The organism is Provencibacterium massiliense (assembly GCF_900169495.1).
GTDB lineage: Bacteria > Bacillota > Clostridia > Oscillospirales > Ruminococcaceae > Harryflintia > Harryflintia acetispora.
In genome coordinates this window covers 738,267-795,937 of the sequence record NZ_FWCH01000012.1, presented here as the reverse complement: position 1 = coordinate 795,937, position 57,671 = coordinate 738,267, and the positions used below count along the sequence as shown (strand labels likewise).

Here is a 57,671-nt window from a genome sequence, read left to right as displayed (position 1 = left end):
TCGCGCTGGCGCTTTACGGCCACCCGCAGCAGGCGGGGGTCTTTAAGACCACCTTTTTGATCCCGATGGCGATCCCGGTCGCCTCGGTGGTGCTGCTCTGGAAGGTATTGTTCCATCAAAACGGCCTGCTCAGCGCCTTCCTCGACGGGCTGGGGCTGCAGGGGATGGACTGGATGAAGACCGGGTTTTCCTTCTGGGTGCTGGTGGTCAGCTATATCTGGAAAAACCTCGGCTACGACATGATCCTCTGGCTGGCCGGGCTGTCGGGGATTTCCCCCAGCCTTTATGAGGCTGCGGCGGTGGATGGGGCTGGAAAGCTAAAATGCTTTACAGCAATAACCTTGCCCAATCTGCTGCCGACCCTTTACACCATCACGGTGCTTTCCTTTCTCAATTCCTTTAAGGTATTCCGCGAGGCCTACCTGGTGGCGGGGGACTACCCGCACAGCAGCATGTATCTGCTGCAGCATCTCTTCAACAACTGGTTCGCCGACCTGGACATGGATAAGCTGTGTGCGGCGGCGGTGCTGGTGGGACTGATCATCTTTGGGCTGATCCTGCTGCTGCGCCGCGCCTGGGAGGGGGAAGGCGAGCTGTGAAAACGCTCAGAAAGGCGCTGGCGCTGCTTTTTCCCACCCTGCTTTCCCTCACGGTCTGGCTGCCGATCCTGCTGATCGTGGGCGGCTCCTTCATGGGGGTGGCCGAGCTGCTCGAGGATTTGGGGCCGGTGCTCGCCGGAGAAGAGGGGTTCGCCCGCTGGAGCCTGCTGCCCCAGTACCCGACCCTGCGGCCCTATGTCGAGCTGCTGCTCGATTCGCCCCAATTTTTCGTGATGTTCTGGAATTCGGTCAAGCTGGCGGGCGGCATCCTGCTCGGACAACTGCTGGTGGGCGCGCCCGCCGCCTGGGGCTTTGCGAGGTGGAAGGGGAAGCTGCAAAACCTGCTCTTCACCGTCTACATCGTGCTCATGCTCATGCCCTTCCAGGTGACGATGGTTTCAAATTACCTGGTACTGGACGGCCTGAGCCTCCTGGATACTCATCTGGGGATCATCCTGCCGGCGGCCTTTTCCACCTTTCCGGTTTTTATCATGTACCGCTTTTTCTGCGGGATACCGGGCGCGGTGCTCGAGTCGGCATCGCTCGACGGGGCCAACGAGCTGCAGGTATTCCTATACATCGGGGTCCCTTTGGGCGGGGCGGGGATCATGTCAGCGATGGTGCTCGGCTTTCTGGAGTACTGGAACATGATCGAGCAGCCGCTGACCTTCCTGCATGAGCGTACCCTCTGGCCGCTCTCCCTTTTCCTGCCCACCATCGTGGCGGACAAGGCGGGGCTGTCCCTGGCGGCCTCGGTGATCACCCTGCTGCCGGCCATCCTCATATTCATGCTCGGCCAGCGCTATCTGGAGGCCGGGATTAAGGCCGCGGGGCTAAAGGAGTAGGAGCAAGATGAAATTTCGGGAACTGATAAAGTATCAATTGGATACGGGGAAGCCGCTCTCCCGCCAGCAAAAACTGGTGCGGCTGCTGCTCGGCTTTCTCCTGCTTATGCTGCTGCTGACCCTCCTGTCCCGGGCGGCGGATTCCCTGACGGTGGCGCGGGTGACGACCGAGCGACCCAAAAACGCCGCCATTGAGCACCAGGTGCGCAAGGACGGAATCTTAGGCGCCAACCATGAGTCGGCCGCGGTGGCAGTGGGAGGAATCCTGGTACGAAGCGTGGAGGTACACCTTGGGAGCCTGGTCAAGGAAGGGGACCTGCTCTTTACCCTGGACACCGCCGACGTGCAGCGCCAGCTGGCCGAAAAACGGCTGGAGCGGCAGAAATACCAGCTTCAGCTGGCGGCGGCTCAGCGTGCGCAGCAGAAGGAGGAAACGGCCGCCGAGCGCGCGCAGGAGCGCGCCGAGGAGGACTATGAATACGCCCTGGAAAAGGCGCAGTCCGAGATGCGCCGAGCGAAAAGCGACTGGAAAGACGCTGAGGACCGGGTCGATGAATTCTGGGACGACCACGACAGGGACGATGACGACGACTGGTCCATCGGCTCCTCCCGCAGCGAGCTGGACACCCTCGAGGAGCGCGCCAAGGAAAAGAAGCGCGCTTATAACGACGCCCTGCGCGCGCGGGACGAGGCGGTCCTGGCGGCCAAGCGGGCCATCGAGGACGCCGCGCTCACCGACCCGGAGGGGGCTGAGGCGCAGGTGCTCGCGCTGGACATCCAGCTGCTGGATTTACAGATCGCCGATTTGCAGACCGTACTTGCCCAGGAAGGGCAGGTGCTCAGCGAGCTCGACGGGGTGGTGACCGAGCTCGGGATCAGCACCGGGAAAAAGACCACCGGGGAAGCGAGCGTCGTCATCGCCGAGAGTTCACAGGGCTGGCGACTGGGCGTGACGCTGGACAGCGACGAAGCCAAATACGCCGCGCGCGGGGACCGGGTGTCGGTTTTCCTGCCCGGCAAGCAAAAGGAGATACAGAGCGTCATCGAGACCATTGCCCCCTCCTCGCAGGAGCCGGGCGCGGTGGAGGTGGTCGCCCTGGTGCCCGAGGGGGAGCTTGGGCAGTCGGCAACCATGCAGATCAGCAAGAAGGGGGACAATTACCCGGTCTGCGTGCCCATCGGGGCGCTGCACGGCGCCGAGGGCGACCAATACGTGCTGCGCCTCACGGAAAGCGAAACCGTGCTTGGCCGGGTCAAGACGGCCGAACGGGTGAGCGTCACGCTGGAGGACAGCAATGATACCCGCGCAGCCGTCAGCGGCGCGCTGAGCGGCCAGGACGAGATCATCGTCTCCTCCAGCAAGAGCATCTATGACGGGGACCGTGTGCGCTTAGAGGAGCCGCAGCCATGAGCGGGCGGATAAAAGAGCTCTGCCTTGGCACGCTGCTGCTTCTATCCTTGGCGGCGGGCTGGCTCATCACCCTGCAAAGCGTCGGGCGGCTGGAACGCGTGCCCGCCACCGTACAGCTGCGTTATCGGGAGGAGGCCTTTTCTCCCCGGGAGCTTGACGAGATCGCCGGGAGCGAGGCGCAACAGGGGAGCGGTGCCCTGCCCCTGACGGCCTTTGGGCAGCAGGAGCAAAAGAAGGTGTCCACAGAGGCGCCCGCGCGGGAGGCGCAGCTGACATTGCTTTGGACCTGGGGCCGGATGGACCGGGCGATGTCCGCCCCCCTGCTGTCAGGGTATTACCCGGCCGCCGGGGGCGACGGGTGCGTGGTGGATGAGAGCGCGGCTTACCGACTTTGGGGCAGCCGCCAGGTGACGGGGGAAACCCTTCGCTACGATGGAAAGGACTATACCGTACGTGGGGTGAGCGAGGCGGCGGGCGGGGTGGTGCTCCTCCCGGCCGCGGCGGAGCAGCGGGTACTCTCCACCCTGGCGCTGGAGCCGCCGCCCGGGAAGGACCGGCGCGCGGCGGCCGAGGAATTTCGGGTGCGCCATGCCCTCGAAGAGGCGGACGCAATCCTGCTGCTGGGCGGTTTTAACTCCCTGGGCCGGCTTTTGCTCTTTCTGCCGTTTTTGATCCTGGCGTGCGTGCTGCTCTGGCTGCTGCTGCAAGCCCTCTGGCGGTTGCGCCACATGCCCTTCCTCTTTGCGCTCGATCTTGGCGCCCTGGTCCTGATCCTGGTTCTGGCCTTCTGGCTTTCCGGGGTGCGGATCAGCTTTCCCCAGAGCATGGTGCCCACCCGCTGGTCGGACTTCGAGTTTTGGCAGCGGCTCTTTTCCTCTTGGGGGGAGAGCCTTGTGGAGCTTTTGCGCAGTGAAAAGCTGATCCCCGACCTGCTCTACTGGAAGGAATGGGGGAAGGCGGCCGGTGGCGCACTGCTCTCCTCCCTTGCCATGGTCCTGCTCATTAAAAGAAGAGCGGCCGGATGATTGTAATCATCCGGCCGCTTTAATGCTAGGAGTCCTGCTCGGCGATCTGCTGCGCCAGGTCGTTTAGATAGACCCACCGCTCCATTTTTTCATCGAGCTGCGCTTGCAGACCCTCCTTTTCAGCGGTCAGCTCCTGCAGCGCGGCATAGTTGCTCGCCTGCTCGGCCAGCTGCCGTTCGTTTTCTTGCAGCGCCTCTTCGAGTGCCGCAATCTCTCCGTCGATCGTTTCCAGCTCCCGCTGCTCCTTAAAGCTCAGGCGCAGCTTCCTCTCGCGCTGGCGCCCGGCGGCGGGGACCTTTCTCGCAGGCGCGCCGCGCTCGGGTTCCTCTTCCTTGCGGCAGCTCAGGTAGTCGCTGTAACCGCCGACATAGCCGGTGAGGACGCCGCCGTCCTCGAAGACGAAGACCTGCCTCGCCACCCGGTCCAGGAAGTACCGGTCATGGGAGACGGCAATCACGGCGCCGGGGAAGGTGTCCAGATAGTCCTCCAGCACCGTCAGTGTTTCGATGTCCAGGTCGTTGGTGGGCTCGTCGAGCAGCAGCACGTTCGGCGCGTCCATCAGGATGCGCAGCAGATAGAGCCGCCGGCGCTCACCGCCCGACAGCTTGCCGACGGCGGTATACTGCATATCGGGGGTGAAGAGAAAGGTTTCGAGCATCTGCGAGGCGCTCAACACCCCGTCCGGGGTCTGGATGTTGAGCGCGGTGTCCTTGATGTAATCGATCACGCGCTGGGAGGGATCCATCTCCCCGCACTCCTGTGAGAAGTATCCGATCTTCACCGTGGCCCCTTTTTCCACCTGGCCGCTGTCGGGGGATACCAGCCCGAGGATGATTTTCAGCAGGGTGCTCTTCCCGCAGCCGTTCGGACCGATAAGGCCGAGCCGGTCGTCCCGCAGCAAGTTATAGGAAAAATCCTTGATCAGGGTTCGTTCCCCGTAGCTTTTAAAGATGCCTTCGATTTCAATGATCTTTTTCCCCAGTCTCGAGGAGAGGGAGCGAAGCTCCAACCCTTGTGCTTTCTTTTGGGCAGGCTGGGCGCTGAGCTCCTCGAAGCGCTCAACCCGAAAGCGCGCCTTGGTACCGCGGGCTTTTGCGCCCTGCTGGATCCAGGCGAGCTCCTTGCGCAGCAGGGCCTGGCGCTTGCGCGCGCTGGCGGCAAGGCTCTCCTCCCGCTGTGCCTTGAGCGAGAGAAAGCCGGAGTAATTGGCCTCGTAGGAGTAAAGGCTGCCGCCCGCGACCTCCACGATCCTGTTTGTCACCCGGTCCAGAAAGTACCGGTCATGGGTAATCATCAGCAGCGCTCCCTTGTAGCGCCGCAGGTAGTCCTCCAGCCACTCGATCATCTCGTTGTCGATATGGTTGGTCGGCTCGTCGAGGATCAGCAGGTCCACCTGCGTGACCAGCGCGGCGGCCAGCGCCACCCGCTTTTTCTGCCCGCCCGAAAGCTCGCCGACCTTTTGGTCGAGATCGTTTACCCCCAACCGGGTGAGGATGGCCTTGCATTCATATTCGGCGGCCTCCCGGTTTTGCTGTTCGATCCCGGCCATGGCCTGCAAAAGGACGCTTCGCTCCCCGCGAAAGTCAGGGTTTTGCGGCAGGTACCCTATATGCAGGCCGTTCATTTTGGTGATCTCGCCCGCGTCGGGCTCCTCCACCCCGGCAATGATTTTGAGCAGGGTGCTCTTGCCCGCGCCGTTTTGCCCGATCACTCCGATCTTTTCATTGTCGCCGATCCCCAGCGTAACCCCATCGAGCAGCGGGGTCACGCCGTAGCTTTTCGTAATCTGTTGTGCAGTCAGCAGGTTCAATTTATCTCACCAATTCCTTGAGGCAGTCGCAGGCTTCTCCGTCGGGCCGGTAGCCCTTGTCCTCGCATTTCTTGCAGCGATAGGGTATTTCCAGATAATCGGGCGCATAGCCGTTATGTACCAGCAGCGCTTCCTTTTCCTGCTGCAGTGTAAGATTCTCTTCCCGCAGGCGGGCGATCAGGTCGCCGGTGTTTCCGCCCAGCAGCACCGCCTTGGAGACCTCGAACCCGGTCTTGGCCAGCGCCGTGTCGATCTGTTTGAGGCGCGGCAGCTTCCCATAGACCTCCTCCTTACGCTTGGCCGCGATCTCCCGCGCGGCGTTGCGCCGCTGCTGAAGCTCGGCGTGGGCCTTGTCGTACCGCTCCTTTTGCGGGGAGGGCGGGGCGAGGGGGCCGCTCCCAAAGGTGCGCGCCTTTGGCTGGTGGGCGGGGCGAGGGGGCCGCTCCCAAAGGTGCGCGCCTTTGGCTGGTATTCGCTCTGCGCCGCCCTTTGGGGCGCGTTCATTTCGTCCACCGCCTGGCGGGGGGTCTTGATCCCCTTTTCGTGCCAGCGGGAGAGGATCGAGTCGCAGTAGGGGAAGGAGAGCTTGCCGGTGTTGTCCACCGTGCGCTCGTAGGCCAGCTGGATGAGCGGCAGCTCAAAGCCGTACTGGTCGAACCATTTGGTCACATAGTCCATTTCCTTGGCGGTCAGGTTGCGCGAAAAGATCCCAAAGGCCGATTTGATCTTGCCCTCATAGTCGTTTTTGCGGGTGAGGGAGAGGATGTGCTGTTCCGCCTTGTCGAAGGTGTCGATCCCCCGGTCGATCCAGTCGTAGGCGGTCTTTTCGATGTAGCGCAGGCTGCTTTTGCCGATCGAAACGCAGTACTGGATCACCATCAGGATCAGCTCGACCTCCATCCCGCCGTAGCTGTAGAGCGAAACGAGCGCTTCCATCCCAGAGGGGGAGATGGTCTTGCCCAGAATTTCCTGCGCCTCCTGCAGCAGGGTGGAGACCTGCTGGTCTTTGGCCGCCAACGAGGAAATTTCCTCGGGTGCCAGCCGTCCGCGGACTGGGGGTTTTACGATCTTCTGCTCCGGCGTTTGCGGCTCTCCGGTCTTGAGGGGGACGGTATCAGGCGCGGGAGCGGGCGTCTGCGGCTCCTGGCCCGCTCTCGCGGGCTGCAGCAGGCTGTCCCCTCCAAGCGTCTCCTCCATGAGAACGCCCGAAGCGATCCAGTAGTTGAGAGCGTCCTGTGCGTCCGCCGTGGAGAGGCCGACGAGGGCGGCGAGCTCTGCCAGGGACAGGGACTGTTCATTGTGGCGCAGCAGCACCAGCAGAACCTTGAGCGAGGCGGAGCCGCAGGTCTTGATATGCTTGTCCACGATCTGGGTGGGGACCGCGAAAATATTTCCCCAGATGCCGAAATCCAGCTTATAGGCCATGGAAGAACCTCCAAGATGATGTAAATAGTTGCTTTAAAAATATATTATATCATAAAAGGTCAAAAGGCGCATCGGGAAATTAACGGTTTACTTCCCAAAACGGATGGGCTATAATGAGAGAAATCAAAATGAAAAGGAGCTGTGCTCGATGAAGCTTTTACGTCTCTTGGAGGAGAATTCCAGACTCTCTCTCGAACAGCTGGCGACCATGACCGGGATGAAGGCCGAGGAAGTGGCGGCCGAGCTGGAGCGCTATGAGCGGGAGGGGATTATCCGCTCTTACGGGGCAATCATCGACTGGGACAAGACCGAGAGGCATTATGTCAGCGCGCTTATCGAGCTTCGGGTTTCCCCGAAAAGGGACTGCGGCTTTGAGGAGATTGCCAAGACCATCATGGAATTTCCCGAGGTGGAGTCGGTCTATTTGATGAGCGGGGGCTATGATCTGGCGGTGACCGTTTCGGGCGAATCCTTTAAGGACATCGCCATGTTTGTCGCCTACCGCCTCTCTCCTCTGGATTCGGTGCTCTCCACCGCGACACACTTCGTCCTGCGCCGCTATAAGGAACGGGGCGTGGTTCTCTGCGGGGAGGAAGGGGACGAGAGGGAGGTAACGGTGCTGTGATCGATTACTCGTCTGTCCTCTCCGAACGGGTTCAGGAGCTGAGCCCCTCGGGGATAAGAAAATTTTTTGACCTCGCCAGCGAGATGGAGGGTGTGATCTCCCTCGGGGTGGGGGAACCGGATTTCAAGACCCCTTATTCCATCCGGCGCGCGGGGATCGAATCCCTGGAAAAGGGCCGCACCTGGTACACCGCCAACGCCGGACTCAAAGAGCTCAAGGTGGAGATCACAAACTACCTGCGCCGCCGCTTCGAGCTCGATTATAACCCGGCCGATGAGGTCATCGTCACCGTCGGCGGGTCGGAAGCCATCGACCTTGCCATCCGTTCCCTGATCAATCCCGGCGACGAGGTGCTCGTACCCGAGCCCTGCTTCGTCGCCTATGCGCCGATCGCCGCGCTCACCGGCGCCAAGGTGGTCCCGATCCCAACCCGGGAGGAGGACGACTTCAAGCTGTGCGCCGCCGCGCTCAAGGAGCGGATCACCGATAAGAGCAAGCTGCTGATCTTCCCGTACCCCAACAACCCGACCGGCGCTGTCATGCGTCAAAAGGAGCTCGAGGAGATCGCCGGGGTACTGCGGGACACCAACATCATCGTGCTTTCGGACGAGATCTACGCCGAGCTGACCTATGGCGAGCGGCGGCATGTCTCGATCGCCTCGATCGAGGGGATGCGCGAGCGGACCATCCTGGTCAGCGGGTTTTCCAAGGCCTATGCCATGACCGGCTGGCGGATCGGCTATGTCTGTGCCCCCGCGCCGATCACCGCCCAGATGCTCAAGGTCCACCAGTACGCCATCATGTGCTCGCCCACCACCAGCCAATACGCCGCCGTCACGGCCATGCGCAGCTGCGACGACGAAATCCGCAAAATGGCGGACGAGTACGACGTGCGCCGCCGGCTCTGCGTGGGGGAGTTTAACCGGATCGGCCTGCACTGCTTCCCGGCCGAGGGGGCGTTTTACGTCTTCCCCTCGATCAAATCCACCGGGATGAGCAGCGACGAGTTCTGCCAGGAGCTGCTCTATTCCAAGCGGGTGGCAGTGGTGCCCGGTACCGCCTTCGGTGCGGCGGGCGAGGGATATGTGCGGGTATCCTATTCCTATTCGGTGAGCTATTTGGTCAACGCCATCAAGCGGATCGAAGAATTTTTGCAGGAGAGAAAAGGATAGCCCATGTCAGTGAAGAACCTGGTCGCCTTCACCCGGGTGGAGGATTATGAATACCAGGCGGTGCTCCACGCGGTGCGCCGCCAGTTCCGGCTGCTCGGCGCGGCCGAACTGGTGAAGCCCGGCATAAGGGTCACCGTCAAGCCGAATCTTTTGATGAAGCGGGAGCCGCAGCAGCACACCACCACCCACCCGATGGTGGTGCGCTGCGTGATAGAGGCGCTGCAGGAGCTGGGGGCCGGGGAGATCACCATTGCCGACAGCCCGGGCGGACCTTATACCAAGGGCGCGCTCGAGGGCATTTATTCGGCCAGCGGGATGAAAGAGGCGGCTTCCCTCACCGGGGCGAAGCTCAATTTCGACACCGGCTGGCGGGAGGTCAAATGCGAGGATTACCGGGTCTGCTCGGGTTTCAATATCATTGACCCCGTGGCAGGGGCCGATCTGGTGGTGAACCTGCCCAAGCTCAAAACGCACTGTATGACCACCCTTTCGGGCGGGATCAAGAACCTGTTTGGCTGCGTGCCGGGGCTGCAAAAGCCGGAGCTGCACTACCGCTTTGTGGAGGAGGAGCGCTTCTGCCAGATGCTCCTCGACCTTGCGCAGACCGTCAGTCCCGCCATCACCCTGGTGGACGGGATCGTCGCGATGGAGGGAGACGGCCCCTCGGGCGGCACGCCGCGAGGGACCGGCTTCCTCGCCGGGAGCAGGGACCTCTTCGCGCTGGATGTGGAGCTTGCACGGGTGCTGAATCTCGGGGAGGTCAAGATGCTCTCCCTGGCCGCCGTCCGCTCCCTTGCGCCGCCGGAGGATTTGATTGAAAGGGCGGGGGAGCCGCCCGCGGTGATCAAGGACTTTCGCCGCCCGCGCTCCAAGTCGCTGGACTTCCTCGGTTCGGTTCCGGCCCCGCTGCGCCCCGTGGTGCGCAGCCTCGCCGGGCGTTTTGCCAAGCCCAGCCCGAAGGTCGAAATGAAGCGGTGCATCGGCTGTGGGCGCTGTGCGCAGTCCTGTCCGGCGCACACGATAAAAATTGATCATGGCAAGGCGGTCATCGACTACAAAAACTGTATTCGCTGCTACTGCTGCCACGAGATGTGCCCGCCCAGGGCGATCGGGATCAAGAGGCTGAAACTGTTCGATATATAGACAGACAAAAGAGGTGGAGGGAACGAGAGCGGATGAAAAAGACAGTCATTGTGGGCGCGCCCTGCAAGGTCAACCTTTCGCTGGACATTACCGGGGTGCGGGAGGACGGCTATCACCTGCTGCGCTCGGTTATGCAGACGGTGGATCTGTTCGATTATCTGATTCTGGGCCCCGGCGAGTTTCCGGGAATTTTCATTGACTGCGACCGGGAGCAGCTGATCTGCGACACCACCAACACCGCCTACCGCGCGGCTCAGCTCTTTTTCGAGCACACGGGAATAAAGAACCCCGCGGTCCATATCGAGATCATCAAAAACATTCCCATGCAGGCGGGATTGGGCGGCGGCAGCTCGGACGCAGCTGCGGCGCTGGTGGGGCTCAACGACCTGTACCAGGCCGGTCTTTCGCAAAGCGAGCTTTGCGCGCTGGGGGTGCGCGTCGGGGCGGACGTGCCGTTTTGCCTGCGCGGGGGCACCATGCTCTGCGAGGGGGTGGGCGATATCTTCACCGACCTGCCGGCCCTGCCCGGGTGCTTTATCCTGATCGCCAAGCCGGATACCGGGATTTCCACGCCCGACAGCTTCAGGCGGTACGACCGGGCGGGGAAGAGGCTCCATCCGAACACCGAGCAGATGATGGCGACCATCCTCTCCGGGAACCTGCCCGATCTCGGGCATGAAATGTATAACGTCCTCGAGGAGGTCTGCGAGCTGCCCCAGGTCGGACTGTATAAGAGCATTATGCTCCAATGCGGCGCCCTGGGCGCTGTGATGACCGGCAGCGGCAGCGCGGTGATCGGGCTTTTTGACAACAAGCGCGCCGTGCGCCACGCCCACCGCAAGCTGTTGACCCATGCCGATGCGGTCTTTATCACCCGGCCGGTGCCTTACGGCGCGCGGGCCGTGGATGGAAAAAAATAGAATATTTCGTATAAGAGGCATAAAAACCGTCCAACCTTGTGGTATCAAGGAAAAAGGACGGTTTTTACATATGTTTGGGCTTAAAAAGATTGAGATTTCACTTCTGGGCGGACTGCTGCTGGCGCTTTTGCTGAGCTCCATCGCGGCCTTTGCCGCGCAGAGCGACAGGCTCCAAGGGCAGGTGCTGCGCCTGCACATCCTGGCCAATTCCGACGAAGCGTTCGACCAGCAGATCAAGCTCGAGGTGCGGGACGCGATCCTGCGCGAGCTCGGCGAAGAGCTTTCCCAGAGCGGGGATCGCGACGAGGCGGAGCATACGGCCCAGATGCTGCTGCCCAGGGCCGAGGAGATCGCGCGGCGGGTGATCCAGGGGAATGGCTACGACTATCCGGTGCAGGCGAAGCTGATCAACATGCATTTTGAAACGCGCAGCTACGGCACCATTACCATGCCCGCCGGGGACTACGACGCGGTGCGGATCACCATTGGGGAAGCGCAGGGGCACAACTGGTGGTGCGTGCTCTATCCGCCCATCTGTGTTCCCGCGGCGGCGGACATCGAGGACCTCGCGCAGCTGGAAAGCGATCCGGTGGCCTCGGGCAATCCGCAATATGAGCCCCGCTTCAAAATTCTCGAAATCCTGGAAGGGCTCAAAAAGAATCGGGAATTGTCGGCTTGACAGCGGCGCGTTTTGGGTCTATAATTCCTTAAGGTAAGTGATGATGCGCTTATCTGATAAGGAAAAGGCTGTGACGGGAAGAAGCAGGCCGCTTTGCCGCAAGAAAGAGAGGGCACCCTCGGCTGAAAGGTGTCTGTGCACAAAGCCTGCGGGCCATCTCCAGAGCCTCGCGGCGACGAGCCGTGGCGTGCGCTCCGCGTTAAGGAGCTTTTGAGCGGCGGCATGGGAGGCTGTGCCGCAATCCGGGTGGTACCACGGTAAGCTTGTCTAATCAGGCTATCGTCCCTGTTTTTGAGGGATGATAGCCTTTTATTCTGTCTTGAGAGCAATTTTGGGAGGAGCATAAAACATGGAATGGACAGGAGTCAACGACCTGAGAGAAAAGTTTCTCTCCTTTTTTGAGAGCAAGGGGCATACCCGCCTGCCGAGCTTCCCGCTCGTGCCGAAGGACGACGCCTCTCTGCTGCTCATCAATTCCGGCATGGCGCCGATGAAAAAGTTTTTCCTGGGGCTGGAGACCCCGCCCAACAAGCGGGTCACCACCTGCCAGAAGTGCATTCGCACCCCGGACATCGAGCGGGTCGGCAAGACCGCGCGCCACGGCACCTATTTTGAAATGCTGGGCAACTTTTCCTTCGGGGACTACTTCAAGCGCGAGGCGATCGCCTGGGCGTGGGAGTTCTTCACCGAGGTGCTGGGGATTCCCAAGGACAAGCTGCACGTTTCGGTCTATGAGGACGACGATGAGGCCTATAATATCTGGACCAAGGAGATCGGCGTCCCGGCTGACCACATGGTCCACCTGGGCAAGGAGGACAACTTCTGGGAGCACGGTACCGGTCCCTGCGGCCCCTGCTCCGAAATATATTTTGACCGCGGCCCCGGCAAGGGGTGCGGGCGCCCCGAGTGTGCGGTCGGCTGCGACTGCGACCGGTACGTGGAAATCTGGAACATCGTCTTCAGCCAGTTCGATTCGGATGGGCAGGGCAACTATACCCCGCTGGACCATCCGAACATCGACACCGGCATGGGACTCGAGCGCCTCGCCTGCGTCATGCAGGGGGTGGAAAACCTCTTTGAGGTGGACACCGTGCAGAATATCATGAAGCACATCTCCAAAATTGCCGGTGTCGAGTACGGCAGGGATCAAAAGACCGACGTGTCGCTGCGGGTCATCACCGACCACATCCGCAGCACCACCTTCATGGTGGGCGACGGAATCCTGCCCGAAAACGAGGGGCGCGGCTATGTGCTGCGCCGCCTGCTGCGCCGCGCCGCCCGCCACGGGAAGCTGCTGGGGATCGATCATCCCTTCCTGCACGAGGTGGCCCGCACGGTGATCAAAGAAAACGAGAACGCCTACCCCGAGCTGCGCGAGCACGCCGAGTACATCACCAAGGTAATCGCGGCGGAGGAGGAGCGCTTCATGAAGACGCTCGACCAGGGAATGGACCTGCTGTTCGAGATGATCGACAAAATTGACAGCGGCATGGAGGACCCCAAGGCGCGCATCCTTTCGGGCGAGGAGGCTTTCAAGCTCTATGACACCTTTGGTTTCCCGATCGATTTGACCCGTGAGATCATCCAGGAGAAGGGGATCGAGATCGACGAGGAGCAGTTCGAGCGCCTCATGCAGCAGCAGCGCGAGCGTGCCCGCCGGGCACGGGAGAGCATGGAGGGCTCGGCCTGGAGCGGGGACCTGCTGGCCGACCTGAGCTTCCCGCAGGAATTCACCGGCTATGAAGAAGAGACAACCGAGGCGAAGATCATGGCGATCGTCGCCGGGGACCAGAAGGCCGACAAGGTGCTCGAGGGCCAGGAGGCCGTGCTGGTGCTGGATCGTACTCCCTTCTATGCCGAGAGCGGCGGCCAGATCGGGGACACCGGGACCATCACGCTGGGGGACAGCGTGTTCGAGGTTTTTGACTGCAAAAAATCGGCTACCAAGTACTTTATGCACATCGGCAGGATGAAGTCCGGCTCCCTCTCGCTGGGCGACGCCGTCACGGCCCAAATCGACACCGCCCGCCGGGACGCCATCCGCAAGAACCATTCCGCCTGCCATCTGCTGCAGTTCGCCCTGCGCCGCGTGCTGGGCGATCACGTCCATCAGGCCGGCTCGATGGTCAGCGACACCCGCTGCCGGTTCGACTTCTCCCACTTCGAGGCGATGAGCCGCGAGCAGCTGGACGAGGTTGAGGAAATCGTCAATACCCTGATCCTCTCCTCGCTGCCGGTCGCAGTACGCGAGATGCCTATCGACGAGGCCAAAAAGTGTGGCGCGATGGCCCTCTTCGGCGAGAAATATGCCGACGTTGTGCGGGTGGTCAACATGGGCGACACCTCGATCGAGCTGTGCGGCGGCACCCATGTGGGCAATACGGCGATGATCGGGATGTTCAAGATCATCAGCGAATCCTCGGTCGCGGCCGGGGTGCGCCGGATCGAGGCGACAACCGGCTTCGGGGTGTTCGAGCTGCTGCGCGAGGCGCAGGCCGAGCTTTTGCAGTGCGCCGCGGCCCTCAAATTGGGGAATATCTCCGAGCTGCCGCAAAAGCTCCAGGCGCTTGTCAGCGAGGGCAAAGAAAAGGACCGGAAGATCGCCGAGCTGGAAGGTAAGCTCGCCTCAGGCAAGATCAAGGAGCTGCTTGAGGGAGCGGTCAAGGTCGAAGGGACCAGCCTGGTCGTCGCGGGGATGGTGGGCGTTGCGCCCGACATCCTGCGCAGCATGATCGACAAGGCCAAGGAGCAGGAGAGCGACCTGGTCGCGGTCCTCTATTCGGTCAACGACGACAAAAAGGCGAGCGTGGCCGTCGGCGTCTCCCAGGAGGCGATCAAGAAGGGCCTGCACGCCGGCAAGCTGGTCAAGGAGATCACCTCCCTGGTCGGCGGCTCGGGCGGCGGACGCCCCGATTGCGCGATGGGCGGCGCCACCAAGATATTCGAGATCGACGAGGCGGTAGCCAAGATTCCGGACATGATCCGCGGCATGATGAAAAAATAATTGGACGTATGCTCCAGTGACTAGGAGGACAATATGGACGACTGCATTTTCTGCAAGATAGCTGCGGGGGAGATCCCTTCCAACCGCATCTATGAGGATGAGCGGGTGCTCGCCTTCTACGACGCGGCCCCCCAGGCGCCGGTGCACTTTTTGGTGATCCCCAAGGAGCACATCGGCAGCACCAACGAGCTTGATAACTCGAACAGCTCGATCGTCTCCCACATCTTCGAGGTGATCGTCAAGATCGCCAAGCACCTCGACCTCGACAACGGCTATAGGATCGTCAACAACTGCGGGGACGACGGCGGGCAGACGGTGGGGCATCTGCACTTCCATGTGCTGGCCAAACGGCGCCTTGCCTGGCCGCCAGGCTGATTGCTGAGGGCTTCAAACTAACGTTAAAGGAGAATGGGCTATGCCAAAAACATATACTCTGCAAGTTGCGGGACTGACAAGGGAGCTTCCGATCTGCAAGGTGAACGACGGGCTCTATATCGCGGCGTTCATCATGTTTTCGGATGTGGAGATGACGGTGCGCTGCGCTGAGGAGCTCTTAAAGAAGGCTCCCGCGTTCGACGTGCTGCTCACCGCCGAAAGCAAGGGGATCCCGCTGGCCTATGAAATGTCCCGCCAGTCGGGGAAGCAATACATCCTCGCGCGCAAAAGCGTCAAGCTCTATATGCGCGACCCCATTGAAGTCAACGTCAAGTCCATCACCACCGCCGCTCCCCAGAAGATGTATCTGGACGCGGACGCGCTGGGCTACCTCAAGGGCAAACAGGTTCTGATCGTGGACGACGTGATCAGCACCGGCCGTTCGCTCGAATCGCTCGAGGGGCTGGTCGAGATCGCCGGAGGCACCGTGGCCGGCAAGGCCGCCGTCCTGGCCGAAGGGGAGGCCAGCGAGCGCGAGGATATCCTTTTCCTGGCTCCGCTCCCTCTGTTTACCGACGACAAATAGGAGTGACAACATATGAAGCGACCGCTGTTTGTAATTGGGCTATCCTTCTTTTTGTCCAGTGCGGCCGCCCTCGTCTTCGGAGATAACTTTGCCTTCTCGGTGGGGATCGTGCTGCTTCTCGCGGGCGGCCTCTCCCTGCTGGTGGTCAAAAAGCACAGAGCCGCCGTCGCTGCGGTCCTCTTTACGGGGGCCGTGGCGGCGGCTGTCGTTTTGTTGCAGAATAACATGTGGCTGCGTCCGGTTTCGGATTTGGCGGATAAGACCGTCTATCTCGAGGGCCGGGTGACCGAAATTGAGCATGGTTCGGGCAATTCGCGTTACCGCCTGGAAGCGGTGATCCCGCTCCAGGACAGCGCGAAACCGGTCAAGGCAAATGTAATGGTATATAGCTTTATATCTCTTTCGGCCGATGTGAACGACGTCCTCAGGGGCTACGTCTCGCTTTACAACCCAAAGCTGGAGGGGAAATACCGCTACCGCTATCTGGCGGACCGCCTTCTGCTCTTCGGCACCTTCCACGGGAAAATCGAAGCGGTCGACCGGGATCAGGCGCCCAGGACGGTGGGATACTATGTCAGTGCGCTGCGGGAATACCTGACCGCCCAGAACCGCAAGCTGCTGCCCTCCCAGGAGGCGAGCGTCGTCAACGCCATGATGATTGGGGACAAGAGCTATCTGGACCGGACGGTCGAGCTGGATTTTAAAGATTCCGGCCTGGTCCATCTGATGGCCGTCTCCGGCTTCCACGTTTCCCTGTTCTGCGCGCTGCTGGGCGGGATATTCCGGGCGATGAAGCTGCGCCGCAAGCTTGCCAGCTTCCTTTGCATGCCATTTTTGCTGCTCTTTATGGCGGTCTGCGGTTTCAGCTCTTCGGTGCTGCGCGCCGGGCTGATGATGTTCCTCTGCCTGTTCGCCCAGATTTTCAGCAAACGGTACGACGCGCTCAATGCCCTGGGATTTGCCATGCTGCTCATCTGCTTCATCAATCCCTACAGTGCGCTCAACATCAGCTTTTTGCTCTCCTTTGCCGCCACGGTGGGGATCATCCTGCTTGCCCCGCGCCTGAGTGGATTCTTCCTGAAAAGGCTCGGATATGCGGAGGAAGGGGAGGGCAAAAAGGAAAAAGCGGATGTGGAGTCCCGCTTCACCCGGCTGGTCGTCCACGCGTTTTGCGTATCGCTCGCTGCCTACGTCTTTACGCTGCCGGTCATGCTCTACTACTTCGATTCCTTTTCGCTGATCGCGCCAATCGCTTCCACCCTCGTTATGCCGCTAGCGATGCTGCTGCTCTGGTGCCAGGCCCTCGCACTGCTGTTCGGCGCGCTGCCGCTGCTCGGCTTCATCGCCCAAACCATCTCGGCCTTCACTGCGCTGCTGGTGCGCATGATCCTGCTGCTGACCCATTTCTTCGCCTCGCTCCCATTTTCGACCATGCCGGTGCGGTACGACTTCCTGCAATTTTTGCTGGTGATTTTCTATATTGTGGCGATCCTGCTGGTGGCCCTCGGCGCCTCGAAGCGCACCAAGCGGCTTTGCACCGTGCTTGCGGCGGCAGTACTCGTCTTTGGGGTCACCTCGGCCTGGCTGCTGCGCCGGGGTACGGTGGATATCGTTTCCTTCGCCGATGTGGACAGCGTTCTGGTGATCAGCGACGGGAAGGCAGCGATGGTCGGCTTTCCCCAGTCGGCCTATGGCGGCCGGGCCATCAGCTCCTATCTGCGTGCGAGGGGGATCAATGAGCTGGAAGCGGCGGTCAGCACCAGTATGGATAACGACGCCGCCATTGGGGCAATCGGCGTCCTGCAGGAGACGCCGGCGCGGCTGGTGGCGATGCCCACCTCGGGGCAGTTTACCGAGCACCTGTTAAAGTACGCGCGTGGAGCCGAAACGCTCATGGTCAACGGGGAGGGGACCATCCGTTTGCTCGGCGGGGTCAAGCTCAATCTGATCCCCTGTTCCTGCGGCTGTGCGTGCGAAATCGATGTCAACGGTGCAAAACTCTTAAAAACCAACCAAAACTGTGTTATAATGAATAACGATTACGGTACGCAGGGCATTATCCGGGGCTGGACGCTCGTCAAGGAACGGGTGGTCAATCCCAAGATGAAGATCGCCTACGACGGCGACAGCGTTACCACCTATACGATGAGAAAGAAGCAGGAGGGGAAGCAGGCGTGATTTATCAGGAGGAGCGGGCCATCGCACAGGCGATCAAGGATAAGAGCCTGCGCTGTCCGGCGCTGATCTACGGCAGCGAGGAATATCTCAAGCAGCAGGTTTGTTCTAGGCTGACCAAGAGTGCGAACGAGGCGTTTTCCTCCTTCAACGACTTCCGCTTTGATTTTGAGCAGCTGGATTTGCAGGGCCTTTCGGATGTGCTGTCGGCCCCGCCCATGATGGCCGATTGGCGCACCGTATTGGTATACAACGTGGACCCCAAGGGCTTTGGCGCCGAGCTTTATAAACAGCTCGAGGGGCTGCTGGGTCAGGTTTATGAGGACTGCCGGGTCGTATTTTTGGAGAAGAGCGGCTGCTTTGACGACAAACGGGACGAAAAATCCAAAAAGGTGATTAAACTTTTTGACAAGCTGGGCAGCGTGCTCCATCTCAAGGAGCGCACCGAGGGGGATTTGCAGAAGCTGATTAAAAGCGAGGCGCAGCAGGGCGGATGTACGATCGTCCCGGCGGCGGCAAAGCAGCTGCTCGCCTCCTGCGGCCGGGATATCATGGCGCTCAAAAGCGAGGTACAAAAGCTCTGCGCTTATAAGAATTGGGAGGGCGAGATCACCCCGGAGGACGTCGGGCTGCTGACGGTCCAGAAGGCGGAGGACAACATCTACGGGCTCTCGCGGGCCATCCTGCGGGATGACTACGACCTGGCGATGAAAATCTTGGGCGACCTATGTTATCTGCGCTATCCGACCGAAAGCATCCTGGGCACCCTGTCGCAAAATTTTGTCGACCTCTACCGGGCGCGGATCGCCACACAGGAGGGCAAACGCTCCTCCGAGATCGCCGCCGACTTTGGCTACGGCAAGCGCACCTTCGCGATTGACAACGCTCTGCGGGACCAAAGGAAGCTCTCCGACTGGTACCTTGATCATGCGCTCGAGACCCTGTCCAGGGCGGATATCCGCCTTAAATCCTCCCAATGCGACGGGCGTACGGTGCTCGAGCAGACGGTGACGGCCCTATTTTTAAAAAATCCGCCGAAGGAGGCGGGCCGGTGAAACGCCTCAAACTCGACCGCCCGCTGATCGTGGAGGGGAGATACGACAAGAGCAAGCTCGCCTCCTTCCTGGACGGGGTGATCATCACGACCGGGGGGTTCGACATCTTCCGTGACCACAAGCGCCTTGAAATGATCCGCACCCTGGCGAAGGAAAAGGGGATCATTATCCTGACCGACTCAGACGTGGCGGGCTTCCGGATCCGCAGTTATCTCAAGGGAGCAATCCCGCAGGAGCGGATCATCAACGCCTATATCCCCGACGTCTATGGCAAGGAGAAGCGCAAGGCCGTTCCCTCCAAGGAGGGCAAGCTCGGGGTGGAGGGGATCGACGCCGGCGTGCTGATCGACGTGCTGCGCCGCGCGGGTGTGCTCTTCGAGGACGAAGAGCAGGCGGTGCAGGAAGGGGAGAGGCTCACCAAGCTCGACCTGTATGAGCTCGGGCTCTCCGGCGGGATGGACAGCGCGGCAAAACGCAGAAAGCTGCTGCACCGGCTCGGGCTGCCGGAAAATATGGCGCCAAACTCGATGGTTGGGGTGCTGGGGGCGCAGTACACTGCCGGGGAACTGAAAGAAATTTTGAAGGAACTGGATTGAGGAGGGAAGGCCGTGACATTTTTCAGCATGACGTTCCTGCTGGTCTTTCTGCCGGCGGGTCTGCTGCTCTATTACGGCACCCCGAACCGCTTCAAAAATTATACCCTGCTGGGGCTGTCCCTGCTGTTCTATGCGGCACTGGGCCCGCTGGAGCTTCTGGTGATGGCGGCCTCGGTGGTCTTCGATTACATGATGGCCTCGCTGATCCGTTACCACCAGGGAAATAGCAGGGTCACGCGCACGGCCCTGTTTTTATCGGTCCTCAAATCGGTTTCACTGATTTTGTTCTGCATGGTGCGCAGCCAGCTGGAGGGCTATTCCATGCCGGTGGGGATATTGGTTTATACCCTTTCGGCGACCGGGTATGTGGTGGATTTATACCGGGGCGAGGTGCCCTATGAGCGCAGCCTGTGCAATTTCCTGCTCTACAACTGCTTTTTCGGCAAGATCTTCGTCGGGCCGTATGTCAAGTATTCCCTCATCCGCCCGCAGCTGAGGAAAAAGCAGCTCTCCCTCTCCTCCATTTCGACCGGGCTGGTGCTGCTCATCCAGGGGATCGCCAAGAAGGTCGTTCTGGCGGATAATCTGCTGCTAACCTACCGCAAGGTCGCGCAGGTGGACGCCTCGCGCGCGAGCGCGACCACCCTGTCCTCCTGGCTTTTGCTGCTCTCCCTCGTGCTGGGAATCTATTTTACCCTGAGCGCCTACTGCGATGTGGCCAGGGGACTGGGGCAGATTTTTTGCTTTAAGCTGCCGCGCAATTTTTCTTACCCCCTGCACAGCAGTTCGGTGCGGGAATTCGTCAATCATTTTAATACCACCCTGGTGGAGTACCTGCGGCGGTATGTCTACCGGCCGCTGGGGGGCGGGCGGTACGGTGTGGTGTCCGATTGCTTCAACACCCTGCTTTACATGCTGCTCTTCGGCGTATGGTTTTCCTTTTCGCCCAATCTGCTGCTCTTCGGCGGCGTGCTGGCTTTATTCATGCTGGGGGAGCGGTATCTCTACGGCCGCCTGCTGCGCCGTCTGCCCGCCGTTTTCGGGCGTGTTTACACCTATGCGGCGCTGCTTGTTTCCTTTTGCCTGCCTGCCAAGGGGACCCCGGCCGGGAGCTGGCAGCTGCTGAAAAACCTATTCAGCTTTCACCAGGAGCGCCTGGTGAATGACAAGATCGTCTATATCCTCTCGCAAAGCTATTGGGTGTTGTTGCTCGGGCTGGTGCTCAGTTTCGCGCTGCTGCCCAAGCTGAGCGCCCTGCTCAAAAGAAGAGCGCCTGCGGCCGCCAACATCCTGTCCGTATTCTTTAACGTCGGGCTGCTGGTGGTCTCGGTCATGTTTATCATCTGATTACAGTTTTTTAGATAGGGGGTGACGCCTATGGTCTCCAAGCGAATATCCGCCGTTATGATGCTTTTGATCCTGATCACGCTTTCTGTCTCCTGTGTGGTGCGCGGCAACCTTCTGGGGATTGCCTTTCTCCCGCAGGGGGAGGCGGCGCCCTCTTCGATCGACGGGTTGCTCGCCACGACCGAGGGGTATCTCAAAAAGGCGGTGCCGCTCGCGCGCACCCTCAAGGCGGCCAAGATCAACCTGCGCTACCTGCTCGGGGAACGCGAGCAGGACAACGTCTTCATCACCGGCAGCCGTCTGATCGAAAACGTCCAGCCGCCCAACAGCAAGACCGTGCAGAAGAATATGGACGCCATCCTCGATTTTACCGACCGGCTGGGCCGTCCGTCCTATGCCATGCTGATCCCAACCGCCAGCGCGGTGCTGCAAAGTGAGATTCCCAAATTTGCGGACATCTATAATCAGAAGCGGTTCATTGAAAATGTCTACAACAATTTTGCCGGGAAGCTCTCCTGTGTGGATGTCTATTCCACCCTGTTCGAGCACAGTGACCAGTATATCTATTACAACACCGAATCCCTGCTCACCCCGCAGGGCGGGTACCTGGTCTACGATATGCTGACCAGACGGATGGGCAACGCGCCGCTGAGCCTGGACCGCTTCGAGATCAAGTATCTCGGCGAATACTACGGGGAGCTTTACGACCGGGTGGAATGTAAAAACGTCGATCCCGATGTGCTGAGCATCTACCCCTATTCGGGCGGGGGAAAGGAGTTCACCGTCACCCATTACTCTGAAAAAACGCGGCGGTATGAGACCCTGTACCCCGAGCATCTGTTGGCGCTTGGCCGGCCGATGGACGTCTTTCTCGGCGGGTTGTCCCCGGTGGTGGACATCCGCCAGAAGCAGCGTGCCCAGAAAAGCCTGTTGGTCTTTGGGGATAAGCAGATGCTCTCCGTCCTGCCTTTTCTCGCCTGCGGCTATCAGCAGGTCACCCTGATCGATCTGGGGCAGATCACGCCGCAGCAGCTCAGCGAGCAGGATTTTGGCAGCTACGACGAGGTGCTCTTTGCCTATTCCACCGATACTTTTATGCATTCCGACACGCCTGCGCGGGTCGGGCTCTATTAAAAAAGCTATTTTTTACTATTCAGCAACTGAAAATTTGGCGCCGCGCGCCGCCAAAAGCGCGCAGGCCGCAGATTCTGCGGCAGGGGAGCGGATATGGACTGGATTGAAACGAAGATATACACCACCCATGAGGGGATCGAGCCGGTGACCGGAGTCCTGCTCGGGATCGGGGTGAGCGGGATTGTGGTTGAAGATTCGCAGGATTTCAGCGACTTTTTGGAGGCCGAGACCCCCTATTGGGATTATGTGGACGAGAGCCTCGACTACCTGCGCGAATGTGAAACAAACCTTACCGTCTATCTGCCCGATAACGCACAGGGCAGCGAGATGTATACCCTGATTTCCCAGGAAATGGACCGGATGCGCCGTGAGGATGCGCCCGGTGCCTACGGACGTTTGGCGGTGAGCACGCAGAACGTCAACGAGGAGGACTGGGCCAACAACTGGAAACAGTACTTTAAGCCCATCCCGGTCGGGAAAGGCCTTGTGATCAAACCGACCTGGGAGGAGCTTCCCCTGCAGCTGGCAGAGGGGCGCAAAGTCCTGGAGATCGACCCCTCCGCCAGCTTCGGCACCGGGACGCACTACACCACCCGCCTTTGCCTCGAGCTGCTCGAGGAGGTGGTGCGCGGCGGGGAAGAGGTCCTGGACATGGGCTGCGGCAGTGGGATACTGGGGATCGCGGCGGCGCTGCTGGGGGCAAAGGGGGTCACGGCGGTGGATATTGATGAGAATTCGGTGCGCATTGCCCGGGAAAACTTTGCCCAGAACCGGGTTTTAGACCGGGTGCAGACCTTCTGCGGCGACGTCAACCGGAGCGGCTCCCTGCGTGAAAAGGTCTGTGCGCGGCAGTATGAGATCGTGTGCGCCAATATCGTGGCGGACGTGATCATCGCCATGCTCGGAACCTTGAAGGCGTGCATGAAACCCCATGGCGCGCTGCTTTTGTCGGGGATCATTGCCCCGCGCGAGGAGGACGTGCAGCAGGCGCTGGCGCGCGAGGGGCTACACGTGCAGCGGCGGCTGGAGGACAGCGACTGGATCGCGCTGCTGGTGCGCCTCTAATTTGTAATTTTCTTTTGGGAGGATTTATGCCCAGATTTTTTACCCATACTATCACCGGGGATTTGGCTCAGATCGAGGGGCCGGACGCCTCGCATATTGCTCTCTCACTGCGCATGCGCCGCGGCGAGGAGCTGACGGTCTGCGACGGGGAGGGCACCGACTACCCCGGAACGCTTGAGCAGATCACGCCCGAATTGGTGACGGTGCGCCTGTCCGGCAGCTTACCATCGCCGGGGGAGCCTAAAATTAAGATAACCCTCTTCCAGGCGCTGTGCAAGGGAGAGAAGATGGACACCATCGTGCAAAAGGCGGTCGAGCTCGGCACTACGGAGATCGTGCCGCTGCTCACCCGGCGCTGCGTGGCCCGGCCGGATCAGAAGGGGTTTGAAAAAAAGCGGCAGCGCTATGCGAAAATTGCCCTTGAAGCGGCCAAGCAGTGCGGGCGGGGGATCGTCCCGCAGGTGGGGGAGCTTATCACCCTCGACAATCTTTTGGTACGGATGGAGGGCTTTTCACAAACCTTCCTGTTTTACGAGCAGGCCCAGCGGCTCCTCGGCTCCATGAAGCTCGACGGGGTAAAGAAGCTCGCCGTCATTGTGGGGAGCGAGGGGGGCTTTGATCCCGGGGAGGCCGAGCTTTTAAAGCAGGCGGGCGCGCAGGAACTCTCGCTCGGCAGCCGGATTCTGCGCTGCGAGACGGCGCCTCTGGCGGCCCTGGCCGCCATCCTCTGCCTGAGCGGGGAGCTCTAAGTCTCCCAGCTGGATTTTTTTACATACTTCCGACAGCTTTTGATTGTGACAGCGGATAGCTTATGTTACAGTTGGGAATGCATGTATGAAAAAAATCTGGCTTGTCGGGCTGGTGGTGCTCCTGATTGCGGCGGCTTTGCTGCTGATGAGCCCCACTTTTTCTAAGATTTGGCAGGGGAATCCAGAGGAAGCGAACGAATCGTCGCAGGAGGCGCAGCCTTCCTCAAAAGAGGAGCCTCTGGAGGAAGAGCCGCCCTTGTCATCTTCGGAGGCGGCCGTCACGCCCCAAGAGGAGGACTGGCGTCTGGTGTTGGTCAGCCGGGAGCATCCGCTCAGTGAGGAGTATCCGGTACAGCTGCAGGAAGTGGAGGAAGACTTCCTCTTTGACGAGCGCGCCGCCAAGGATTTGGAGGATATGCTCGGCGCCGCCTGGCAGGATGGAATCGAGCTGCGGCTGATCTCGACCTACCGCTCCTTCGCGCGCAGCGAGGAGCTCTTTACGGGAAAGGTGGAGGCGCTGCTAGAAAGCGGTCTGGAATACGAGGAGGCGGTGCGCGAGGCGCAGCGCTGGATCGCGCCGCCCGGTACCAGCGAGCATAACACCGGCCTCGCGCTGGATGTGGTGGACAACGAATACTACGAGGATTACGGCGGGTACCTCAACACGTCCTTCAGCCGTTATCCCGCCTACCGCTGGCTGATCGAAAATGCGGCGGATTTTGGCTTCATCCTGCGCTATCCCGAGGACAAGGAGGCTGTGACCGGGATCACCTACGAGCCCTGGCACTACCGGTATGTCGGGAGGGAGCACGCAAAGGAGATCATGGAGCGGGGAATTACTTTGGAGGAGTACCTCGGATTTTAGGAAAAAGGGGAGCGCGATATGCAAAAGCTGAGTAAACTGCAACCGGATTCGGTCCTGCGCGCCGCCGCTTCGACGTTGTTGGCGCTGACATTGGCGCTGGCCTTTTATCTCTGCGGCACAGGGCTCGGGAATTGGTGCTTGCAGCTGCAGAAGAACTACCGGATCGAGCTCTTCAACCGCGCTGTGGAGGACCGGGGCCTGGTGGTCAAGATGATTTCGGACGAAGAGACGCACGCCATCGCCTCGCATTATGTATCCGCGCTGGCGGATGCGGTGATCCGCTTTGAGTTCTTCCCCCGGGAGGACGACGCCTCCACCTTCTTCGAGATCATCTCCATTCTGCCGCCCAAGGTGGAGATCACCCAATTTGAGTTTTCCGGGCGCAACCTGCTGGTTCACTGTACCGCCCAAAAAGAAGAGCAGCTCGTACAGTTCTCCCAGGCGCTGGACAGCGTCAGCCGCTTTCGGGACATTTCGCTGGAGAGCTATCAAAAGACGGACGGCAGTTTTATCGGCACGATCACCTGTATTTCCCGCTGAAAATGGTATCATAAGGCCAAAGGCAGACCTTGTTAAGTGAAACCACTTAACAGGGTCTGCCTTTCTTAAGAATTCCATATTGCACAGACGGCTCGTTCGATTTTAGCGAGGTCCCGGTGGATTTCAATTTCTTCATAGCCGTTTTGCCAGAGCAGGGCGGCGATCCTTTGCGCCTGCGTGCTTCCGGCTTCCAGCAACAGCCGGCCGCCCGGCTTTAGGCATTCCCGGTAGCGGCGGATAATCGCCTCATAAAAGTACATCCCGTCCTGCGGCGCGAGCAAGGCCATCCTGGGCTCGCAGAGCACCTCGGGCTGGAGAAGCGCATATTCCTGCCCGGAGATATAAGGGGGGTTCGAGACGATCATATCGTAGGGATGGGAGGGATGATAGGTAATGACGTCGTCCCCGATCACCCCCACCGGCGCGCCGTACAGGGCGATGTTCTCCCGAAGCACCTCCAGCGCGTCGGTTGAGAGTTCGAGCGCGTCCACCGTGGCGTCCGGGCGCTCCAGTGCGAGGGTGACGGCAATCGCGCCGCTGCCGCTGCACAAATCGAGGATTTGCGGCGCGGCGCCTGGCGGGAAAAATTGCAGTGAAAGGTCGATGAGCAGCTCGGTATCCGGGCGGGGGATGAGCACTCCCTCCCGGACATGGAAGCGCCGCCCATAGAACTCCCAGAAGCCCAGCAGATACTGCAGCGGCTCGCGCCCGGCGCGCCGGCGCAACAGCGCGCAGTAGCGCGCCTGCTGTTCCGGCGAGGGCGGGGGAGCGAGGAACAGCTCAGCGGGGGAGTCGACCCCAAGACAATGCAGCAGAAGCTGAGTCGCGTCAAAGCGGGGGGAGTCCACGCCGCTTTGCGCCAAAAGCGCGGAGCCCTCGTCGATCAGCTCTTTAATACTCGGCATCGGCGCGGCTTTCGGGGATGACCGCCTTCATGGCGGCGATCCCCACCTCGATCTGGCTGTCGTCCGGCTCGTTGGTGGTGAAGCGCTGCAGCCAGAGGCCGGGCTTTGAAATAATCCGGGTAAAGAGGTTGTCATGCCGGCCGGCAAATTTGATCACCTCATAGGAGATGCCCACCACCACCGGCAGCAGCAGGAGCTTGAGCGCGATGCGTACCGGAAGGCTGTTCCAGGTAATCACCGAGAAGACGATGATCGAGAGGACCAGCACGATGAGGAGAAAGCTGGTACCGCACCGAGGATGGAAACGGGGATACTTTTTGACGTTCTCCACCGTCAGCTCCTCGCCGTGCTCATAGCAAAAGATCGTTTTATGCTCGGCGCCGTGGTACTGAAAGACCCGTTTGATCTCCTGCATGTGGGAGACCGCCGCGAGGTAGCAGATAAAGATGGCAATCTTGAGCACCCCTTCGAGGATGGTCAGCAGCATGGTGGAGTGAATCACCCCTTTGAGCAGGTAGCTCACACTCGCCGGAAGCACCATGAACAGCCCGACGGCCAGCAGAAGCCCCAGTACCAGCACGACAGCGTTGAAGAGGGTGGAGAACTTGTCCCCGAGCTTCTCCTGCAATCTTTTTTCAAAGGCCGAGGGCTCCTCCTCAAAGCCCGCCAGATCGGCCGAACGCATCAGCGTTTTGTAGCCCACCCGGAGCATGCTGATAAAATTGAAAATACCCCGCACAAAGGGGGTGCGGCGGTACCAGCGTTTCGGTTTGCTATTCTCCCATACCTCGAGCTCGATCTCCCCATCGGACTTACGCACGGCGAGAGAAAACTTGTCGATGCCGGTGGTTGCGGAGTCGTTGCGCATCATGACCCCCTCAATCACGGCCTGCCCGCCGATCGAGGTTCTAAAACAGCTCTTTTCTTCCAAAATTGCACCAAACCTTCCCGAATCTATCGTTTCAGACAAATTCTTATTATATACGATAATTATTTACAGACTATCAACGGTCGGTATCGTAATTGTAACGGTGGTCCCCACCGACTCCTCGCTGTCCAGCTCCAGCGTGCCGCCATGCTGGGCGATGATCTCGTCCGCCACCGCCAGCCCGATCCCGGACCCGCGCCGGGTGGAGTTGGCCTTGTAAAACTTTGATTTCACCTTTGGCAGGTCCTGCTCGCTGATCCCGCAGCCGGTATCCGCCACGGCGATAACCACCTTCCCGGGCGCGCGGCGCACCGTGATGGTGATGGAATCTCCGGCGTTGGAATACTTGATGGCATTGTCGATGATATTGACGAATACCTGGCGCAGACGGTTGCGGTCGCCCTCGACCATGACGATGTAATCCGGTTCGTCGTAGAGCAGGGTCATGTTTTCCCGCTTGATCCGTTCGGTGAACATCAGCACCGCATCCGAGAGCTCGGCGATGATGTCGAGCTTGGCCATCACCATCTTGAAGCGTCCGCTCTGGATCCTCGAGAAGTCAAGCAGCTCCTCCACCATCTGAGAGAGGCGCTCGGTTTCGCTGATGATGACGTGCATCCCCTTCTGGGTGAGCCCGGGGTCGGGGGCCATATCGGTGGAAAGGGTCTCCGCCCAGCCCTTGATGGCGGTCAGAGGGGTGCGCAGCTCATGGGAAACCGAGGAAATGAAGTCGTTTTTCATCTTTTCGGACTGGCTGAGCTCCTCGGCCATGTCGTTGATGGCCACGCACAAATCGCCGATTTCGTCGTCGTTTTGCTTTTTCAGCCGCACGTTGAAGTCGCCTTGGGCGATCTTGCGGGCTGTCTCGCCCACCTTGCCCACCGGGCGCACGATCGAATTGATGAAGTAGGAGCTGGTGGTGATGACGAAGAGCAGGATTCCCACACAGATGAGGGTGATGACCGCGATATAAATCACGATCTGCGCGTCCACCAGCTCGAGGGAGACGACGTAGCGCATGGCCGCGATCTCGTCCGAGGCGATACTGGAAAGGACGGTGACCGCCAGCACATTTTCCGAATTGATCACCCCGCGGTAATAGCCGTAGCTGTCGCTGGATTCCATCGCGAGGTTAAAGTCGGGCATGTACAGCTCATCCGAAGGCGCAAAACCGCTCGAGGTGATGATCACCTTGCCCTCCGGGCTGATGGCCATCAGCTCCATGATATTCTTATACTCGAAGTCTTCGACAATGCTGCGCACCTCGGTCGAAAAATCGGAGGAGGAATCGATCGAGGCGTTCTCGAGCAGGGTGGAGATAACGTTCGAGCGTGAATTGATCTCCTGCTGCACACTGTTATAAAAGTAGGTGCGGATCGCGAACGAGGAGACAATCACAATGGCGATCAGGATAAAGAGGATGATGCCGAAGCTGTTGAGCAGCCAGCGTTTGGTAATTCGGTTGACAGCCAAGGCGGTTCACCTCCAAGTCGGATCATACAATGGGGAACGGGGGAAAGGGTCAGGGCAGCCACTTATAGCCCAGCCCCCAGACGGTGACCAGGTGCTTGGGGTCGGAGGGCTGATCCTCAATCTTCATGCGCAGCCGGCGGATGTTGACATCCACAATCTTGATGTCTCCGAAATAGTTCTCGCCCCAGACCTTGTTGAGGATCTCCTGTCGCTCGAGGGCGACCTCGGGGTTTCTGAGGAAAAATTCCATGATCTGGAATTCCACCTGGGTCAGGTCGATGTCCCTGCCGCTCTTCTTGAGGCTGCGGCTCTTGAGGTTCAAGACGAACGGCCCGGAGGAGAGCACCTCGCTGTCCTCCTCGCGGTCCTTGGACATGGTCACCCGGCGGTGGATGGCGTCCACGCGCGCGACCAGTTCGGAGGGGCTGAAGGGCTTGGTGACATAGTCGTCCGCCCCCATCATCAGGCCGCTGACCTTGTCCATCTCCTGACTCTTGGCCGAGAGGAGGATGATCCCGATCGAGCTGCTCTTCTTGCGGATTTCCTTGCAGACCTCGAAGCCGTTGATCCCGGGCATCATGATGTCCAGCAGCGCCACATCGAAATCGCCGCTGCGCTCCTCGAAAACTTTCAGCGCCTCTTCGCCGTTGGGCACGTCGGTCACCTCATAGCCGGCGCGCTGCAGGTTGATGACCACAAACTCGCGGATGGTATCCTCGTCTTCTACTACCAAAATCTTTTTCATAGCGCTAGCTACCTACCTTTCATAGCAGCGAGAACATCTGCTGCAGCTCTGTTCTGGTGATGGAAAGCTCCCGGTCTCCCGCCAGCGGGAGATACCCGAGGTATTGATAGATGCCCTTCTGGGCCAGGGAAACCGGGTCGGTCTCGAACCGGTCCTGATAGTCGTTCTTAGACACCCGACTGATCCGCAGCAGCTCGGACGAACGGTCGTTGAGCGTACCCAAAAATTTGATGTAGCGCCACTGGTTGACCTCGGTTTCGGCCACCACACTCACGCTGTCCAGCCACTCATCGGGGAAGCGCAGCAGGTACCCGGCCTCGACGTTGACGCTGGCCTGTATGACCGGCTCCAAGACCCCGCCGCGCAGGTCGCTGTAGGTGGTCAGGAACATTTGCTCGCTCTCATCCAGCTCCTCATAGCCGAGCATGGGGGCGCTGGAGGGCACGTCGATAATCCCGTCGCCGTTGACGTCCTGGCTTAAAATCCGCTCATACCGCTGGGTGCGCTCGAAGTTGAGCAGCTCCTCCTCGCTCGCCTCGTCCTCCACCGAGCTGTAAACCTTGGAGATGTCGATGAGCGGGACGAGGGCGTCGTCCTCCACCGCGATGATTTCGGTGGCGTAGTTCGCCCCGTCGAGATAGACGTCCAGGTAAACGGCTTGCCTGCCGTCGGCGAGCCTGCCGCTGAGCACCTGGACCACCTCCCGGATGTCCTGGCTGATGTCGATGCGGTCCACCGAGCGGATGGCATCCTCCCGTCTGGTAACCAGGGAGACGGTGCTGCGCCGCAAGGAGATCAGCAGCAGGTCCATCAGGCCATCGCCGTTGTAGTCCTGGACCACCGAAAGGTTGTATTTGTCATCGAAGACATCCCGCAGCTCCTGATCCTCATAGGCGTAGATCGAAATCAGCTTGTCCTTGGAGTTTTGCGGCTGCCAGCCGATGATGATGTTTTTATAAACCTTGGAGACGATGTTCTCAAAGGAGATGTAATCCACCTCTGCGCTGTCCTCGCCCGGCACGTCATAGACCGAGGTCCAGGCGCCCTCCTGATAATCCAGGATGTTGATCCGCGTGCCGGACTCGTCCAGCGAGGGCTGGTAGAAAACGATCGCCTCTTCCACGCCGTCCGAGTCAATGTCATAAAAGACGTAGGCCGAGCGGTAATCGCCCGAAAGGGGATATTTGAGCTTGATCGAATTGGTGCCCAGCGCCGCCTTGAGGGCGGCGTCCACCTCCATCTGCTGCTGTGAGAGCTTGGGCGGCTTCATCAGCTCTTCGATGGTCGGCTGGATGAAGGAGCAGGAGGAGAGCAGAAGTATGAGAAGGGATAGGGCCAAAGCGGTTATACGTCTCATCTGCCTTCTCCTTTCCAGCCTTTTTCAGGCCATAATCATACAGTTTCTATCTTATAACAACAGCCTCCCAATGTCAAATGAAAACCCTGCTCCGCCGTATAATTACAGGTTGAGAAAAGCGCGCACGATCTATACCGTGCGCGCTTTCAGAAAAATCACAAGATGATCTTTATTTTTTCCCTTAAAAATGGTATGATGGTTAACAGTAGTTTATCGCTTGGAAGCCTTGTAGCCGATCTTCTTTTCCGAGTTCTGGATCAGGTTGAGCAGGGAAGAGGAGAAGAGCGGGTATTCCTTGGCGATGTTCTCGGTGGTCATGTAGAGCGGCTCGGTATCCCTGATCGCTTCGAGGCTGTCCACCGTGTCCCCGCTGGCGATGGCCGAGGCCCGCGCCTCGCACATCTGCATCGAGGCGTCTGCAAAGTGGGTGGCCAGGGGCTTGGGGATCGAGAACATGGCCGATTGGTTTTTCGGGTTGGCGGAATGGACCACCCTAAACATCCGGTAAACGGCCAACATCAAAAAGGATGAAACCTCGGTGATGAGCTGCTTGTTCTTTGACTTGTCCAGCAGGTCAAAGAGGATATTGAGGGAGTTGGCGATCAGCTTTTTATTGAGCACCGGCAGGATTCCCGCCTTGGACGAGCCCCAGGTATTCTCCTTTCCGGCGCTGTCCGGCTCGGGGATGTCCTCGACGGTGAGCTGGGTTCCAGTCCGGTCGGGGGAGCGCCCGAGCAGGTAGTCGCAGGACACCTGGTAATAGTCGGCGCAGCGGGAGAGGAAAAGAAGCCCGCACTCCCGTATTCCTTTTTCATAGTGCGAGAGCAGCGCCTGGGAAATCCCCAGATCTGCCGCCGCCTGTTTTTGGGAAATGCCCCGTTCCTTGCGGATCAGAGTCAATACCCTCGGGAAATCGGTGTTCATAGCGAAACGCTACCCCCATCCAACGAAATGCCGCCGCCCGGAGCCCGGGTGTCTTTATGGCGAAAAGAAGCCCTCATTCCCTGAGGGCGGTCTGCCGCTGTAAGAAACAGCCGCAGGCTGTTTCTTACAATCCTGATGGCCGGTCTACGGCCAAGGCCATTTTATTGCTTCACCGTGCTCAGCAATAAAAATTTACTCTGCGTATATCCGATTATATTACAGGGCGGACGGTTTGTAAAGTGCTTCTTTGGGAATCTCAAGAATTTTGGTCGAAATATGTTAATAGATAGGTGATTTTTTGTTAACTTATAAGATACATTTGATCCGTCACGGCCTGACAAAGGGAAATGTCGGGGGAAAATACATCGGGCGCACCGATCTTCCACTCTGTGAAGAGGGCATAGAAGAGCTCAAAAAACTCAAAAACAAATATGAGTATCCCTCTGCCCAGATGGTGGTGAGCAGCCCCCTGAAGCGCTGTTTGCAGACGGCGGACATCCTTTATCCCGATCTCTACACCGAGAAATGGGAGGATTTCGTCGAGCTGGACTTTGGCGCGTTTGAGGGGAAGGGGATCGAAGAGCTGCAGCACGACGAGCATTTTTCCAAATGGCTGGAAAGCGGGATGCAAAATCCTCCGCCCGGCGGCGAGAGCGGCCTGGATCTGACCAAGCGGATCAGCGTGGGAATCAGCCGGCTCTTCAAAAAGATGATGGACGAGCAGCTCGGCTCGGTGGCGCTAATCACCCACGGCGGCGTCATTATGAACCTGCTTTACGGCATGGGGCTGCCCAAGTGCGAGATCTCCCAATGGGCGGTGGACAACGGCAAGGGCTACACCATCCTGATGACGCCGCAGTTCTGGATGCGCGACCGCGCCTTTGAGGTCTATGCGCCGCTGCCCTACGGGCTCAGCCAGGACGAGGTGCAGATGGATACGCTGCGCTTTACAAAGCCGGGGGAGAAGGCATGAACGAAAAAAAGGGCCTGATTCATCTTTATATCGGAAGCGGGAAGGGGAAGACCACGGCCGCGGTCGGGCTGTGCGTACGCATGCGCGGCACCGGACGGCAGGTGCTCTTCGCCCAGTTCCTAAAGGGACAGCCCTCCGCCGAGGTGGAGCCGCTGCGCCGGCTCGGGATCCAGGTGGAGCGCACCGACCCGGTCAAGAAGTTCATCAAGTCGATGAATGAGGAGGAGTACAGCGAGTGCTGCCGTTCCTGCCGCGCCCTGTTCGAGCGCGCGGAGCGTGCGCTGCAGAGCGGGGAATACGGGCTGGTGGCGCTCGACGAGGTGCTCGACGCGGTGGGGCACGGGATCATCGGCGAGGAGGAGCTCTTGCGGGCGCTGGAAAGCCGTTCCCCCACCACCGAAGCGGTGCTCACCGGCCGGAACCCCGGGCAAAAACTCTGCGAGCTTGCCGACTACATCAGCGATATGCAGGCTGTCAAGCACCCCTATCAAAAGGGGATCACGGCCCGCGCGGGAATCGAATATTAGATTGTTAGAAAATATTCACAGGTTGGTCTCATTTTCATCACCAACCGGCAATGTGAAGATGGCATTATAGTGAAGGATACATAGTAGGAGGAAGAGAAAATGGATATGAAAATCACAGTGCTCAAGGGCGACGGGATCGGGCCGGAAATTGTCGATGAGGCAATCAAGGTCCTCAAGGTGGTCTGCGAATGCGAAAACATCAACCTGACGCTCGACGAGCAGCTCATCGGCGGTGTCGCGATCGACAAGACCGGCGACCCGCTGCCGCAGGAGACCATCGACAGCTGCAAATCTTCGGACGCGGTGCTCCTGGGCGCGGTGGGCGGCCCGAAATGGGATGCCCTGCCGACCGACAAGCGCCCGGAAAAGGGGCTTCTGCGGATCCGTTCCGAGCTGGGGCTCTTCGCAAACCTGCGCCCGGCGCGCATATTCCCCGAGCTCTGCTCCAATTCTCCCTTAAAGGACAGTATCGTCCAGTCGGGCGTGGACCTGCTGGTGGTGCGCGAGCTTACGGGAGGGATCTACTTCGGCAAGAAGGGCAGCGAGCAGATTAACGGTGAGCAGTCCTCCTATGATGAAATGCGCTACAGCGAGCACGAGATCGAGCGGATCGCCCGCGCGGCCTTCGACGCGGCGGCCAAGCGCCACCGCAAGGTGACCTGTGTGGACAAGGCGAACGTGCTTGAGACCTCGCAGCTCTTCCGTTCGGTGGTCGCCCGGATCGGTGCAAAGGAATATCCGGACATCGAATTGAGTAACCTTTATGTGGACAACGCTTCGATGCAGTTGGTCAACAATCCCGGCCAGTTCGACGTTATCGTCACTGGAAACCTCTTCGGTGACATCCTCTCGGACGAGGCGGCCATGCTGACCGGCTCGATCGGTATGCTGCCCTCCGCGAGCCTGGGCGGCTCGGGCTTCGGGCTCTATGAGCCGATCCACGGCTCGGCGCCGGATATCGCGGGCAAGGGGATCGCAAACCCCTTGGCGACCATTCTGTCGGTGGCCATGATGCTCAAGCACACCTTCCAGATGACCATGCACGCCAAGGTGATCGAGGCGGCGGTCGAGGAATCGCTCAGCGTCCTGCGCACTCCCGACCTGATGCCGGCCGAGGAGGAGCCCGCACACAGCCTGGGCGGTTACATTACCGAGGTGTTCGGCACCCGCACCGGGTTGGAAACCGCCACCACCGGGGAGCTGGGCGACTTTGTCGCCAACGAAGTGCGCCGCGCGCTCGAAAAATAAACACGGTACCGTTTTCCGAACAAACATAGGAAGTGATTCACAATGAGTGTCCGTAGCAAGATTAAGTCCAACGCCAAGAAAGCGGTCTCCCAGAATTTTGTCAAGACGCTGACCGTCACAATTATCCTCTTTTGCATTGTGCTGCTCTACATCGTCCTCGTGATGATGGCCAACACGGTAATCGAGCTGCTCTCCTCCACGCTGGCGCTGCCGGGTATTCTGCGGGGTTGGGGCTACGTCTCCTCGCCCGCGGTGGTGGGCGCTTCGCTGCTGCTTCAGCTGATCCTCTTTTCCCCCCTGATGGTCGGCGCGGCCCGCTGGTTCTATCGGCTGATGGGGCAGGAGGGGAGCGACGTGTTCGACCTGTTCGAGTTCTTCTCCAGCTTCCGGCAGTATTTTGGTTCCTTCTGGCTGGAGCTCAATCTTACGCTCCGCTCCTTTCTTTATACCTTCCTCTTTACGCTGGTCCCCGTCGTGATCGTGGGGTTGGGGTCCTTCCTGGTCACCGGGGAATTTGGGAAAGCCATGGGCGGTCCGGCCGCTACCCTGGTGGGATCGATGCTCCTGATCGCCGGGGTGGTACTCCTGATCGTCAGCGCGATCTTTTCCTGGATTTTCCTCAAGCGCTATTTCCTGGCGCGGTATCTTTACAGCGGTGGGGAGTGTACGGCACGGCAGGCCATTAAACAATCTGTATATTTTATGCGGGGACGCAAGACCGAGCTGTTCTTCTTCGATCTGACCTTTTTGGGATGGTTTCTCGCCTGTGTGTTGATCGTGCCGTTCTTTTATGTCGCGCCCTATTATATGAGCTCCTGCGCGCTCTACGCGCGGTATTTGATCGAGTATGGACACCGTTACCAGCAGGCGGCACCGCAGCCGCAGCCGACCAAGGAGTTCGACTGCGCCCCGGACGAAGCGGCGGGGGATCCGGAAGAGCCGCAGTCCGGTGAAGCGCAGCCGCAATAGGAAATACAAAAAAAGAGGACCGCGGGGAATTCCCTGCGGTCCTCTTTAAATATCCATTATTTCTCTTCGAGATACCGGGCCAGCCAGATGGAGGCGATATTGAGCGCGTTATAGAGCCCGTTTTTTTCGGTCTTTTTGACGATCCGCTCCTTCGGGCCGTGGTTGGGGTTGGTGGAGAGGAGCTGCACCGAAACGCTGCCCGCCATCTGCACGCCGTCCAATTCGGTGGTGGAGAGGACTTGAAGCAGCGCCACGTACCGGTCCGCCATGCTGCCATAGTAGATGGTGTTCCCGCAGCGCACCAGCGGCTTGCCTTTATACGTCATCATCTGCGATTTCTCTTTGGTTTGTGCCATTGATACCGACCTCCTGTTATTCCAAACGATCCGTGATTGCGGATAGGTGTATGCCTAAGTTATTATTATATCATAGTATGGGAAATATTACAACCACTTATCCGGCTCAAAAGAAGGGCTCTCCTGAACGGAGAGCCCTTCTGTCTGTTAATCGTCGAGATAGGATTTGACCAGAAGCTGCAGCAGCTCGTCCCGGTCGATCCGCCGGATCAGGCTGCGCGCATTATTATAGGTCGTGATATAGGTCGGATCCTCGGAGAGGATGTATCCCACAATCTGGTTGATCGGATTGTATCCCTTTTGCCGCAGGGCATCGTATACGGTGGTCAGGATTTCCTTGACCTGTTTTTCCTTGTCCTCATGGATGGAAAACGATATGGTTGGCTCATGCATGACCATCACCTCACAGTGTTAGGATACATCAAATCAGCGTTTTTTTCAAGTAAACGTTCTGTGAACAAGCCCTGGGAGCTTATGCGCGTAAAGTGACGCCCAGCTGGGAGAGCGCCTTGAGGGTGCGCTTGACGGCAGCGTCGGCTTCCTCGTCGGTGAGGGTGCGGTCCTGCGCGCGCATCGAGATGGAGTAGGCCACGCTCTTCTTGCCCTTTTCGATCTGGGCGCCCTGGTAGACGTCGAAGAGCTTCACACTCTCCAAAACGCCTCCGACCGAGGCGCGGATCGTCTTTTCCAGCGTCGCCACCGGCATGCCCTCGTCACAGATCAGCGCGAGGTCGCGGCTGGAGGCGGGGAACTTGGGCAGCGGCACGAAGGTTTTTTCGTGGTCGCGGTTTTCGTACAGCAGGTCCACGTCCAGCTTGGCCGCATAGACCCGGGTGCCGATCTCATAGTTGAGGCAGACGCGGGGATGCACCTCGCCGATCACGCCGCAGACCTGCCCGCCGACCAGGATTTCGGCGCAGCGCCCGGGATGGAAGGAGGGATCGTCCTCCTTCTGGACGAAATCGTAATCCTTGACGTCCAGCGCCTCCAGCAACGTTTCGACGGCGCCCTTGATGGCGAAGAAGTCGTAGCCGTCCTGGTAGCACCCCAGGGTGATCTGCTTCTTTTCGACCGGAAGCTGATCGTCGCCGGTGGGGGTGTACTCGGTGCCGATCTCGAAGAGGAGCGCGGACTGGTTGCGATTGTTGTAGTTGCGCGAGAGGGTCTCGAGCATCGAGGGCAGGGTGGTGGTGCGCATGACACTGGTGTCCTCGCCCAGGGGGTTGAGGATCTTCAAAGAATCGCGCTCTTTGCACTGTGCCGGCAGGCAGATCTTGTCGTAATACTTCGGGCTGATGAAGGAATAGGTGATGATTTCGCTGAGCCCCTGGGCGAGCAGGGTGCGGGAGACGACGCCCTCAAACTTCTGACGCTCGGTGAGGTGGCCCTGCGCGCTGCCGCGCAGCGTGGTGGTCGGAATATTATTATACCCATAAAAACGCGCGATTTCCTCGGCCACGTCCGCTTTGGTCTCGATGTCGGCCCGGAAGGAGGGGACGGTGATGACACCGTTTTCCACCTTGAAGTCGATGGCGCGCAGGATGTTTTCCATCTCGCCGGTGGGAATCTCGATTCCGAGGAACTCGTTGATCCACTCGGGGGTCAGCGGCAGAGTGCGCGGCGTGTGGTCGGCGTTGTCCACGTCGATCATTCCCCCGACGACCTCTCCGGCGCCCAGCAGCTCGACCAGCTCGCAGGCGCGCTGTACGGCCGGGATACAGGTCTCGGGGTCGAGCCCCTTCTCGAACCGGGAGGAGCTTTCGGTGCGCAGCCCCAGCTTTTTGGAGGTGGTGCGGATCGAGCTGCCCTTGAAGCAGGCGGACTCGAAGACGATCATCTCGGTGTCGTCTGCGATCCCGCTGTACTCGCCGCCCATCACGCCGGCGACGGCCGAGGGCTTTTCGCTGTCGGCGATGACCAGCATCTGCTCGTCCAGCTTGCGTTCGATCCCGTCCAGGGTGGTCAGCGTCTCGCCGGGGCGGGCGTTACGCGCGATGATCTTGCCGTCCTTGACGTACTTGTAATCGAAGGCATGCATCGGCTGGCCGTATTCGAGCATGACGTAGTTGGTGATGTCCACGATGTTGTTGATCGGACGCACGCCGCTTGCGCGCAGCCGCTCGCGCATCCAGCGCGGGGAGGGCCCGATCTTGACATTCTTGACCATGCGCGCCACGTAGCGGGGGCAGAGCTCCGGGCTTTGCACTTCGACGCTGAGAAGGTTTTTGATGTCGTCCGTTTCCTTCTGCACCTTCGGCTGCGGGGCCACGAAGGGCACCTTGTAGGTCGCGGCGGCCTCTCTGGCAAGTCCCAGCACCGACAGGCAGTCCGGACGGTTGGAGGTGATCTCGAACTCGACGCAGGTGTCGTCGAGGCCGATCACCGGACGGATGTCGTCCCCCGGCTTGCCCTCGCAGTCCTCGCCCAGCAGGAAAATGCCCTCTTCTGTGCCGTAGGGGAAGTCGTGCAGGGTCAGCGCCAGCTCGGGCAGCGAGCACATCATGCCGTTGGAGAGCTCGCCGCGCAGCTTGCCCTTGCGGATTTTGACACCGTGGGGCAGGGTGGAGCCGTCGAGCGCGACCGGCACCAGGGCGCCGGGCACGACATTGTCGGCGCCCGTCACGATCTGGATGGGCTGCTCCTGGGCCACGTCGAGCATACAGACCACCAGCGAATCGGCATTCGGATGCTTTTCGACCGAGAGGACCTTGCCCACGACGACCCTGGAAATCTCGCTGCCTTCGACGGTATAGCCCTCGACCTTGGAGCCGGACATGGTCATCGCTTCGCAGAAATCGTGGATCGGCGCGTCTATTTTCACATAATCGGAAAGCCACTTCATCGATAAATTCATGTTCGTTCTTCCTTTCCTTATCTTTAGACTAGAACTGCCCGAGGAACCGCACGTCGTTTTCATAGAACAGGCGCAGGTCCTTGATGTTGTAACGGCGCATCACGATCCGTTCGAGCCCCATCCCGAAGGCGAAGCCGCTGTACTCGTCCGGGTCGATCCCGACGTTTTGCAGCACCTTCGGATGGACCATGCCGCAGCCGAGGATTTCGATCCAGCCCTCGCCCTTGCACAGGCTGCACCCCTTGCCCTGGCACTCGAAGCACATGATGTCCATCTCGGCGGAGGGCTCGGTGAACGGGAAGTGGTGGGGCCGAAAGCGCACCACCGTCTCGGGGCCGTAAAGCTCCTTGACGAAGATTTCCAAGGTCCCCTTGAGGTCGGCCATGGTGACCCCTTTGTCCACCACCAGGCCCTCGATCTGGTGAAAGATGGGGGAGTGGGTGGCGTCCACCGCGTCCGAGCGGAAGACCCGGCCGGGCGCGATCACCCGCACGGGGGGCTTTTGCTGCTCCATCACCCGAATCTGCACCGGGGAGGTCTGGGTGCGCAGCAGGATATTGTCAGAAATATAGAAGGTGTCCTGGGTGTCCCGCGCCGGGTGGTCCTTCGGGAGGTTGAGCGCCTCGAAGTTGTAGTAGTCGGTCTCCACCTCGGGGCCCTCGGTGATCGAGAAGCCCATTCCGAGGAAGATGTCCTTCACCTCGTCGAGCACCTGGTTGATGGGGTGCTGCTTGCCCAGCGGATGGCGGGTGCTGGGCAGGGTGACGTCCAGGCGCTCCTCGCGCAGACGGCGCTCCAGCTCCTGTTCCTTAAGCTGGGAGATGCGGGAGGTGATCTCGGTTTCGATCTTGGCGCGGATTTCGTTGGCCAGCTGGCCGATCACCGGCCGCTCCTCGGCCGAGAGGGAGCCCATCTGTTTCAGGATGTTAGTCAGCTCCCCCTTTTTCCCGAGAAAGCGCACCCGGATCTCGTCGATCTCCTTGAGGCTCTGCGAGCTTTCCAACGCCTCGTGTGCAAGGTTGCGGATGTTTTCAATTGCCTGTTTCATGAGGACAATTCTTCCTTTCTGTGTTTTATTTAGCCGGATATTTAAAATTGGGAATATACGAAAAAACGGCCCTTCATCCCTTATAGAGGGACGAAAGACCGCATATAAGCGTCTTCCGCGGTACCACCCGCTTTTTTGCCCAAAAAGGCAAACACTTTGCCGGGAGCCGACACTCCCGCCGTCCTGTAACGGGGCGAACCGTCGCGGCCTACTGAAACCATTGTCCGTTGAGCCGCGCCACTCGTGGGTGAACTTCGAGACAGATCCCCCTGGGCGGCTTTCAGCACTGCCGCGCCTCTCTGAAAAGGGGAGGGGTGTCCTACTCTCCCAGTCAACGTGTTTATCGCTGTTGGACAATATTTTAGCACAAAATTTGGGCGGGTGCAAGAAGAAAAGTAATTGAACGGGCTCTTTTTCTATGTTATACTAAACCTTAACAGACAAGTGGAGGTTATTTGCTATGTCCGATACATTTATGGAGTATTTAATCAAAAAACGTTCTACCCCGCGGGACCTTCTGCTGAAAGTTTTGATTATCCTGACCGGGATCGCACTGGTGTTCGCGCTCTTCTTCCTCTCGCCCCTACTCGGCTTCTTCTCGATGTTCGGGTACCTGGCCATCGCAGGAGCGGTCTATGGGATGTGGTATCTCGTCACCGCGATGAACGTGGAGTTCGAGTATGTGCTGACCAACGGCGACATCGATGTGGACAAGATCATCGCCCAGCGCAAGCGCAAGCGCCTGGTCTCTGTCAAATGCTCCTCCTTCGAGGAGCTGGGCAAGTATAAGGCGGCCGAGCACCAGAACAAGACCTATCAGACCAAGCTGATGGTTTGCAGCAATCCCGAAGACCCCGAAGTATGGTACGCGGTCTTCAACCACGCCAAGCTCGGGCGTACCCTGCTGGTCTTCAATGCGAGCGAGGCCATGCTCGAAAACATGAAGAAGTACCTTCCCCGCCAGCTTGCCTTCGAGGTCTTTGTCAAGAGGACGGCGCAATGATCGCGGTCGGCACCGACATTTTAGAGATCGAAAGGATGGAAAAATCCTTAAAGAACCCTCGTTTTTTAACGAGGGTCTTTTCTCATGCGGAAATCGAGTGGCTCAGGGAAAAGAATTTCCCGGCCCAGTCCGCCGCCGGGAATTACTGTGCCAAGGAAGCCTTCTCCAAGGCCCTGGGCACCGGGGTGCGGGGCTTCTCTCTCAGCGAGGTCTCGGTGCTGCGGGACGAATGTGGGAAGCCTTACCTGCTGCTGGAGGGAAGAGCCAGGGAAAAAGCGGCCGGGCGCTCTTTTTCGGTAAGTATCAGCCATTGCCGGCGGTATGCCACCGCCGTGGTGGTGATGGAGGAGGATCGAAATGCGCACGCTGCTGGATGAAAAAACCGTCTATTCGCATATTCCGCCGAAAGCGGACGATCTGCACAAGGGGAGCGCCGGGAAGCTCTACCTCGTCGCCGGGAGCCGCAGCTTTCGCGGCGCGGCGGTACTGGCGACTATGGGTGCGCTGCGCAGCGGCTGCGGCTATGTCTCCCTCGCCTCCACGCCCGAGGTGTGCAACAACATATCCCACCACCTGATCACCCCGACCCTGAGCGTACTGCCCGAAAACGCCGAGGGGCGCATCTCCCGCTCGGCGGCGCAGACCGTCCTGCGCGAGGCCGCCGGATACGGCGCGATGGTGCTCGGCTGCGGATTGGGGCTGGACGCGGACACCGAAGCCCTGGTGCGCGGGGTGCTTCCGCATTTTGAGGGCCCGTTGGTGCTGGACGCCGATGGCATAAATGCACTGGCGCACGGCATAGATATACTACGGGAAGCACCGGCAAAGGTGATTTTGACCCCGCACGAGGGCGAGATGGCCCGGCTGTGCCGCAGTACGATCGAGGCGGTCCACCGGGACCGCGAAGGGGCCGCGCGCACGCTGGCAAAGGATTACGGCGTCTGGGTGGTGCTCAAAGGCCCGCACACCCTGATCGCCTCGCCCGACGGGCAGCTGCTGGAAAACACCAGCGGGAACAGCGGCCTTGCCAAGGGCGGCAGCGGCGACATCCTCAGCGGGATGATCGGTTCTCTGCTCGCTCAGGGGCTCGATCCGCTCTGGGCCGCGGCTTGCGGGGTCTATCTGCATGGGGCCGCGGCGGACCTGACTGCCCGCCGGATGTCCCGCTACTGTATGCAGCCGCCCGACCTGCTGGACGATCTTCCCGAAATTTTCATCAGAAACGGCCGCTGAGGGCCTGTTCCGTGAGGGGAGTACTCTATGCGCAAACTGAAAACGAGGGGACTGATTCTGCTGGGCGCTCTGGCCATACTCTTTGCGGGGTGCGCGCAAAGGGGCGCTTTGGAAAAAAGCGGGACTGTCGGGCTGCCCGAGCAGATGGAGTGTGCACTGCAGCTGCATTATTCCGGACTGGAGCTAAAGGGGAGGATGACCCGCACGCTGGACGGGGAGCTGGCCCTCACGCTGGAACAGCCGGGGAACCTGTCGGGCCTGACGCTGGAGACCGCGCCGGAGGAGTACCGCACCGAATATGAAGGGATCCGCTTTGCGGTGGACCGCCAGGTGCTGCCGAAGACCTCGGTGCCGGGGCTGCTGAAATTCGCCCTGGACACCGCCAATGGCCTCTCGTTTAAAATCCCCTCCGGGAAGGCCCCCTATCAAATCGACCTGCAGACCGACTATGGCAAGATGGAATTGGTGGTCGACCGGGACGGTCAGGGAAAATTTTTACCCATCCAAATAACCATCGATAATCTGGAGTTTCAGGCGGTGTTTGACAGCGCCCCCACTACATAAAGAAGCAAAGCGCCCGGCCGAGAGCTATCCTCGGCCGGGCGCTTTGCTGTCAAATCCGCTTTGCCGGTAATATGATGAAAGTGGGAGGGCAGGCGCTGCGCCCTTCCGGGCGGTCAATCAATTTGACCGGCTTGAATAATCTTTTTGATTTGCGACCATGCTATAGATAGTTCAAAATAACACGAAAGGCGGAGCGTGATAGACGTGACTGTCAAAAGAGGAGAAATCTACTATGCGGACCTCAGCCCGGTAGTGGGTTCCGAACAGGGTGGCGTCAGGCCTGTATTGATAGTTCAAAACGACGTTGGTAATAAATTCAGCCCCACCGTGATTGCGGCGGCCATCACTTCCCAGAAGGAGAAGTCCAAGCTGCCGACCCACATCGAGCTCAATTCGCCGGACTGCGGCCTCTCCCGGGATTCCGTTGTCCTGCTCGAACAGGTGAGGACGATCGACAAAAGAAGGCTCAAAGAAAAAATGGGCAGGCTGGACGACGGCTCGATGACCAAGGTGAACCAAGCGTTGGGCGTCAGCTTCGGGCTCAATTTTTCGGGCGACGGGCACTAATATTACATAGGGAATATCGGTGCCCCCGGGCGTCCGGTGTGATGGGAATCCCCGTCACACCGGACGCCCCTTTTGTTTGTGCGGGGTTCTAAGCGCCAAGCGGTGCATCATAAAATAACAGGAGGGCAGCATTGGAATGACAAAAAGATTGACCTGGCGGGCGCTATGGTGTAAAATTATGCTGTATTTTTATGCGGATTTGACAGGACATCACGCGAAAAAAGACAAGCCGTATCAGATATTGTAATTGTAAATTGTAATCGGAGGTAACCCATGCGCAGACTTCTCACCACTCTTCTTTCGGCCGGGCTGATCCTGGTCATGACATCTTGTGCGACGAAGCCCGCTGACGAGACGCCTTATCAGACGGCCAGCGAAACCGTTACCATAGTCAGCCCGGCACTGGCCGAGACCGAATATCCGGCGGAAAACCCGCCGGCGGACGAGGACCCCGGCCTCGGAGACGAGAGCAGGGAGGAATCCTCCAGCTCGCAGCAGGCCGATGAGGGCGGGGAAGAAGAGGAGAGTGGTGTGACCGAGACGGCCGCCACTCAGACAAAACCCGCCGTGCAGAGCCCGGACGAGGTGCGCGCCGTCTGGTTCTCCTATCTCGAATTTGAAACCATGCTGAAGGGCCTCGGTGAAGAGCAGTTCCGCCAGAATATCTCCGGCGCCTTCGGCGAGGTTGCGGACGCCGGCTTCAACACCGTCTTTGTGCAGGTGCGCCCGAACGGCGATGCGCTCTATGATTCCGACTATTTCCCCTGGTCCTATGTCGCCAGCGGCGCCGAAGGGCAGGACCCCGGCTTCGATCCGCTGCAGGTGATGATCGAGGAGGCCCGCGCGCGCGCGCTTCGCATCGAAGCCTGGATCAACCCCTACCGGGTGCGCGCGAGCGGCAACGACAAGCCGCTGAGCTCGGAGAACCAGGCGCAGAAGTGGCAAAGCGAGGGCAGCGACGACGTCGTGTCCTTCTCGGGCGGCCTCTATTACAATCCCGCGAGTGAGAAGGCGCGTGAGCTGATCGTAAACGGGGTGCGGGAAATCCTGCTCAATTATGAAGTGGAGGGTATCCACTTCGACGACTATTTCTATCCCACCACCGAGGCTGCTTTCGACCAGGATTCCTATGACCGCTACAAGGCAGAAGGAGGGGAGCTCTCGCTGAGCAACTGGCGGCGGGAGAACGTCAATACGCTGGTGCAGCAGGTCTACCGGGCGGTCAAGGAAACGAAGAGCAGCGCCGTTTTTGGCATATCGCCCCAGGGCAACAACGAGAACAATTACAACAAGCAATTCATCGACGTGGCCAAGTGGCTGGCCAACGAGGGCTATGTGGACTATATCTGCCCGCAGGTCTACTTTGGCTTTGAAAACGAATCCGCCCCCTTCCAGCGTACGGTGGAAGAGTGGGACCGGATGGTGAAATCCGATTCCGTCAAGCTGTATATCGGGATCGCCCCGTATAAGCTGGGGCTCCAGGACCAGTGGGCGGGCAGCGGCTCGAACGAATGGATCGGCACTCGTGATCTGCTGTGCAAGATGGTAGAAGCCAGCCGGGAACAGGAGAGCTACGGGGGTTTCGCCATGTACCGCTACGCCTCCCTGTTCGCCCCGGATGCGGCGGTGAGCGGGCAGGTGGCGCAGGAGCTTTCCAATTTGAAGGCGCTCATGCAGTAAGGTTCTTTGACCGAATCAAATGCAGGAAAGGGTGAGAGAACGGCTTGGAGCGCTTTTTCAGAAATAAGACCCTGTTCACCGTCATCATCGTACTTATATTTCTCGTCATGACCGGTCTCATCGGCGCATTGTCGCTCTTTGCGCGGGACCTTTTTCCCTTTGCGGCCCCCGTAGGCGCTTCCTCTTCCTCCTCGCAGGCAGAAAGCCCGCGGGAGGAGGGCGGCTCCGCCGTGCAGGGGCCGCAGTTTGCTGCGCCCTCTTCTAAGGAAGAATCGGACGAGCCCTCCCAGGAGGAATCCGACTCCGAAGACGAAAGCGCCGGGGAGGGCAGCTCCTCCGAGGAAGAGGAAAGCTCGAGCTCCAACGGGGAGTCCTTCGACCCCGCGCTCGGGGAGGAAGAGGAAAAAGACGAAAATAAAGAGGAGAACATCCATTATAACGTCCCGGACGAGATGCGCGCGGTCTATCTCACGCCGGGGGTGGATTATCCCACCAGCGGCGGCGCGCAGGCAATCGAAGAGGGGATCGCCAAAGCGCTCGAGTCGGCGAAAGCCCTGACCATGAACGCGGTGGTGGCGCTGCCCTATGGTGATGGGAAGGCCATCTACCAGACCGGGGAGATGCAGCCGGCCACCAACGAGATCGACATTCTGCAGACCATCGTGGACAAGGCGCGCGAGCAGGATATGTACGTCTACGCCGTCTACGAGGCGAGCACCGTCGACCAGGGCGGAAACGCTGTGCGGCAGGAGAGCGTGGACACCGGGGTGATCGACTTCGCCGCCGAAAACGCCGCCAAATTTGCTGACAAGTATCAGCTCGACGGGATCCTGGTCGACAGCTATTACAACGAGACGCTGCCGGATTCTTATGCCGGTTACATAAAATCCGGGGCCGGGATCGGCTACCGGGAATATATGCGTTCCTACAGCGAGGCGCTCTTTACGGCGGTCAGCGGCGCGATCCGGGAGAGCGCCAAGGGCACCCAGGTCGGGATCGTGGTGGACGGGGTGTGGGAGAACGCCGCCGCCGAGCCGGAGGGCACCCAGACTGCGGCCCAGTTTACCGCACTCAGCGGCGGGAACGCCGACACCAAAAAATTCGTCACCGAAAAGCTGGCCGATTTTGTTGCCCTGCGCCCGGGCGGCTATACCGACAGCGGGACCGAGCCCTTCCAGGAGGTCGCGCAGTGGTGGTCCAAGGTGGCGCAGGCGAGCGGCCTGCCGCTCTATGTCATTTATCCCGAGGACAAGGTCTGCACCGACGCACCGGGCTTCTCCTCGCCTGACGAGATCGCCCAGCAGGTGATCTATGCCCAGGAGTGCGAGGCCTACGAGGGCGGGATCTTCAACAGCCTCTTCCGTCTCATTGAGAACCCCCAGACCAGTACCGACCTGCTCATCAAGCTCTTCAAGCACGAGGTCAACGTCGACCATGTCCTGACCGAGCTGGCCGTCACCAAGCCGGACCAGATGGAGTTTTCCACCTTCGAGCCGGTAATGGTCTTCCGCGGCGCATCCGACCCGAACTTCGAGGTCAGCGTCAATGGCGAGGTGCTGGACACCGATGAAAACGGATACTTCACCACCACCCAGGACCTCGAGCCGGGGCTCAACACCTTCACCTTCGAGCACAAGGGCAAGAGCCAGGTCTTTAAAATCACCCGCAATGTGCAGATCATCAAGGAGGTATCCCCCACAGGCAGCGTGGCGCTCGAAGGCGGGATGAAGCTGCAGATCACCGCATTGGCCTACGAGGATGCGGCGGTGTCGGCATCGCTGGGCGGAGCCTCGATCCCGATGAGCAAGGACACCTCGATCGACGACAGCACCGACGAGGACAGCTCCTACGTCAAATTCGTTGGGGAGTACACCGTGCCCGCCGCCACCGGGAAGAAGCAGAATCTCGGGACGCTCAAAATTTCCGGCCAGTGGCAGGGGATTTCGGACAGCAAGGAGGGGGCCTCGATCTCGATCAACCCGGTGGTCGCCGCCGGGGATGGGGATCTGATCGTTGTGACCGCCGAGGCGGCCAAGACCTTCCCGCCGGACAAGCTGGGCAACGAGACCGATCCGGCCTATTTCCCGCTGCCCAAGGGGACCAAGGACTATACGGTGGGCGAGATGATCACCTATAAAAACGGGGACGACACCTATAAATATTATAAGCTCCAATCCGGGGTGCGTGTCTATGCCGACGACATCAACAAAACCTCCGGCGAGCTGTCTACTGGAAATGTGATCGAGTCGATGAAGATTACCAGCGACAAGCGGTACACCTATGTCACGCTGGATACCCAGCAGCCGGTGCCCTATACGGTCAGTTATTCCAGCAGCGGGATCAAATTTGACTTCAAATACACCTCCTCGACCCCCAAGTCGCAGAAGGTCTCGGACAACCCGGTCATCCGTTCGGCCGACTGGTCGGAGGGCACCCTTTCCCTGGGCTTCACCCAGTCGGGCTCCTTCCTGGGATACCACTCCTATTACAAGGGGGACAAGCTGGTGCTGCGCCTGACCAACCCGCCGACCTCGATCTCGAACGTGCGGATCGCCATCGACCCGGGGCACGGCGGCAAGGACAAGGGGACTGCCGGCTACTATCCGGACGTGAGCGAGGCGGAGATCAACGCGGTCATCGCCGAGAAGACCGCCGAGGCGCTGGCGGATAAGGGGGCCGAGGTCAAGCTGATCAAGACCGACCCCTATCTCACCCTCAATCAGCGCCTGGAGGCGGCCAGGGCCTACGATGCGAACATCTATATCAGCATCCATTCCAATTCCTCGGTGAACACCTCGGCCACCGGCAGCGAGGTCTATTACTTCTATCCCTTCGGGCAGACGCTCGCAAGCATCTCGTCCAAACAGGTATCCAATGCGCTGGATACCGACAACCGCGGCGCCAAACAGGCGCGCTATTGGGTGACCACCGACAGCCGGTTCGCTTCGGTCCTCATCGAGTGCGGCTTTTTGAGCAACAAGAGCGAATACAAAAAGCTGACCAAATCCTCTTACCAGGACAAGGTGGCCGAGGCAATTGCGGATTCGGTCGCTTCCTATGTCAAAACCATCAGCACCGGGATATCGGGCGGGAACGACGACCCGATCGACGAAGACGAGGAAGAAGATGAGAGCAGCGGCTCGGGCGACGGTTCGGTGAGCGGAGTGTCTCTGAGTAAATCCAGCGTCAAGCTCAAGGTAGGCGAGACTTACCGCCTCGAGGCGCAGGTGAAGCCTTCGGACGCCGAAGATACCCGGGTGGAGTGGGAATCGGACGATGAGGATGTCGTCAACGTCTCTTCGAGCGGGAAGCTGAAGGCTGTCAGCGAGGGCAGCGCCACCGTCACGGTGACCACCCGGGATGGGGATTACACCAAGAAGTGCAAGGTCGAGGTGGTTTCCGACGACGAGGACGATGACAATGATGAGGAGATCGAGGACATCGAGATCACCGAGTCGCGCGTGACCCTCGAGGAAGGGGACACCTACCAGATCGAGGTGGAGATCACGCCATCCTCCCTGGAGGACGATGCCGAGCTGGAATATGAGTCGGACGACGAGGAGGTGGCGACCGTCTCCTCAAGCGGGAAGGTCCGGGCGCGCGGGGAGGGCACCGCCGTCATCACGGTGAGCACCACCGACGGGAGCGAGCTGAGCGACCGGATCAAAATTACCGTGGAATAGGCGGGAGGCGCCCGCTTGCGGGCGTCATAATCCTGATATTTACACTTTGTTAATCAAAAAGTGTGAAGAGTGATGTAAAATAATATTTGTTTAGACCGCGGTCGGTCGATCAATGCAAGGGTGTGTTTGCCGGGTGTTCGGATATATCAAACCGTGGAAGCCGCAGCTTCGTATCTGTGAATTCGATACCTACAAGGCGATCTATTGTGGGCTTTGCAAGCAGCTCTCGCATTCCTACGGCCCCTTTGCGAGGCTGACGCTCAGCTATGACTTCACCTTTTTGGCGCTGCTGGATATGGCGTTAAAAGACGAAAGCCCGCAGTTCAAGACCGAAAATTGCCTGTATAACCCGCTCAAAAAGAAGCCCTGCTGCGTCAGCTGCCAAAGCCTGCATTACAGCGCTTCGGTGGCGATGCTCATCTACTACTATAAAATTCTGGATAATATCCAGGATGAGAGGTATCCCCAAAAGCTGCTCTACCGCCTGGCGCTGCCCTTTGCACGCCGTGCACGAAAAAAGGCGGCGGCCGAATATCCAAAGCTTGATCGGCGAATTGGGGAGCAGATGAAAGATCAGGCCGCTCTTGAGCAAAATAATTGTGATAGTGTCGACCGGGCAAGCGAGCCGACTGCCAATTGCCTGGCCTTTCTTTTTGAAGAACTCTCACAGGAGGAAGGGGAGCGCCGCGTGCTTTCCCGCCTAGGGTATCTGCTCGGGCGTTGGGTGTACCTGTGCGATGCGCTCGACGACATCGGGGAGGACATCGCGAAAAAACGCTACAATCCCTTTGTGCTGCGCAGCGGCGCGCCAAACGGCCTGCCGTTGGACAGACTCAGGGAGGAAGCCGTCTTCTCGCTCAACCTCACGATGGGGGAGATTGTCAAATCCTTCGATCTTTTGCGGCTGCGCCGCTATGAGGGGATATTATCCAATGTGATCAATCTGGGGCTCAAGGCCACCGTGCAGACGCTGGCCAGCGGCCCCGAGACAGAAAAAGATACAGGTGTGTAAATCTGGCAGAAGGGGAAGAATCAATGACCGATCCATACAAGGTATTAGGAGTTTCGCCCAATGCGACCGACGAGCAGATCAAGGAGGCTTACCGGGAGCTGGCGAGAAAATATCATCCGGACAGCTACCAGAATAATCCGCTGGCCGACCTGGCGTCGGAAAAGATGAAAGAGGTCAATGAAGCGTACGACAGCATTATGAAAATGCGTCGTAACAGCGGTTCTGCCCGCTCCGGCGGCACGTCCGGCGCCTTTTCGGATGTGCGCAGGCTGATCAATCAGAACCGCCTGGTGGAGGCGGAGGAGCTGCTGGGCGGCGTACCGTCGGCCAATCGGGACGCCGAATGGTATTTTCTCAAGGGCAGCGTTTTCTATTCCCGCGGCTGGCTGGACGAGGCGTTTAACCACTTCGCGCAGGCCTGTCGGATGAATCCGAACAACCCGGAGTACACTGCGGCCTATAACAACCTGATGTGGCAGCGTCAGACCGGACGTCCCGGCACCGAGCAGGGGCCCTACCGCCAACCGGGAAACATGGCGGGCGGCTGCAGCGCCTGCGACATGTGTTCCGGGCTGATCTGTGCGGACTGCTGCTGCGAGTGCATGGGCGGCGATTTGATCCGCTGCTGCTGACGGTGGAAGACAGGGGAGGGGACACAGGTGAAAAAGAGCACCCAGGTCGCCATGGGCGGCATCTGCGCCTCGCTCTGCCTGTTTTTGATGTTCATGACCTGCATGTTCCCTTTTACGCAATTTGCCTTTCCGGCGCTGGCGGGGATCGTGCTGATCGCGGTGGTATTTGAAAACGGGCGCCCGACGGCCACGCTGGTCTATGTGGCAGTCTCAATCCTGTCGCTGATCATCGTGCCGGTAAAAGAGGCGGCCTTTCTCTTTGTCGGTTTTTTCGGGTATTATCCGATTATCAAGTCAAAGCTGGAGCAGCTTCGGCCGCGGCTGATTGAATATCTGGTCAAGTTTTTGATCTTTAACGCCTCGGTGATCGGCTGTTATGCCATCCTGATTTATATTATGGGCATTGACGAGGTACTTGAGGAAACCGGGATGTTTGGGCAGTATTCGTTGCTGGTTTTGATTTTGCTCGGCAATATTATGTTTATTATATATGATTTCGCCATTACCAACCTGACCTATGTTTATACCAGTTGGTTTAGGCCAAAGATTTTGCGTAAGATTCAGTAGCGCGCGGGCTGCAAATGCAGCTCCGCGCTTTTTTCATGGCTTCGCCTGTGCCCGGCAATATTGTGGTTGTTTGGGGGAAGAGAGGTTTGACAGGAGGAAAAAAATATGATATAATTTCGCTAAAGAAAAATTTAGCGAAATAGAGGGAATCAAAAACGGCAAGGAGGCGACATGATGTCCAATCAGGCATTTGCGGACTGTCCGCAGTTGTTGCGGGACTTTCTCTTTTATATGCAGACCATCCGCGGACGATCCCCAAAAACGGTCGAGGCTTATCACGTTGACCTGCGGCTCTTTTTGCGTTATATTATGTTTGTAAAGATTCTTCACAGTGACCCCGGGCTTTCGATCGATGAGATTGACATCACAGGGCTTTCCAACAATGTGATCTGTTCGGTGACGCTCTCGGATGTTTACGCTTATCTCAACTATACCCTCTCCGAACGAAAAAACAACGCCAATACCCGTGCGCGCAAGGTTTCGGCACTGCGCTCGTTCTATAAGTACATCACAACAAAAACACAGTTTTTGGAAGAAAATCCCATGAAGGATTTGGAAATGCCTTCCACCAGACGGGCGATGCCGCGGTATCTGACCCTTGAGGAAAGTTTGGAGCTTTTGGTCAATCTTCCGGAGGGGAAAAACTATGAGCGGGATTATTGCATCATTACTCTGTTCTTAAACTGCGGTATGCGCCTGAGCGAGCTGTGCGGGATTGACGTGCAGGACATCCGGGACAATTCGCTGCGGCTGCTGGGCAAGGGCAACAAGGAGCGGGTGGTCTATCTGAACGATGCCTGCCTGAACGCCTTAAAACAGTACATCAAGGTACGCAAGCCCTCCAAAAAGGAGCCGAATGCCCTGTTCGTCTCGGGCCAGGGGCGGCGGATTACGCCGCGCCGGGTCGAGCAAATCGTGCAAAGCGGCCTCGCCGTCTCGGACCTGGACGGCAAGGGTTACTCGCCGCATAAGCTGCGGCATACGGCGGCCACCCTGATGTACCAGCACGGCGGGGTTGACATCCGGGCGCTCAAGGAGATTCTGGGGCATTCCAATCTGTCCACCACGGAGATATACACCCATGTTTCGGACAAGCAGATCGAACGGGCTGCTTCCCTGTCCCCGCTGGCCAACGTGAAGATCAAAACCGAGCGCCAGAGGGCTCTGCAGGCGCTGGAACAGAATAAGAAAAAGGAGCATGAGGATGAATAAGCTGCAAAAGAAAGCGTTGATGGCGGTGGATTTGCTGGAACAGGCGTATCCGGATGCCATCTGCTCGCTGGAGCACGATATGGAAAAGCCGCACGAGCTTTTGATGTCCACCCGGCTGTCGGCGCAGTGCACCGATGCGAGGGTCAATATCGTGACCAAGGAATTATTCCAAAAATATAAGACCATCGACGACTTTGCCGAGGCGGATCTTGAGGAGCTCGAGCGGATTGTCCATCCCTGCGGGCTGTATAAGACCAAGGCACGGGACCTCAAAAATATGGCGGTCATGCTGCGCGACGTCTACCAGAGCCAGGTACCGGACACCATCGAGGAGCTGGTCAAGCTCCCCGGCGTGGGCCGCAAGACGGCCAATCTGGTGGTTGGCGACATTTACGGCAAGGATTCGGTGGTCTGCGATACCCACTGTATCCGGATCACCAACCTGCTCGGGCTCTCCAAGGGCAAGGACCCATATAAGGTGGAGATGCAGCTGCGGGAGATTCTGCCGCTGGACCGTTCGGGCGATTTCTGCCACCGGCTGGTCCTCCATGGACGGGCGGTCTGCGTGGCCAACCGGCCGCAGTGCGATCGATGCGTGCTCAACGTCTGCTGCGACCATTTTGCCGAGCTGCAAAAGGCTCAGAAGAAAGCGAAACCCAAAAAAGATAAGGCGGCGGCCCTATAGAAACAGAGACGCCGTCAGACATTAAAAACCCCCGGCACGGATTCCCGTGCCGGGGGTTTATTTTAGTCTTTGGATGCAAAATGCGGCTCTACCTGGCTCGATTCCTGAGAGCTTGATTTTTTAGATTTGGAGGAAGCCTTGGAGCTGCTGCTCGATTTACCACTGGAAGAAGATCCCTTTTCCTCGTCTTCGTCCCCCGAGGAGCTCACGCCAGCGGTCTGCTTGGTAAAGATCAAAACCTCGTCGCCAATATTGACCACCGTATCCGCCGCCGGTTCGGTATAAGCGACCTGCCCTTCCACATACTCGTCCTTGATGACGTAGATCACCTTGTATTTCAGCTCCATATCGGTCAGGGTCTGGATGGCCAAATCGACGGTGCTCCCTGTAAGGTTCGGAAGCTTTACAGTCTTGGAACCCTTGCTGACCGACAGGATGATGGTGCCTTTATTGAGCATTGGGGTGTTTGCTGCCGGGGACTGGTCATAGACCACTCCCTCCGGAAAAAGGTCGTTGTATTCGTGGACGATGGAAAACTCGAACCGGGCGTTATAATCGGTGTTCGAGGTAATGATGTCGATGTACTGCCCGACAAAATTGGGCACGCCGCCGGCCTCTTCCACCGCGGAACTGGCCGAGGCGCTGGAGGAATCACTGGAGGTGTCTCCGTTTGAAACATAGTTTGCAACACCTTGGTGGATCTCCTCATATTTGTAGGAGATGAATAGCCAGATAACCACGCCGAGTACAATGGTGGTCAGCACCATCGGGATAAAGACGGTCAGAAAGGTGTTGCGCCGGTGGCGTTTCTTATGACCCTCCTGCCTCTCCGCCTTTTTGAGGGCCTTGCGCTCCTTGCGGCTGAGGGGGGCATCCTCGGCTTTTATCGGGACTTGCGGCTCCCCTTCCGGCTCTTCCGAAAAGTTGAGCAGCCGCTTTTGCACATCGTCCACCATATCCGCGTTATAGATGGCGGTATTGGAGGAGGTGCAATCGAGCAGGCGCGAGGTAAAACCGTCCACCGTTTTGGTCCGCTTGTCGGTGGACAGCCGCATGGCGTCGTGGATGGCCTCGGAGACATTTTCCGGGATGTTTTCATCCAGCTCAATGGCGTCGACCAAATTGTCGTTGAGCTTGCGCCCCTGGGAATTGGGCGGCATGGTCCCGGTGATGGTGCGGTACAGCACAGCTGCCAGCGCGTAGACATCGGTCCACTCCCCGTACCAGTGCTTGCTGTCGTACTGCTCGGGCGCGCTGTAGCCGTCAAAGAGCTCGCAGCTGATGTCGCTGTTGTCGCTGCGCGCCTCGTTGATGGCAAAGCAGGTGAGATAGGGCGTCCCCTTTTCGTCGATCAGGATGGTCTGCGGGCTGATCCCAGCGTGGATCAGCCCCTTCTTGTGCACCAACGAAACGGTGTTGAGCAGATGCATGAAGGTCTTTTTGCAGTTGGCCCATTTGATTTCGCCGCCGCAGCGGTTAAGAATTTCGCCGAGGGTCATGCTGTTGATGTAACGGAAAGCCACATAGATGGTGCTGTGTTCGCTAAAGACGTCCAGCACCTGGCTGGTACCCTTGATATTCAGGTTTTGCAGGGTTTTAAAGAGATCCTCGAACTCGGCGACGATCCCCTTGTATTTGGTTTCGCATCCCTTGATCGGACGCAGCTGGAGCGTGGAGTGGTTGCGCGATACCAGGTCATAAGGCATGAGTTCCCGCACCCAGACCTTGCCGTCCGTTTCCAGGTCATAGCCGATATAAACCGCGCTCTCCCCGTTGGAGGAGAGGAGTTTGCCCACAAGGTAACGCCCGCTCAGCACCGTCTCCGGCGGTAGATAGTCGACGTTGTAGGTGGATTTATCCTGGTATCCACATTTTTTACAGGGGCCGTCATAATCCTTCTGGGACATACAGCCCATGCAGAGGTTTTTCTGAGCAACCGTCATCTACAATCCTCCCGAACCTGGGCCTTTCAAACCCATAAGACTACTATTATAATATATATTAATTTGCACAAAAGTGCAAGCTCATTTTTATCAAAAAAGGCAGACCCCTATAAAATGAAAACTTACGGGCCATAGATCATTTATCTATGGCCCGTAAAAATCATTTCTTTTTTCTGCCCTGCCCCTTCAAACGGATTTGCTGCAGCAGCTTCGGGACGACGAAGCCTCCGAAGAGGGCGACAGAGCCGACAGCGTAAATCGTGACAAAGAATATCTCCATTGCGCCGGGATTTTCGATGATGTCGTTGGAATCTTTGACCCCTTTCGTGATGTCCAGTTCCTCCCTTTCCTCCTCGCTGGAGGAGGAAGCGGACGGGGTGGATTCCCCGAGCGTAACCTCGGACGAGGAATCGGAGGAGGAATTGGACATCACATAGGAGTCCCCTGCGGCCGGCGCAGCGGCGCCCGCCGCGGAAGAGCTGCGCCTTACGCTCCCGCCTCCCGTACCGGTGCGGCCCGCACTCTCTTCTGATTTCGGAACATTTGGCGCAAGATGCACTTTGTTGTTGTAGGAGCGCGTTCTGGACGAACTCTCTCTGCCGCCGGACGAACCGGAGGGATAAATAATGTTGGGCCCATCCTCCCCACTTGAGCCGCCTGGTTCGGAGGACGAAGAACTTACATCAGACCCGGGACTTTCGGAAGAACTCGATGAGGTTGACGAGCTGTCGTCGCCCGACGGGCTCGAAGAACTGCTGGATGAGCTTGAGGAACTGCTTTCCTCGGACGAATCCGACGAGGAGCTGGAGGGTTCGTCCGGTTCGATCAAAAAGGTAGTTTGCAGCACAGCGAGCAGCGATTCGGTATTCCTCGACTTGCTTCCGTCCGGCGCGGTGAGGTAGGGCGCATTCATCACCTCAAGCCGGATAAACTGCGCGCTTTTTGGAACGGGAGCGGAGTATTCCTCCAGGTAAACGTACCGCCCGGAGCCGACCGTTTCCTTGATTGAAAACTTCCCTTGGGTGGAGGTAAAGCGGCTTCCGTCCGACGAATACAGGATGTTCACCCCGTAAGGAAAAACCTCCTTGGAAGCGTCGAGCTCCACCCGGCCGAAGGCGAAGCTGTATTGATTGAGATAGCAGCAGAAAGTCCCGAAATTGCCGATCGCGAGCAGCAGGTCATTATCGGGTTGCAAGCTCAGGCGGAAAGGGTCGCTGCCCAGGTTGGAGGAATTGTAGCCGCGGATCAGCCCGCTTTGATAGATGGATGCGAAGCTGCCGTTGCGGGAGAGCGCCAGGACGGACACTTTGCTGACGTCTTCGATATGATAGGTGACGGTGCCACGATAAAGACCCGGCGTGTTCAGTTGATAATAGCTGTCAAAGTCCAGCCCGCTAACAGGCGGGCCGTTTTCAATCGTTATAAAATCCAGTACAGGGCTTAGCTGGCTGTCGGCCGGATGATCGACGACAGTTTGCTGGGCGGAAGCTGTAAAGAAGGTTACAAACAGCAATAAGAAAGTAAAAAGAAGTTGGAAGAAGCATTTTGTCATAGTGATCCCCCATAAATTATGTCGGAATCATTATAGCAATAAATTCGACAAAATACAACAAATTTTCACAATCACAATTCGCATTTTAGTGGAATTACCGAACCAACATCCAACAATGGCCCTGAAAAGAGCGAGCGAACGGAAATGCCATATATTTTACAAAAATCCCGAATTTCCTTCCCCTCGGGATGGCGGCCGAGGTCGCCGAAAAAACAGAGGAGGTCCGGCTCAGCCAGGAAGCAGCATCCGCCGATGAAACCGCAATCATAGCCTGCGAGCTGAACCCCGCCGGGAGACAGGAGCAGCGTTTCGATCCCCTCCCCTTGCAGCGCGTGCCAAAGACCCCGGTCCGCCGTTATGGCGGCCGAGGCGGTGAGCGGCGCGACCGAGCACTTGGCGTATCCCTGCCGCACATCAATAAGTTTTCGGCCTTCCCGCCGGCAAAAATCGAGGATTCTTGGTTCCGCAGCGTCAAGCCGCCCAAACAGGCGGCCGCCGAGCATCAGGCAGTTGAGCGGGACATCGTGCGGGTAGCTGCCGCCGGGTTCCCGGAAAGACGGATAGACCTGGAAGCCATGCTCCCTCAGCCGGTCGCAAAGAGGCCCATCTCCCCGCTCGGCGATGATTTCGTCCCCGCCCAGATGGAAGAGCCGCATGTCGGCATGATATGCCACCGGACCGGACAGCCGCGGGCTGCGTCCAAGAGCGACCGTCTCGATTCCAAGGGTGTGCAGCGCCCGGATTACCTGCGGGTATTCCCCCGACACGGCCGCGAGAGTAACCCGCCCTCCGGGCAGGTGCGGCCGTGCCGGAAACTCTGTCGTCATAAGGGCTCATATACTCCTCAGTGCATCCACCGGGCGCAGCTTCGCCGCGATCGAGGCCGGATAGACGCCGAAAATCACCCCCACCAGGACGGAAAAGAGAATGCAGCAGAACACGAGCGGCAGGCTGATGGTGGTCTCCACCTGCAGCAGGGCGCAGCCTGCCGTCACCATCCCGATTCCGAGGGCCGCTCCTATTATACTCCCGAGCAGGGTAATGGTAAATGCCTCGACTAAGAATTCCAGCAGAATGATCGGCCGCCGGGCGCCGATGGCCTTTTTGATCCCGATTTCGTGGGTGCGCTCGTTGACCGAGACGAGCATCACCGTCATGATCCCCAACCCCGCCACCACCAGCGATACCCCCGCGATCAGGGAAAGGATCAGGGTGACAATTTCCAAAAGGTTATTGAGGGTATCCTTCTGCTGCGCGATATTTTGAGCCCGGTAGCCGTTTTTGATATGACTGCGCGCCTCGAGGGAGCGGACGATCTGCTCCCCCGTCTGCTGTGCCGAGCGGCCCGGTTCAAGCTTGACGGCGACCTGGTCGTAATCCGTCTGCCCGGTGATCTGCTGCATGGTGCTGCCCGGAATGTAGACGAAGGAGGGGATGTAGCTGCTCATCAGCCCCTGCAGGATGTTCCCGCCCGAGCGCACCACCCCGACGACGGTGAAATTCTCCTTGACCCCGCCCAGAGACAGGCAGATCGTCTTGCCCACGATATTTTCCCGCTTATAGAAGGCGGTGGCGACGTTCTGATCCACCACGCAGACCCGCGCCGCCGCGCGCAGGTCCCACCGCCCGATGGTGCGCCCATAGAGCGGTTCGAGAGAGATAAAGCTGTCGGTGTCCTCATCGATCCCGAAGACCACCCCCTGCGCCACCAGGGAGCGCATATAAAGATCGGTATAGGAAAAGTTGAGGCCGGTCGCCTTGAGGACCCCCTTGGAGTCTCGGATGGCCGCAAGCTCCTCCCCGCGCAGGGGGGAGACGGCGTCCTTGCGCGCCTTGCCGATGGTGATGCCATCCAGCCCTAAGCTGCTCAGCTCTTGGTTGATGGT

The 57,671-nt window shown here is 59.0% G+C and carries 54 protein-coding genes and 1 other annotated feature (2 of these 55 cut by a window edge); of the genes, 37 read left to right on the top strand and 17 right to left on the bottom strand.

From position 1 onward, the window contains the following. The 4 genes in view from B5477_RS08865 to B5477_RS08850 are tightly spaced (at most 7 nt apart) and all read left to right on the top strand, a layout consistent with a single transcriptional unit that may run on beyond the window. Positions 1–599, top strand: the 3' portion of a protein-coding gene (locus B5477_RS08865; RefSeq protein ID WP_079699358.1) for a carbohydrate ABC transporter permease. Its footprint begins 265 nt before the window's first position; 599 of the gene's 864 nt are visible here — the last part of the coding sequence; the start codon falls outside the window, past its left edge; the stop codon is at positions 597–599. After that, complete coding sequence (locus tag B5477_RS08860; RefSeq protein WP_242942161.1) at positions 596–1,444, top strand: carbohydrate ABC transporter permease; 849 nt, start codon at positions 596–598, stop codon at positions 1,442–1,444. Before B5477_RS08865 ends, B5477_RS08860 begins: the two co-directional genes overlap by 4 nt. A 7-nt stretch (positions 1,445–1,451) precedes the next feature. Continuing rightward, positions 1,452–2,855, top strand: a complete 1,404-nt coding sequence (locus B5477_RS08855) for an efflux RND transporter periplasmic adaptor subunit (RefSeq protein WP_079699357.1) — start codon at positions 1,452–1,454, stop codon at positions 2,853–2,855. Continuing rightward, positions 2,852–3,880 (top strand): ABC transporter permease, encoded by a 1,029-nt coding sequence (locus B5477_RS08850; protein WP_079699356.1) that lies wholly within the window; start codon positions 2,852–2,854, stop codon positions 3,878–3,880. The genes B5477_RS08855 and B5477_RS08850 overlap by 4 nt, the downstream gene beginning before the upstream one ends. Before the next feature lie 25 nt (positions 3,881–3,905). On the opposite strand, the gene B5477_RS08845 is transcribed toward B5477_RS08850, so the two are convergent. Genes B5477_RS08845 through B5477_RS08835 form a run of 3 tightly spaced genes read right to left on the bottom strand, consistent with a single transcriptional unit; the run spans position 3,906 to position 7,115 of the window. After that, on the bottom strand, positions 3,906–5,690 hold the full coding sequence (locus B5477_RS08845; protein WP_079699355.1) for an ABC-F family ATP-binding cassette domain-containing protein: 1,785 nt from the start codon (positions 5,688–5,690) through the stop codon (positions 3,906–3,908). Between the two features lies 1 nt (position 5,691). Next, on the bottom strand, positions 5,692–5,898 hold the full coding sequence (locus tag B5477_RS08840) for a hypothetical protein (protein ID WP_079699354.1): 207 nt from the start codon (positions 5,896–5,898) through the stop codon (positions 5,692–5,694). Then, complete coding sequence (locus tag B5477_RS08835; protein WP_079699353.1) at positions 5,868–7,115, bottom strand: DnaD domain protein; 1,248 nt, start codon at positions 7,113–7,115, stop codon at positions 5,868–5,870. Before B5477_RS08835 ends, B5477_RS08840 begins: the two co-directional genes overlap by 31 nt. A gap of 148 nt (positions 7,116–7,263) precedes the next feature. Between B5477_RS08835 and B5477_RS08830 the strand changes: the two genes are divergently transcribed. From B5477_RS08830 to B5477_RS08750, 17 genes are all read left to right on the top strand, one after another. After that, entirely contained in the window at positions 7,264–7,740 is a 477-nt protein-coding gene (locus tag B5477_RS08830) for an Lrp/AsnC family transcriptional regulator (protein ID WP_079699352.1), read from the top strand. Continuing rightward, positions 7,740–8,912 carry an aminotransferase class I/II-fold pyridoxal phosphate-dependent enzyme gene (locus tag B5477_RS08825; RefSeq protein WP_079700441.1) on the top strand — a complete coding sequence of 391 codons (1,173 nt, stop codon included), beginning with the start codon at positions 7,740–7,742 and terminating at the stop codon, positions 8,910–8,912. The genes B5477_RS08830 and B5477_RS08825 overlap by 1 nt, the downstream gene beginning before the upstream one ends. Positions 8,913–8,915: 3 nt before the next feature. Continuing rightward, positions 8,916–10,055, top strand: a complete 1,140-nt coding sequence (locus B5477_RS08820) for a DUF362 domain-containing protein (protein WP_079699351.1) — start codon at positions 8,916–8,918, stop codon at positions 10,053–10,055. Positions 10,056–10,087: 32 nt separating this feature from the next. After that, positions 10,088–10,975, top strand: coding sequence for a 4-(cytidine 5'-diphospho)-2-C-methyl-D-erythritol kinase (gene ispE, locus B5477_RS08815; protein ID WP_079699350.1), 888 nt, complete (start codon positions 10,088–10,090; stop codon positions 10,973–10,975). 70 nt (positions 10,976–11,045) lie between these two features. Further along, positions 11,046–11,654 carry a stage II sporulation protein R gene (gene spoIIR, locus B5477_RS08810; protein ID WP_117507466.1) on the top strand — a complete coding sequence of 203 codons (609 nt, stop codon included), beginning with the start codon at positions 11,046–11,048 and terminating at the stop codon, positions 11,652–11,654. A gap of 349 nt (positions 11,655–12,003) precedes the next feature. After that, entirely contained in the window at positions 12,004–14,658 is a 2,655-nt protein-coding gene (gene alaS / locus B5477_RS08805) for an alanine--tRNA ligase (RefSeq protein ID WP_079699348.1), read from the top strand. A gap of 33 nt (positions 14,659–14,691) precedes the next feature. Further along, complete coding sequence (locus B5477_RS08800; RefSeq protein WP_079699347.1) at positions 14,692–15,033, top strand: histidine triad nucleotide-binding protein; 342 nt, start codon at positions 14,692–14,694, stop codon at positions 15,031–15,033. A gap of 40 nt (positions 15,034–15,073) precedes the next feature. Continuing rightward, complete coding sequence (locus B5477_RS08795; RefSeq protein ID WP_079699346.1) at positions 15,074–15,619, top strand: phosphoribosyltransferase family protein; 546 nt, start codon at positions 15,074–15,076, stop codon at positions 15,617–15,619. A gap of 12 nt (positions 15,620–15,631) precedes the next feature. Next, positions 15,632–17,797, top strand: a complete 2,166-nt coding sequence (locus B5477_RS08790; RefSeq protein ID WP_079699345.1) for a ComEC/Rec2 family competence protein — start codon at positions 15,632–15,634, stop codon at positions 17,795–17,797. Continuing rightward, the gene (gene holA / locus B5477_RS08785; protein WP_159448984.1) at positions 17,794–18,849 is read left to right on the top strand and encodes a DNA polymerase III subunit delta; all 1,056 of its coding nucleotides are present in this window, start codon (positions 17,794–17,796) and stop codon (positions 18,847–18,849) included. Before B5477_RS08790 ends, holA begins: the two co-directional genes overlap by 4 nt. Continuing rightward, a complete protein-coding gene (locus B5477_RS08780) occupies positions 18,846–19,445 on the top strand; it encodes a ribonuclease M5 (protein WP_242942160.1) in 600 nt (199 codons plus the stop codon). The genes holA and B5477_RS08780 overlap by 4 nt, the downstream gene beginning before the upstream one ends. A gap of 12 nt (positions 19,446–19,457) precedes the next feature. After that, positions 19,458–20,792 carry an MBOAT family O-acyltransferase gene (locus B5477_RS08775; protein WP_079699342.1) on the top strand — a complete coding sequence of 445 codons (1,335 nt, stop codon included), beginning with the start codon at positions 19,458–19,460 and terminating at the stop codon, positions 20,790–20,792. Positions 20,793–20,822: 30 nt separating this feature from the next. Beyond that, positions 20,823–21,926, top strand: coding sequence for a DHHW family protein (locus B5477_RS08770; RefSeq protein WP_079699341.1), 1,104 nt, complete (start codon positions 20,823–20,825; stop codon positions 21,924–21,926). Between the two features lie 93 nt (positions 21,927–22,019). Further along, the gene (gene prmA, locus B5477_RS08765) at positions 22,020–22,991 is read left to right on the top strand and encodes a 50S ribosomal protein L11 methyltransferase (RefSeq protein WP_079699340.1); all 972 of its coding nucleotides are present in this window, start codon (positions 22,020–22,022) and stop codon (positions 22,989–22,991) included. Positions 22,992–23,017: 26 nt separating this feature from the next. Beyond that, entirely contained in the window at positions 23,018–23,740 is a 723-nt protein-coding gene (locus tag B5477_RS08760) for a 16S rRNA (uracil(1498)-N(3))-methyltransferase (protein ID WP_079699339.1), read from the top strand. A gap of 85 nt (positions 23,741–23,825) precedes the next feature. Next, complete coding sequence (locus B5477_RS08755; RefSeq protein WP_079699338.1) at positions 23,826–24,605, top strand: M15 family metallopeptidase; 780 nt, start codon at positions 23,826–23,828, stop codon at positions 24,603–24,605. Positions 24,606–24,623: 18 nt separating this feature from the next. Next, the gene (locus tag B5477_RS08750) at positions 24,624–25,145 is read left to right on the top strand and encodes a PilN domain-containing protein (protein ID WP_079699337.1); all 522 of its coding nucleotides are present in this window, start codon (positions 24,624–24,626) and stop codon (positions 25,143–25,145) included. A gap of 65 nt (positions 25,146–25,210) precedes the next feature. On the opposite strand, the gene prmC is transcribed toward B5477_RS08750, so the two are convergent. From prmC to B5477_RS08720, 6 genes are all read right to left on the bottom strand, one after another. Continuing rightward, the gene (prmC, locus tag B5477_RS08745; protein WP_079699336.1) at positions 25,211–26,050 is read right to left on the bottom strand and encodes a peptide chain release factor N(5)-glutamine methyltransferase; all 840 of its coding nucleotides are present in this window, start codon (positions 26,048–26,050) and stop codon (positions 25,211–25,213) included. Continuing rightward, on the bottom strand, positions 26,037–26,981 hold the full coding sequence (locus tag B5477_RS08740) for a DUF1385 domain-containing protein (protein WP_341455992.1): 945 nt from the start codon (positions 26,979–26,981) through the stop codon (positions 26,037–26,039). Before B5477_RS08740 ends, prmC begins: the two co-directional genes overlap by 14 nt. A 63-nt stretch (positions 26,982–27,044) precedes the next feature. Then, positions 27,045–28,451 carry a sensor histidine kinase gene (locus B5477_RS08735; RefSeq protein WP_079699335.1) on the bottom strand — a complete coding sequence of 469 codons (1,407 nt, stop codon included), beginning with the start codon at positions 28,449–28,451 and terminating at the stop codon, positions 27,045–27,047. 49 nt (positions 28,452–28,500) lie between these two features. After that, the gene (locus tag B5477_RS08730) at positions 28,501–29,196 is read right to left on the bottom strand and encodes a response regulator transcription factor (protein ID WP_079699334.1); all 696 of its coding nucleotides are present in this window, start codon (positions 29,194–29,196) and stop codon (positions 28,501–28,503) included. 19 nt (positions 29,197–29,215) lie between these two features. After that, positions 29,216–30,553 carry a hypothetical protein gene (locus B5477_RS08725; RefSeq protein WP_143533575.1) on the bottom strand — a complete coding sequence of 446 codons (1,338 nt, stop codon included), beginning with the start codon at positions 30,551–30,553 and terminating at the stop codon, positions 29,216–29,218. Positions 30,554–30,763: 210 nt separating this feature from the next. Further along, positions 30,764–31,477 (bottom strand): helix-turn-helix domain-containing protein, encoded by a 714-nt coding sequence (locus B5477_RS08720; RefSeq protein ID WP_079699332.1) that lies wholly within the window; start codon positions 31,475–31,477, stop codon positions 30,764–30,766. A 319-nt stretch (positions 31,478–31,796) separates the two neighbouring features. On the opposite strand from B5477_RS08720, the gene B5477_RS08715 reads away from it, so the two are divergent. From B5477_RS08715 to B5477_RS08700, 4 genes are all read left to right on the top strand, one after another. Then, positions 31,797–32,450 (top strand): histidine phosphatase family protein, encoded by a 654-nt coding sequence (locus tag B5477_RS08715; RefSeq protein ID WP_242942159.1) that lies wholly within the window; start codon positions 31,797–31,799, stop codon positions 32,448–32,450. Beyond that, positions 32,447–32,977, top strand: coding sequence for a cob(I)yrinic acid a,c-diamide adenosyltransferase (locus B5477_RS08710; RefSeq protein WP_200806043.1), 531 nt, complete (start codon positions 32,447–32,449; stop codon positions 32,975–32,977). The genes B5477_RS08715 and B5477_RS08710 overlap by 4 nt, the downstream gene beginning before the upstream one ends. A gap of 99 nt (positions 32,978–33,076) precedes the next feature. Continuing rightward, the gene (gene leuB / locus B5477_RS08705; RefSeq protein WP_079699330.1) at positions 33,077–34,225 is read left to right on the top strand and encodes a 3-isopropylmalate dehydrogenase; all 1,149 of its coding nucleotides are present in this window, start codon (positions 33,077–33,079) and stop codon (positions 34,223–34,225) included. Between the two features lie 42 nt (positions 34,226–34,267). Then, positions 34,268–35,194, top strand: a complete 927-nt coding sequence (locus B5477_RS08700) for a DUF975 family protein (protein WP_079699329.1) — start codon at positions 34,268–34,270, stop codon at positions 35,192–35,194. Between the two features lie 56 nt (positions 35,195–35,250). Here B5477_RS08700 and B5477_RS08695 read toward each other — a convergent pair whose 3' ends face one another. From B5477_RS08695 to pheS, 4 genes are all read right to left on the bottom strand, one after another. Continuing rightward, positions 35,251–35,550: a hypothetical protein gene (locus B5477_RS08695; RefSeq protein ID WP_079699328.1), complete on the bottom strand. Its 300-nt coding sequence runs from the start codon at positions 35,548–35,550 to the stop codon at positions 35,251–35,253. A gap of 147 nt (positions 35,551–35,697) precedes the next feature. Further along, positions 35,698–35,943: an IreB family regulatory phosphoprotein gene (locus B5477_RS08690; RefSeq protein WP_079699327.1), complete on the bottom strand. Its 246-nt coding sequence runs from the start codon at positions 35,941–35,943 to the stop codon at positions 35,698–35,700. A 79-nt stretch (positions 35,944–36,022) separates the two neighbouring features. Then, the gene (gene pheT / locus B5477_RS08685) at positions 36,023–38,404 is read right to left on the bottom strand and encodes a phenylalanine--tRNA ligase subunit beta (RefSeq protein ID WP_079699326.1); all 2,382 of its coding nucleotides are present in this window, start codon (positions 38,402–38,404) and stop codon (positions 36,023–36,025) included. 28 nt (positions 38,405–38,432) lie between these two features. After that, a complete protein-coding gene (gene pheS, locus B5477_RS08680) occupies positions 38,433–39,452 on the bottom strand; it encodes a phenylalanine--tRNA ligase subunit alpha (RefSeq protein ID WP_079699325.1) in 1,020 nt (339 codons plus the stop codon). Between the two features lie 83 nt (positions 39,453–39,535). Next, positions 39,536–39,796, bottom strand: a binding site (T-box leader). Between the two features lie 116 nt (positions 39,797–39,912). On the opposite strand from pheS, the gene B5477_RS08675 reads away from it, so the two are divergent. From B5477_RS08675 to B5477_RS08620, 12 genes are all read left to right on the top strand, one after another. Beyond that, a complete protein-coding gene (locus tag B5477_RS08675; RefSeq protein ID WP_079699324.1) occupies positions 39,913–40,455 on the top strand; it encodes a DUF6106 family protein in 543 nt (180 codons plus the stop codon). Continuing rightward, entirely contained in the window at positions 40,452–40,832 is a 381-nt protein-coding gene (gene acpS, locus B5477_RS08670) for a holo-ACP synthase (protein WP_079699322.1), read from the top strand. The genes B5477_RS08675 and acpS overlap by 4 nt, the downstream gene beginning before the upstream one ends. Further along, on the top strand, positions 40,813–41,688 hold the full coding sequence (locus B5477_RS08665; protein WP_079699321.1) for an NAD(P)H-hydrate dehydratase: 876 nt from the start codon (positions 40,813–40,815) through the stop codon (positions 41,686–41,688). The genes acpS and B5477_RS08665 overlap by 20 nt, the downstream gene beginning before the upstream one ends. Positions 41,689–41,715: 27 nt before the next feature. Next, positions 41,716–42,252: a hypothetical protein gene (locus tag B5477_RS08660; protein WP_132084028.1), complete on the top strand. Its 537-nt coding sequence runs from the start codon at positions 41,716–41,718 to the stop codon at positions 42,250–42,252. 204 nt (positions 42,253–42,456) lie between these two features. Further along, the gene (locus B5477_RS08655; protein WP_079700438.1) at positions 42,457–42,819 is read left to right on the top strand and encodes a type II toxin-antitoxin system PemK/MazF family toxin; all 363 of its coding nucleotides are present in this window, start codon (positions 42,457–42,459) and stop codon (positions 42,817–42,819) included. Positions 42,820–43,092: 273 nt separating this feature from the next. Continuing rightward, on the top strand, positions 43,093–44,499 hold the full coding sequence (locus B5477_RS08650) for a glycoside hydrolase family 10-like protein (protein ID WP_079699318.1): 1,407 nt from the start codon (positions 43,093–43,095) through the stop codon (positions 44,497–44,499). 44 nt (positions 44,500–44,543) lie between these two features. Further along, a complete protein-coding gene (locus B5477_RS08645; RefSeq protein ID WP_079699317.1) occupies positions 44,544–48,182 on the top strand; it encodes an N-acetylmuramoyl-L-alanine amidase in 3,639 nt (1,212 codons plus the stop codon). Positions 48,183–48,315: 133 nt separating this feature from the next. Continuing rightward, on the top strand, positions 48,316–49,194 hold the full coding sequence (locus B5477_RS08640) for a DUF5685 family protein (protein ID WP_079699316.1): 879 nt from the start codon (positions 48,316–48,318) through the stop codon (positions 49,192–49,194). A gap of 23 nt (positions 49,195–49,217) precedes the next feature. Beyond that, complete coding sequence (locus B5477_RS08635) at positions 49,218–49,826, top strand: J domain-containing protein (RefSeq protein WP_079699315.1); 609 nt, start codon at positions 49,218–49,220, stop codon at positions 49,824–49,826. Between the two features lie 27 nt (positions 49,827–49,853). Beyond that, positions 49,854–50,393, top strand: coding sequence for a hypothetical protein (locus B5477_RS08630; RefSeq protein WP_079699313.1), 540 nt, complete (start codon positions 49,854–49,856; stop codon positions 50,391–50,393). Between the two features lie 174 nt (positions 50,394–50,567). Beyond that, on the top strand, positions 50,568–51,605 hold the full coding sequence (locus B5477_RS08625; RefSeq protein ID WP_079699312.1) for a tyrosine-type recombinase/integrase: 1,038 nt from the start codon (positions 50,568–50,570) through the stop codon (positions 51,603–51,605). Then, entirely contained in the window at positions 51,598–52,290 is a 693-nt protein-coding gene (locus B5477_RS08620) for an endonuclease III domain-containing protein (RefSeq protein ID WP_079699311.1), read from the top strand. The genes B5477_RS08625 and B5477_RS08620 overlap by 8 nt, the downstream gene beginning before the upstream one ends. 62 nt (positions 52,291–52,352) lie before the next feature. On the opposite strand, the gene B5477_RS08615 is transcribed toward B5477_RS08620, so the two are convergent. The 4 genes from B5477_RS08615 to B5477_RS08590 all read right to left on the bottom strand — a co-directional run. Continuing rightward, on the bottom strand, positions 52,353–54,233 hold the full coding sequence (locus B5477_RS08615) for a PASTA domain-containing protein (protein WP_079699309.1): 1,881 nt from the start codon (positions 54,231–54,233) through the stop codon (positions 52,353–52,355). A 160-nt stretch (positions 54,234–54,393) separates the two neighbouring features. After that, positions 54,394–55,785: a hypothetical protein gene (locus B5477_RS14890; RefSeq protein ID WP_143533574.1), complete on the bottom strand. Its 1,392-nt coding sequence runs from the start codon at positions 55,783–55,785 to the stop codon at positions 54,394–54,396. A 71-nt stretch (positions 55,786–55,856) separates the two neighbouring features. After that, positions 55,857–56,612 (bottom strand): DUF6873 family GME fold protein, encoded by a 756-nt coding sequence (locus tag B5477_RS08595; RefSeq protein WP_079699303.1) that lies wholly within the window; start codon positions 56,610–56,612, stop codon positions 55,857–55,859. Positions 56,613–56,618: 6 nt separating this feature from the next. Then, a protein-coding gene (locus B5477_RS08590) for an ABC transporter permease (RefSeq protein ID WP_079699302.1) crosses the window boundary here: on the bottom strand, positions 56,619–57,671 show its 3' portion. It continues 135 nt past the right edge of the window; the window shows 1,053 of its 1,188 coding nt (coding positions 136–1,188); its start codon lies beyond the right edge, outside the window — the gene reads right to left on this strand; its stop codon occupies positions 56,619–56,621.

Coding starts and splice junctions, on each gene's coding strand:
- B5477_RS08855 (WP_079699357.1), top strand. CDS start 1,452: ATGAAATTTCGGGAACTGATAAAGTATCAATTGGATACGGGGAAGCCG.
- B5477_RS08850 (WP_079699356.1), top strand. CDS start 2,852: ATGAGCGGGCGGATAAAAGAGCTCTGCCTTGGCACGCTGCTGCTTCTA.
- B5477_RS08835 (WP_079699353.1), bottom strand. CDS start 7,115: ATGGCCTATAAGCTGGATTTCGGCATCTGGGGAAATATTTTCGCGGTC.
- B5477_RS08830 (WP_079699352.1), top strand. CDS start 7,264: ATGAAGCTTTTACGTCTCTTGGAGGAGAATTCCAGACTCTCTCTCGAA.
- B5477_RS08820 (WP_079699351.1), top strand. CDS start 8,916: ATGTCAGTGAAGAACCTGGTCGCCTTCACCCGGGTGGAGGATTATGAA.
- ispE (WP_079699350.1), top strand. CDS start 10,088: ATGAAAAAGACAGTCATTGTGGGCGCGCCCTGCAAGGTCAACCTTTCG.
- spoIIR (WP_117507466.1), top strand. CDS start 11,046: ATGTTTGGGCTTAAAAAGATTGAGATTTCACTTCTGGGCGGACTGCTG.
- alaS (WP_079699348.1), top strand. CDS start 12,004: ATGGAATGGACAGGAGTCAACGACCTGAGAGAAAAGTTTCTCTCCTTT.
- B5477_RS08800 (WP_079699347.1), top strand. CDS start 14,692: ATGGACGACTGCATTTTCTGCAAGATAGCTGCGGGGGAGATCCCTTCC.
- B5477_RS08795 (WP_079699346.1), top strand. CDS start 15,074: ATGCCAAAAACATATACTCTGCAAGTTGCGGGACTGACAAGGGAGCTT.
- B5477_RS08790 (WP_079699345.1), top strand. CDS start 15,632: ATGAAGCGACCGCTGTTTGTAATTGGGCTATCCTTCTTTTTGTCCAGT.
- B5477_RS08770 (WP_079699341.1), top strand. CDS start 20,823: ATGGTCTCCAAGCGAATATCCGCCGTTATGATGCTTTTGATCCTGATC.
- prmA (WP_079699340.1), top strand. CDS start 22,020: ATGGACTGGATTGAAACGAAGATATACACCACCCATGAGGGGATCGAG.
- B5477_RS08760 (WP_079699339.1), top strand. CDS start 23,018: ATGCCCAGATTTTTTACCCATACTATCACCGGGGATTTGGCTCAGATC.
- B5477_RS08755 (WP_079699338.1), top strand. CDS start 23,826: ATGAAAAAAATCTGGCTTGTCGGGCTGGTGGTGCTCCTGATTGCGGCG.
- B5477_RS08750 (WP_079699337.1), top strand. CDS start 24,624: ATGCAAAAGCTGAGTAAACTGCAACCGGATTCGGTCCTGCGCGCCGCC.
- prmC (WP_079699336.1), bottom strand. CDS start 26,050: ATGCCGAGTATTAAAGAGCTGATCGACGAGGGCTCCGCGCTTTTGGCG.
- B5477_RS08730 (WP_079699334.1), bottom strand. CDS start 29,196: ATGAAAAAGATTTTGGTAGTAGAAGACGAGGATACCATCCGCGAGTTT.
- B5477_RS08725 (WP_143533575.1), bottom strand. CDS start 30,553: ATGAGACGTATAACCGCTTTGGCCCTATCCCTTCTCATACTTCTGCTC.
- B5477_RS08720 (WP_079699332.1), bottom strand. CDS start 31,477: ATGAACACCGATTTCCCGAGGGTATTGACTCTGATCCGCAAGGAACGG.
- B5477_RS08710 (WP_200806043.1), top strand. CDS start 32,447: ATGAACGAAAAAAAGGGCCTGATTCATCTTTATATCGGAAGCGGGAAG.
- leuB (WP_079699330.1), top strand. CDS start 33,077: ATGGATATGAAAATCACAGTGCTCAAGGGCGACGGGATCGGGCCGGAA.
- B5477_RS08700 (WP_079699329.1), top strand. CDS start 34,268: ATGAGTGTCCGTAGCAAGATTAAGTCCAACGCCAAGAAAGCGGTCTCC.
- B5477_RS08695 (WP_079699328.1), bottom strand. CDS start 35,550: ATGGCACAAACCAAAGAGAAATCGCAGATGATGACGTATAAAGGCAAG.
- B5477_RS08690 (WP_079699327.1), bottom strand. CDS start 35,943: ATGCATGAGCCAACCATATCGTTTTCCATCCATGAGGACAAGGAAAAA.
- pheT (WP_079699326.1), bottom strand. CDS start 38,404: ATGAATTTATCGATGAAGTGGCTTTCCGATTATGTGAAAATAGACGCG.
- pheS (WP_079699325.1), bottom strand. CDS start 39,452: ATGAAACAGGCAATTGAAAACATCCGCAACCTTGCACACGAGGCGTTG.
- B5477_RS08675 (WP_079699324.1), top strand. CDS start 39,913: ATGTCCGATACATTTATGGAGTATTTAATCAAAAAACGTTCTACCCCG.
- acpS (WP_079699322.1), top strand. CDS start 40,452: ATGATCGCGGTCGGCACCGACATTTTAGAGATCGAAAGGATGGAAAAA.
- B5477_RS08665 (WP_079699321.1), top strand. CDS start 40,813: ATGCGCACGCTGCTGGATGAAAAAACCGTCTATTCGCATATTCCGCCG.
- B5477_RS08660 (WP_132084028.1), top strand. CDS start 41,716: ATGCGCAAACTGAAAACGAGGGGACTGATTCTGCTGGGCGCTCTGGCC.
- B5477_RS08650 (WP_079699318.1), top strand. CDS start 43,093: ATGCGCAGACTTCTCACCACTCTTCTTTCGGCCGGGCTGATCCTGGTC.
- B5477_RS08635 (WP_079699315.1), top strand. CDS start 49,218: ATGACCGATCCATACAAGGTATTAGGAGTTTCGCCCAATGCGACCGAC.
- B5477_RS08625 (WP_079699312.1), top strand. CDS start 50,568: ATGTCCAATCAGGCATTTGCGGACTGTCCGCAGTTGTTGCGGGACTTT.
- B5477_RS08620 (WP_079699311.1), top strand. CDS start 51,598: ATGAATAAGCTGCAAAAGAAAGCGTTGATGGCGGTGGATTTGCTGGAA.
- B5477_RS08615 (WP_079699309.1), bottom strand. CDS start 54,233: ATGACGGTTGCTCAGAAAAACCTCTGCATGGGCTGTATGTCCCAGAAG.
- B5477_RS14890 (WP_143533574.1), bottom strand. CDS start 55,785: ATGACAAAATGCTTCTTCCAACTTCTTTTTACTTTCTTATTGCTGTTT.
- B5477_RS08595 (WP_079699303.1), bottom strand. CDS start 56,612: ATGACGACAGAGTTTCCGGCACGGCCGCACCTGCCCGGAGGGCGGGTT.